Consider the following 57671-nt stretch of genomic DNA (forward strand, 5'->3'; position numbering starts at 1 on the left):
ATTTCAACGTTTTGCGAAGCAAAATCATTTACTTACTATCTAGTTTTGAATGTATAATCATTCTCTTGTCTGGTGACTATGGCAAGGAGGTCACACCTGTTCCCATGCCGAACACAGAAGTTAAGCTCCTTAGCGCCGATGGTAGTTGGATTTACGTTCCGCTAGAGTAGGACGTTGCCAGGCATAATATAATGGAGAATTAGCTCAGCTGGGAGAGCATCTGCCTTACAAGCAGAGGGTCGGCGGTTCGAACCCGTCATTCTCCACCATTTTATCAAAATAATATATTGCCGGCCTAGCTCAATTGGTAGAGCAACTGACTTGTAATCAGTAGGTTGGGGGTTCAAGTCCTCTGGCCGGCACCATCTATTTTGAGCCATTAGCTCAGTTGGTAGAGCATCTGACTTTTAATCAGAGGGTCAGAGGTTCGAATCCTCTATGGCTCACATGTATACGCGGGTGTGGCGGAATTGGCAGACGCACTAGACTTAGGATCTAGCGCCTTACGGCGTGGGGGTTCGACTCCCTTCACCCGCATACGCGGAAGTAGTTCAGTGGTAGAACACCACCTTGCCAAGGTGGGGGTCGCGGGTTCGAATCCCGTCTTCCGCTCCATTATTTCTAATATAGTGCCGGGGTGGCGGAACTGGCAGACGCACAGGACTTAAAATCCTGCGGTGAGAGATCACCGTACCGGTTCGATTCCGGTCCTCGGCACCATATATAATTTTGCGCCCGTAGCTCAATTGGATAGAGCGTTTGACTACGGATCAAGAGGTTATGGGTTCGACTCCTATCGGGCGCGTTCTCTTACGGGAAGTAGCTCAGCTTGGTAGAGCACTTGGTTTGGGACCAAGGGGTCGCAGGTTCGAATCCTGTCTTCCCGATAGGAACTTTAATTATATAAATAATATGGGGGCTTAGCTCAGCTGGGAGAGCGCCTGCTTTGCACGCAGGAGGTCAGCGGTTCGATCCCGCTAGTCTCCACCATATTAAATTTACAAACTAGATAACGGCGGTGTAGCTCAGCTGGCTAGAGCGTACGGTTCATACCCGTGAGGTCGGGGGTTCGATCCCCTCCACCGCCACTACTTATTAGTTGTAGAATTATAATTTGGACCTTTAGCTCAGTTGGTTAGAGCTAACGGCTCATAACCGTTCGGTCGCAGGTTCGAGTCCTGCAAGGTCCATATAATTTTGGAGGAATACCCAAGTCCGGCTGAAGGGATCGGTCTTGAAAACCGACAGGGGCTTAACGGCTCGCGGGGGTTCGAATCCCTCTTCCTCCGTATTTTATTGGTCTCGTAGTGTAGCGGTTAACACGCCTGCCTGTCACGCAGGAGATCGCGGGTTCGATTCCCGTCGAGACCGCCATTTAATAATTTTATAGTAATTTACATTTAATTAGTGGAGGAATACCCAAGTCCGGCTGAAGGGATCGGTCTTGAAAACCGACAGGGCCTTAACGGGCCGCGGGGGTTCGAATCCCTCTTCCTCCGCCATTAATTATTATCGCGGGATGGAGCAGTTCGGTAGCTCGTCGGGCTCATAACCCGAAGGTCGGTGGTTCAAATCCGCCTCCCGCAATTTATCTTTTAGGTCTCGTAGTGTAGCGGTTAACACGCCTGCCTGTCACGCAGGAGATCGCGGGTTCGATTCCCGTCGAGACCGCCATTACAAATTATGGTTCAGTAGCTCAGTTGGTAGAGCAATGGATTGAAGCTCCATGTGTCGGCAGTTCGACTCTGTCCTGAACCATTTTGTTATGCCGGCCTAGCTCAATTGGTAGAGCAACTGACTTGTAATCAGTAGGTTGGGGGTTCAAGTCCTCTGGCCGGCACCATCTCATGGAGGGGTAGCGAAGTGGCTAAACGCGGCGGACTGTAAATCCGCTCCTTCGGGTTCGGCAGTTCGAATCTGCCCCCCTCCACCATCTTAAATTAGGGACATAGTTCAACGGTAGAATAGAGGTCTCCAAAACCTTTGATGTGGGTTCGATTCCTACTGTCCCTGCCATGGCGGTTGTGGCGAAGTGGTTAACGCATCGGATTGTGGTTCCGACACTCGAGGGTTCGATTCCCTTCAACCGCCCTTAATTTTATTAATGGGCTATAGCCAAGCGGTAAGGCAACGGACTTTGACTCCGTCACGCGCTGGTTCGAATCCAGCTAGCCCAGTTATTGGCGGCATAGCCAAGTGGTAAGGCAGAGGTCTGCAAAACCTTTATCACCGGTTCAAATCCGGTTGCCGCCTCCATGCACGATGCGGGAGTAGTTCAATTTTAGAACACATTCCTTCCCGGAATGAGGTATAGGTGCAAGTCCTATCTTCCGCTCCATAATTTTTAATAATGCGGGAGTATTTCAACTCTTAGAATATGTTCCTTCCCGGAACAAGGTATAGGTGCAAATCCTATCTTCCGCTCCAATAATTTTTAATAATGCGGGAGTATTTCAACTTTTAGAATACGTTCCTTCCCGGAACGAGATATAGGTGCAAATCCTATCTTCCGCTCCAATAATTTTTAATAATGCGGGAGTATTTCAACTTTTAGAATACGTTCCTTCCCGGAACGAGATATAGGTGCAAATCCTATCTTCCGCTCCATGTTTTTGCTTCCAAATGGAAGTTTTTTATTTATCAAAAATTGAGCCGGCGTGGCGGAATTGGCAGACGCGCGGGACTCAAAATCCCGTTCCTGTATTGGAGTGTCGGTTCGACCCCGACCGCCGGTATAATTCTCAATGTGGAAATGTTGTTTTAACAACGTTTCCACTTTTTTTGTTTTGTAATTGATTTGAATTTTTCAATTTTCTAGTCAGTGATTAAGTATCAGTTATTAAACTATTATATTTATAATTTTTTTTAACTTCTTATGTTAAGTTTTATCAATGGCATTTTTTTAAATATTAGCATTAATTTTTGATTAAAAAGAAATGTTCATATTGTTAAACACATTAGTTTGTACTAAGATAAAGCTAATGTTTAAAAACGGAGGCTACTATGAGTAAACAACGTGTAAGTTTAAAGTATTTTTTTAGTAATATTCTAAATGCGGTAGGTGCTGGAGTAGTATTAGCTTTATTGCCAAATGCGTTATTAGGAGAATTTTTGAAGTTATTTATGGATGCACATCCAATGCTCGAAACTGTGTTTCAATTAGTAATGATAATTCAATCATTCATGGCATTTATTATCGGTGTTTTAGCTGCACATCAATTTAAGTTTAATGGGGCAGGTTCTTGCATGGTAGGCGTAGCCGCTATGCTTGGATCTGGAGCGGTTCAATTTACAGCTAAGGGCATTGTTTTAAAAGGTATTGGAGATATAATCAATATCATATTAGTTGTAATTATAGCTTGTGCAATGTATATGTTTTTACAAGGGAAATTAGGCTCACTTGAAATGATTATATTACCAGTTTTAATACCTGTATTAAGTGGATTAATTGGTTTATTAACTTTACCTTATGTACAAACAATTACTAAAGGACTTGGCCATATGGTGAATTCATTCACTGATCTTAATCCTTTAATTATGTCTATACTAATTAGTGTGACTTTCTCATTGTTAATGGTTACACCTATTTCATTAGTCGCCATAGCAACAGCTATAAGTTTAACTGGTTTGGGAAGTGGTGCTGCTAACATGGGCATTGTCGCAGCTTGTGTGACTTTTATATTCGGTTCAATAAGAGTTAACTCTATGGGGGTTAATATTGTTTTACTTATAGGTGCAGCGAAGATGATGATTCCAGTCTATTTAAAACATTTAATTATTGCAGTTCCTTTAACTTTAAATGGTATCGTTTCTGGTGTATTGGCATATGCTATAGGTATTAAAGGTACACCTTTATCTGCCGGATTTGGTTATACAGGCTTGGTAGGACCGATTAATGCATTTAATAGAATGTCTGGAGACGCTACTATAAATATTATTTTGCTCGTTTTCGGCTATTTTGTTATTCCATTTGTGAGTGCATTCATTATACATGAAATATGCAAAAAATTAATACCAAGCTATCATGATGGTATATACAAATTCGAAATTCCTAAACAATAATAGCAATTAAGATGTATGTACAAAAGTTTAATTTATATAATGAAATAAATTTAATTCAAACCTTTTAACTGAATTGAGAAAGTGTTTATATTGACCTTTTCTCAACTCTAGTTAACCTGTCGGGGTGAGACAAAGATTCAAATCGAATTTTGTTTCACTCTTTTTTTAAAAATTTATATTGTATATTAATGCGTTTATATGTATAATAATGAATTAATTAAAGGAGGTTGCTTATGAAAAAATTAACAAAAGTACTTGCGATAGCAATCTTAATTAGTTTGACATTGATATACATACAACCAATGGCATTAGCTGATGAAGATGCAACTTGGAATAAAATTAAAGATAGGGGTGAATTAAGAGTAGGATTATCAGCTGATTACGCACCATTAGAATTTGAAAAAACTAAAAATGGTAAAACAGAGTATGCTGGTGTAGATATTGAATTAGCAAAAAAAAATTGCCAAAGATAATCATTTAAAGTTAAAAATAGTGAATATGCAATTTGATAGCCTACTAGGAGCTTTGAAAACTGGAAAAATTGACATAATTATATCAGGAATGACAACAACACCTGAAAGAAAAAAAGAAGTTGATTTTTCCGATCCATATATGGAAACAGGAAATGTTATGTTAATTAGAAAAAACAATAATGATACCTTCCATAAGTTGAGTGATTTTAATAATAAAAAAATAGGAGCTCAAAAGGGCAGTGAACAAGAAAAAATTGCACAGCAAGAAATAGAAAATGCACAAATAAGTTCATTAAATCGTTTACCAGATGCAATTTTGGCACTTAAAAGTAAAAAAATTGATGGCTTAGTAATCGAAAAACCAGTAGCAGATGCTTATGCTAAGCAAAATAAGGATTTAAATATTGCCCATGTTTCTTTCAATGAAGAAAAGAAACCCACAGTTATAGCACTACCGAAAGACTCACCAATTTTACTAGAACACTTAAATCAGTCTATTAAAGATGTTAAAGATAAACATTTAATTAATAAATATATGGATATTGCTTCAGAACAAATGGTTGATGATGGAAGCTTTATTCAAAAGTATGGAACTTTTTTCTTAAAAGGATTACAAAACACTATAATAATCTCTTTAATTGGTGTTGTATGTGGAGCAATAATCGGGTCATTTATTGCACTTGCAAAATTAAGTAAGTTTAAAATTATTTCTTTACCCGCAACAATATATATAGAATTTTTAAGAGGAACACCGATGTTAGTGCAAGTGTTTATCGTATTTTTTGGCACTACCGCGCTTTTAGGATTAGACATTTCAGCTTTAATTTGTGGGACGATTGCCTTAGTTATTAATTCTTCAGCCTATATTGCTGAGATAATTAGAGCTGGAATTAATGCAGTTGATAAAGGTCAAACTGAAGCTGCACAATGCTTGGGGTTAAACTACTCAAAAACAATGATTCATATCATATTGCCTCAAGCTTTTAAAAATATATTGCCAGCGCTAGGAAACGAATTTGTAACTTTAATAAAAGAATCATCAATCATATCTACAATTGGGGTTGGTGAAATTATGTTTAATGCACAGGTTGTTCAAGGTATTTCATTTGATCCATTTACGCCATTAATCATAGCAGCATGTATGTACTTTGTATTAACTTTTTCATTATCAAGATTAATGAGTTTAATCGAAGGGAGACTGAAAGCAAGTGATTAAAATTGAAAATTTAAATAAAAAATTTGGAAAAAATGAAGTGCTTAAGGATATTAATTTAGAGATTAAAAAAGGTGAAGTATTAGCGATTATAGGACCATCAGGAAGTGGAAAAAGCACTTTATTAAAATGTATGAATTTGTTAGAAACACCGACAAATGGAAGGGTTATATTCGAAGGTAATGAACTCTCCAATCACAAAAATAACTTAAATAAATTACGTCAAAAAATGGGCATGGTCTTTCAAAATTTTAATCTATTTCCACATAAGACTGTATTAAATAACATCATATTGGCACCTAAGTTATTAAATAAAAACGATTTAAATCAATTGAAACAAGAGGCATTAACTTTATTAGAAAAAGTTGGACTTGAAGATAAGGCAAATGTATATCCTTCTCAATTATCTGGAGGACAAAAACAAAGAGTTGCGATTGCAAGGGCACTGGCTATGCATCCAGATATTATATTGTTTGATGAACCTACGTCTGCATTGGATCCAGAGGTAGTGTATGATGTGCTAAAGGTAATGAAAGATTTAGCTAAAGAAGGAATGACAATGGTTGTTGTTACACACGAAATGGGATTTGCAAAAGATGTGAGTGATAAAGTTATATTTATGGCAGATGGGTATGTTATTGAAGAAGGTTCACCTCAGCAAATATTTCAATCACCAACACATCAAAGAACGCAAAACTTTTTATCAAGAGTTTTATAATAAGTAAACAAATAACAGCGAGTCTGAGACATTATTTCATGTTTCAAACTCGATATTTTTAAATTGAACTGGAATATTTACTAGGAAAGTGTTCAATTATTATATAAATAAATAACGATTTCATAATGTGGATTATGTTAAAATGTCATATGTATCATTTTTAAGGAGGCAAATGAATTGGATTATAATTGGCTTAAACAAGAAATCATCGATTATGCATATTCAATAGGTATTGATAGTATAGGTTTTACTACTGCCGATCCATTTGATGAACTTAAAAAGAAATTAGAAGATTATCATGCAAATGGCTATGCTTCGGGTTTTGAAGAGTCAGATATTTCATTAAGAACTGAGCCAAAATTAAATTTGCCTACCGCACGCTCAATTATAGCAATTGCTGTTGGATATCCGAATAAGCTTAAAGGTGCGCCTAAAAGTGTCAGAGGTGATCGCCGAGGTATGTTTGCTCGTGCCTCTTGGGGGCAAGACTATCACTCTATTATGCGTAAACGTTTAGATAAACTTGCTGATTTTATTCAATCTAAAGTTCCTGATGTAGAATTAAAAAGTATGGTTGATACTGGTGTATTATCAGATAGGGCCGTTGCTGAACGAGCAGGTTTAGGATTTGCTGGACGTAATGGTTTTATTATTAATCCACATTTAGGAACATGGAGTTATTTAGGTGAATTGTTAGTGAGTATCCCATTTGAACCTGATGATCCATTACTTGATAGCTGTGGAGATTGTACAATTTGTGTAGATAGATGTCCTACAGGGGCGCTTGTTGGAAATGGTCAATTGAATTCTCAAAAATGTATTAGTTTTTTAACTCAAACTAAAGGATATTTGCAAGATGAATATAGATATAAGATAGGCAATCGCTTATATGGATGTGACACGTGCCAACAAGTTTGTCCTAGAAATAGGGGAATCAATACAACACATGATGACATTATACTAGAACCTGAGATTCTAAAACCAAGATTGGTACCGTTATTACAAATGAGCAATAAAGAATTCAAACAAACATATGGGCATTTAGCTGGTGCTTGGCGAGGTAAAAAACCAATTCAACGTAATGCAATCATAGCTTTAGCACATTTTAATGAAGAGACAGCAATACCAGAACTTAAGGAAGTTGCATTAAATGATCCAAGACCTATGATAAGAGGGACGGCATACTGGGCGATTGGCCAAATTCAAGGTGAAGATGCACGTGAATTTATAGTTGCAAACTATGAAAATGAAATTGAAGAAGTTCAAAATGAAATGATAAAAGGACTAGAAATGAGGAAAATTTAAATGACAAACCATATTGTTTTATTTCAACCAGAAATTCCTGCAAATACTGGTAATATTGCACGTACCTGTGCAGGAACGAACACACATTTACATTTAATTAAGCCTTTGGGCTTCAGTACTGATGATAAAATGTTAAAACGTGCTGGCCTTGATTATTGGGAGCATGTAAATATTACTTATCATGAAAGTATTGAAGACTTTTTCGATGCTACTCAAGGTGAGTACTACTTACTAACTAAATTTGGAAAACAAACGTATAGTGATTTTGATTTTTCTAAAGAAGATACAGATTATTATTTTATATTTGGAAGAGAAACGACTGGATTACCGGATTGGGTAAAAGAGAAATACGCTGACACGGCATTAAGAATTCCTATGAGTGAAAATATCAGATCGTTAAATTTATCTAACACAGCCGCTTTATTAATTTATGAAGCATTGCGACAACAAAATTTCCCAGGCTTATCCTAATAAGTAGTTTGTTAGTTAAAATTCAATGCATCTATTTATTAAAAAATGTTATATTTAATAGTGATTTATAATAACATTTTTAAAATAGTTTGATTTAGTGTCTAATAGGGTAATTTAACGAATAATACGTTATTTATATGACATTGATGAACTAAGAGGAGTGTAATGACAATGGCAATGAACTTTAAAGTATTTAATGATGTAGAACATGTAGCTGAGTACACAGCAGATATCATTAGAAAGCAATTTAATAATAATCCTACAACTATTGCGGGAATTCATTTAACAAAGGATGCTGCACCTGTTTTAGATGAGTTAAAGAAAGATGTAGATCATAATGCGGTTGATTTTAGTCAAGTAAATATCTTAGATTATGACGATAATCGCTCTTACTATGAAGCATTAGGTGTACCTGCTAGTCAAATTTATCCAATTAATTTTGACGATGATGCAGAATCTTTAATTGATGATAAAATTAAAACTAAAGAAAATAAAGGTAAATTAATTTTACAAGTTACTTCTATTGATGAATCAGGTAGTTTAAATGTAAATGTAAGACAAGGATTATTAAAAGCGCGTGAAGTAGTATTAGTTGTGACTGGTGCTAATAAACGTGAAGTTGTTAAAAAACTTTATGAAGAAAATGGTAAATCTAGCTTTGAACCATCTGATTTAAAAGCTCATAGAATGGTAACAGTTGTTTTAGATAGAGCAGCTGCAGAAGGTTTACCTGAGGATGTTAAAGAATATTTCACTGCTAGATTTGCTTAAATTTAAAAGTGAGGTCTGAGTTATGACTAAAAATAAAGATTCAGAATTGAATTATCATGAGGAAGAAAATGCGATGGTTCAAGATTTAAATGACTTGAAAACATTGGGCAAAGAAATGGAACAAATTTCTGAAGAAAATGACGAGGACAAGTTGAATCAATCGCATGAGTAAATTAAAACTTGATGATAATTAACAAAAAAATATTAGTTATGAACTAAGTAACCTAAGATGTTAAAGATGTCTTAGGTTATTTTTTTAATGAAGCAATATACATTGTCAATTGAGTGCGTAATTTCATCAATCAATCATTTAATTCAATTTAATGCTATAAAAATTATGGTAAAATAAAATTCAATGAAAATGTATAAGGAGAGCTTAAAATGTTACATAGATATTGGCTTCCACTTACGATTGCCACAATTATTATTAGTTTACTTTCTATAAAAGGATTTCCAATAGCATTCGGTGCACTTTACTTACCTATTTTATTTAAAATCATAAAATTACAATTAAATTTATCTAAAGGCTTAATTGATAATATTAGTGCTCAGCCTTTTATTAAGAGTAATCAAACAGGTGTGTTCATAAGTGTGTTGTGTTGTATTTTAATAACTGGTATTTTAATTTATTCTTTAAATGATATTTATGCGCAATTCACTGGTTTTATAGGATTTCTAGTTCAAATTAGTCCTATTACAATAACTTTAAGTATAATATTTTATATTTTGAGTGCTTTAGCTGTTATTAAAGCAGTAAAAGTTAAATATCAAGTCTAACTTAAGCAAGTAACGGTCAATTACAATAAGACAAAATTTTTCAAAAATAATAGCGATTGGGACATTAAATCATTGTTTCAATCGTTATTTTTTTATATTTATGAAATGAATTTGTATTATTGAAACCGCTTTAGTAATGCATTGCCCCTTTAATTTAAATAATGCTATACTATGAATAAATAATTGTATAAGGGGAGATTATCGCATGTCAGTAAGAATTGAACACGATACATTCGGAGAGATTGAAGTACCTGGTGATAAATATTGGGGTGCACAAACGGAGAGAAGTAAACGAAACTTTCCTGTAGGTAAAGAACGTATGCCAATTGAAGTAGTATATGGATTTGCTCAATTAAAACGAGGTGCAGCATTAGCAAATCATGAACTAGGAAAACTAAGTGATGCTAAAAAAGATGCAATCGTTTACGCTTGTGATTTAATTTTAAAAGGGGAACTAGATGAACATTTCCCATTAGTTGTTTGGCAAACAGGAAGCGGTACGCAAAGTAACATGAACGTTAACGAAGTAGTCAGCTTTGTAGCAAATAAATATTTAAAAGAACAAGGTATCGATGAATCGATTCATCCTAATGATGATGTGAATAAATCTCAAAGTTCAAATGATACATTTCCAACAGCAATGCATGTTGCATTATATCATGAAGTTGAAACGAAACTTGAACCTGCTTTAAAACATTTACGTGATACTTTTAAAGAAAAAGAAGATAAATACCAATCAATTATTAAAATTGGACGTACTCACTTACAAGATGCGACACCCATTAAATTAGGTCAAGAAATTAGTGGCTGGCGTTATATGTTAGATAAATGTGAAGAATTATTAGCTGAATCAAAAAAACATATCTTAAGTTTGGCTATCGGTGGAACTGCCGTAGGTACAGGTATTAATGCGCATCCAGAATTTGGTAATAAAGTTGCTAAATTTATCTCAGAGAATACTGGATATAATTTTGTATCATCTGAAAATAAATTCCATGCGTTGACTTCACATGATGAAGTCGTGCAATTACATGGTACGTTAAAAGCATTAGCAGCAGATTTAATGAAAATCGCTAATGATATTAGATGGTTAGCTTCTGGTCCTAGAGCAGGACTTGCAGAGATTTCAATTCCTGAAAATGAACCAGGATCATCAATCATGCCTGGTAAAGTAAATCCAACACAATGTGAAATGTTAACTATGGTTGCAGTACAAGTTATGGGTAATGACACTACAGTTGGAATTGCAAGTTCTCAAGGTAATTTTGAATTAAATGTATTTAAACCAGTAATTCTTCATAATACATTACAATCAATTTACTTACTTGCAGATGGTATGCAAACGTTTAATGATAATTGTGCAGTCGGCATTGAACCAATTGAAGAAAACATTAATAATTATTTAAATCAATCATTAATGTTAGTTACTGCGCTAAATCCACACATTGGTTATGAAAAAGCTGCTCAAATTGCTAAGAAAGCACATAAAGAAGGGTTAACATTAAAAGAATCTGCTATTCAATCTGGTCATGTTACAGAAGAGCAATTTGAAGAATGGATTAAGCCTGAGGATATGGTGGACCCCCACTAAAAAACAACCACATAAAACTAATAAAGGGAGTAACTGTCTATGAATCGATAGTTACTCCTTATTATTTATTCATCATCCAAACTAACTGATATTAATTCTTGAGTGAGTGGATGTTTAAATTCAATTTTATGACTATTAAGTTCTAGTTGGCGTAATGTAGAATCACCATACAAAGGATCGCCTATAACAGGATGACCAATTTCAGCTAAATGAACTCTAATTTGATGGGTACGACCCGTATCTAATTTAATATCCAATTGGCATACGCCTTCTTTAATCATTTTAGAGGAAAGAATATGCGTAATCGCTCGTTGACCTGTATTAGAAATTCGTCGTTTATTAGGATGGAATTTATCCTTACCTATAGGACTATCAATAGTTTGAGGTTTAATTGGTAATAATGACTTAACGTTAGCCTTATATATTCTAGTAATTTCATTTTCTTCCAACATACGATCTAGAATTTTTTTCATTAGAGGATTTTTAGCTACAATGAGTAAACCAACTGTTTCTTGGTCTAAGCGGTGAATAGGTTCGACATAATCACTATCTAACGTATAAATAACATGATTCATTAGAGTGTTACTCTCTTTTAAATCATTTGGATGAGTCTTAACGCCTTTAGGTTTCATAACTATAGCTAAATCATCATCTTCATAACTAATTTGTGCGTAACGATAACTAGGTAAGTAATTACTTTTTTCTACTGGTGTTGGAATGTAAATATCATCCCCGATAACCACTTTATCTGTTAATTTCGCAGGGTGATTGTTTATAGTTATATCTTTTGACATATTTAACTGATGTAAGTCTTTCTTAGGCAATTTCAATGATTGAAAAATTTCTCTCAAAGTTTTTTGATTATAATTCTTATGTATTTTAAACTTCATAATTTCCTCCTAATAGCATTCGCATTAATCATACCATATCTTAGATTGCTAATAACGTATATTAATCACAATCTTACGAATTTCATAATAAATAATAGTATATAACTTATACATTTTTACATTTTTAAAAATGTAAATCTCACTGTATAATAAGACTAATGCAAATATGAGTAACTGAGGCGATTTCATGGAAAAACCAACACGCTTAGCATTATTAAAAGAAATAGCAGAATATCTCAATGAGGAAACAGAATTATATAACATGATGCACGGTGCTTTGAATTATTTAATAAATGGTAGTAACTTTACAACTGGTTGGATCTTCTTTATAGATAATAACGGCCATCATGAGATGGTAGCTGATGTTGATCTCCCAGGTGCTTTAAAGAAGGATAATTGTTGTTATATGAAAGAGGGATCTTGTTGGTGTGTCACTGCGTATCATAATGAGCGTTTAACGAAGGCTTCTAACATAATCAATTGTTCTAGAATAAATTTAGCAAATCAAGCATATAAAGCAGAAACAGAAGGTGTAACACACCATGCTACAGTGCCACTACGCTCTGGCACAGAACAATATGGTTTACTCAATGTTGCATCACCGTATACTACGCGTTATAGCGAACAGGATTTAGCCCTATTAGAATCTGTCGCTTTACAGATTGGCTCTGCAATTAAACGCATTTATTTAACTGATCAAGAAAAAGAGGCAGCTAGATTAAATGAACGTAATCGGTTAGCAAGAGACTTACATGATTCAGTAAACCAATTATTATTTTCATTAAAATTGACCGCTCATGCAGCACATGACATAACGACAGATGAAATTGCGAAAAAAGCTTTTAAGACTATTGAAGAAACAAGTCAAAATGCGGTTAATGAAATGCGTACATTAATTTGGCAACTTAAACCAGTAGGTCTTGAGCATGGTTTGGTGCAGGCATTAAATCAATATGCGCAAATTCTAAATATAAAACTAACAATAAATGTTGATGGAATTATTAGTTTATCGAATATCGTAGAAGAGAACGTTTATAGGATATTACAGGAATGTATGAATAATACTAAAAAACATGCTCAAACTGATTCAGTACATATTATTCTAAAACAAGATAAAGAAAAGTTGATCATTATTGCAAAAGATGAAGGAATTGGTTTCGATATGAACAAAGAAACTAATACTTCATCACAAGGGTTAAAAAACATAAGTCAACGAATTTATGCATTAAATGGACAAGTTAAAATAGATACAATGCCTAACAAAGGAACAACGCTATCTTTAAAGATTCCTTTGTAAATTGGTGAAAGGAGAAAAATTGTGGCTAAAGTCATATTGATTGATGACCATCATATTGTAAGACAAGGATTGGAATTCCTTTTATCGACGGTGGCTGATTTGGAAGTTTTGGCAAGCTTATCGGATGGTCAATCTTTAATTAATTATTTAAATGAACATGCTATACCAGATATCATCCTTCTTGATTTGGTAATGCCTGAAATGAATGGTATTGAAGTGACAGAATACGTGAAACGTCATTTCCCTGATATTAAAGTATTGGTATTAACAAGTTATGTAGATGATGAACACGTTATTTCAGCTATTAATAAAGGGGCAGATGGATATGAAATGAAGGATGTTGAGCCTCAAAAATTAATTCAAACGATACATGACGTTTTAAATAATAAACGGATTATTCATCCAGAGGCACAAAGTGTAATAGACACCGTGTCTTCAAAACCACATAATACTAATAAGCTATCTAAACGAGAAATAGAAGTATTAGCTGAAATGGTAAAAGGTAAAACGAACAAAGAAATTGCAAATACGTTATTTGTTTCTGAAAAAACAATAAAAACACATGTTAGTCATATATTTAATAAGTTAAGTGTAACAGACCGTACACAAGCAGCAATTTATGCTATTGAAAATAAACTTGTATAGAGTGTAATATAATAAATCGTTAAAGAGATAGGAATGAAAATACAATTAAAATGTCAAGGATTATTAGAAGTGAGTTAGCAAATAAATTAATTTAATTATTTTGATAATTTCGCCATTAATAAAATTGTATATAAAACAAAAATTCCTCTTTTCATTTTATTGAAAATATATTAAGATGTAATTTGTGTTTCAAGAAATGTGTATTATTGCAATTTCTTGTATCCGGATAAATTAACCCCTATTAGAAAGGTAGAGAATAAAATATGGATAGACAGAGTTTCACAGATTTAATTCAAACAAAATTTAAAATGGTAAGAATTGAAGCGGGCTATACGCAAGATACTATGGCTCAAACAATTGGCCTTTCAAAAAAAACATTAGTTCAAATTGAGAAAGAACGTGTGTTACCAAACTGGACAACATGTGTTTCAATTTGTGCATTATTCAGAGATTCAGATGTTTTAAATAATACGTTCGGTTGCGATCCTTTAGAAATTGTTCAAACTATTTCACGTAATCATTGTGCATATCCAAATCATTCAACAACTAGTGATATTTATTGGAATACTATCGAAACACGTAATGGTTTTATGTTACAAAGTAATAAAGTAAGCAACATATATAGAGTTTTAAATTCTGAAAAGCAACCTATCTTTGGCACTTCAAAATTAAGAGAAGCTGAAACATACTTTAACAGAAATGCTAAAGAAGAATTAATGCACGTTTAATAGTAGCTAAAATATTATGATTTAATATGAAAGTGATAGAAGAATCACACCAGATTTAATCACTTTTAATTTATATACATTCAAGGTGTGTGGTTATTACTTGTGGCGAACATATTGTTTTGAGACTACATAGCTTAATTGTAAAACTGACTGTACTGAGATTATTCTTATATCAAGAAATTCTCAGCTTAAGTTTAACTTGATATTAATTAAAAGACGAGCCTAAGATATTTGATATCGCGGCTCGATTTTTTTATTTTCAAAACAATTCAGCATTTTCAATTTTAATGCAAAGTAAAATTAAGGAACCATATATTCCAAAGTGATATAATCATCATATTGTGAAAATAATTTTTAAGGAGAAATCGAGATGCAAGCTTTTTTAGTTATCTTATTTATGGTAGTAGTAGGGGCTGTAATTGGAGGCGTAACAAATGTAATTGCAATAAGAATGTTATTCCATCCATTTAAACCATATTATATATTCAAGATGCGTATACCATTTACACCTGGTCTAATTCCTAAAAGAAGGGAAGAAATTGCTACAAAGATAGGTCAAGTGATTGAAGAACATTTGATAACAGAGTCAGTTATACATCAAAAGTTAAATGAACCAAATACGCGTGAAGCAATCAATGATTTAGTAATAAAGCAATTGTCTAAATTAAAAAGTGACGATGCTACAATACGAAAGTTTGCAAATCAATTTGATTTTGATCTTGATGACCTCATTAACAATAAGCTAGATAAAACCATAATAAATAAATTGAATAATTATTACTATGATAAACAGGCAAAATCAATTAATGAAATTCTTCCTGCAGAAGTAGTTACAATGGTCGATGAAAAATTAGACCAAGCAGGTGATTTAATTCGAGAACGTGCACGTAATTATCTTTCTTCAGATAAAGGTGCTAGAGATATTTACGATATGCTAGATACATTTTTTGCTGAAAAAGGTAAAATCGTTGGATTATTACAAATGTTTATGACTAAAGAAAGTATTGCTGAACGTGTTCAACATGAATTAATACGTTTAACAAGACATCCTAAAGCAAAAGTTATTATTGACAAAGTGATTCGAGATGAATATGAAACTTTAAAATCTCAACCTTTAAGTCACGTTGTAAAAGAAGAACAATTTACAAATATAAGTGAATCCCTGGTGCATTTGATCATGACAAATTTACAATTAAATGAAAAAATGGATACTCCAATCAGTAAGTTAACACCAAAATTAGTTGATCAAATTCAAGTAGGAGTTGCTAATACAATTACTGATTTAATAATTAAACAAGCATCTAATCATTTATCAACGATAATGACAAAAATAAATTTACGTCAGATGGTAGAAAATCAAATTAATACCTTTGACTTAGATTATATTGAAAGATTAATTATTGAAATCGCTAATAAAGAGTTAAAACTTATCATGTCATTAGGTTTCATTTTGGGTGGTATTATAGGATTCTTCCAAGGTATAGTCGCAATCTTTGTCTAACTATAAATAATATGTTATGGTAATAAAGAGTTGTCAAAATTACTTTTCACTAAGGAGTGCAAACAAACATGGCAGTAAATTTATATGATTATGCAAATCAACTAGAACAAGCATTAAGAGATAGTGATGAATATAAAGCTATTAAAGATGCTTTTTCTAAAGTTAAAGATAATGAAGAATCAAAAAAATTATTCGATGAGTTCCGTGAAACTCAATTAAGTTTCCAACAAAAACAAATGCAAGGTGAAGAAATTCCTGAAGAAGATTTAGCAAAAGCTCAAGAACAAGCTCAAGCAATTGAAAAAGATGAAAATATTTCTGAATTAATGCAAGCTGAGCAAAAAATGAGCCAAGTATTCCAAGAAATTAATCAAATCATTGTTAAACCATTAGATGAAATTTACGCTGACTAATTGTTAACACAATAAGCTACAAAGCTTTCAATTGAAAGCTTTGTAGTTTTTTTATTATATAAGTTCATCGACCCCAATAAATAAGTTATGGTAAAATAAAGGAATACATAAAGATAAACGAAGATGCAATTAAGGAGCTAATTTCAATGATAAAATTTATTCACTGTGCAGATTTACATCTCGACAGCCCCTTTAAATCTAAGAGTCATTTGGCGCCATCAATTTTTGAAGATGTTCAAAACAGTGCTTATGAAAGCTTTAAGAAGATTGTCGATACAGCATTAAAAGAAGAAGTTGATTTTGTTCTCATCGTTGGAGATTTATTTGATAGTGAGAATCGTACGTTGCGTGCTGAAGTATTCTTGAAAGAACAATTTAAGCGATTAGAAAAAGAACAAATTTTCGTATACATAAGTCATGGTAATGATGATCCACTTACTGAAAAAATTACTAATGATTGGCCAGATAATGTTTCAGTCTTCTCAAATAGAGTAGAAACATATCAAGCTATCACAAAAGATGGAGAGACAATTTTTGTTCATGGTTTTAGTTATCAACATGATACAAGTTATGAAAATAAAATTGATGAGTATCCATCTAGCCAAGGTAAAAAAGGTATTCATATTGGAATGTTACACGGTACTTATAGTAAATCTTCAACTAAAAATCGCTATACTGAATTTATTTTAGAAGATTTGAATCAAAAACTATATCATTATTGGGCACTTGGCCATATTCATGAAAGACAGGAATTAAGTGATATGCCTCCAATTCACTATCCTGGAAACATTCAAGGACGTCACTTTGGTGAGCAAGGACCTAAGGGATGTTTATTGGTAGAAGGTGACCATTTACGATTAAACGCTACTTTTATTCCAACGCAACAAATTAGATTTGAAGAAGCTACTATCAATACTGATAAACTTACTAAACAAGGTATCTATGAAGCAATTCAATCCTTCAAAGAAAGCGTACGTTCTAATGGAAAGGCTTTTTATAGATTAACTGTAAATGTTGACAGTGATAGACCCATATCTTCACAAGACATTAGTCAAATCAAAGAAATGATTGATGACTACGAAGAAAATGAACATCATTTCGTAATCATAGAAACGCTCACATTTAATTATATGCAAATGGATGAAGTACCTCTTGTAAGAGAATTTTCAGCTGATTTAATCAAAGATAATAAAGTGTTTGAAGAGGCGATGACTGAATTATATTTAAACCCTAGAGCATCCAAATATTTAGAAGATTATACTGAGTTTGATACTGTTGAACTTGTTAATCGCGCTGAGAACATTTTAAAGGCAGACATGAGAGGTGAAAGTGATGATCATTAAATCTTTAGAGATCTATGGCTATGGTCAATTTGTGCATCGCAAAATAGAGTTCAACCGTGAATTTACTGAAATTTTTGGTGAGAATGAAGCTGGTAAATCAACGATTCAAGCTTTCATACATTCTATACTTTTTGGCTTTCCAACGAAAAAAGAAAAAGAACCTCGACTTGAACCACGTATGGGTAATCAGTATGGGGGAAAACTTACGCTTATACTAGATGACCAATCAGAGATCGTAGTAGAGAGAGTTAAAGGTAGCATTTCAGGTGATGTAAAAGTTTACCTAGAAAATGGTTTGATTCGAGACGAAGCTTGGCTCAAGAAAAAATTAAATTACATTTCTAAGAAAACTTATCAAGGTATATTCTCGTTTAATGTGCTTGGATTACAAGATATTCACCGTAACTTAGATGAGGACCAATTACAAAGTTATTTACTTGAAGCAGGTGCATTAGGTTCTTCTGAGTTCACAATGATGAATAAAATGGTCAGTCAAAAGAAATCCACGCTTTATAAAAAGGCTGGAAAAAACCCAATACTCAATCAACAGCTTGATGAATTGAAAAGCCTTGAAGCCCAAATAAGAGAAGGAGAGGCTAAGTTAGATGAATATCATCGTTTAGTTGATGATAGAGATAAATCACAACGTCATTTAGAACATTTAAAAGCCAATCTAAACCAATTATCAAAAATGCATGAAAGTAAACAAAAGCAACTTGCTATTCATGAACAAGCTCAAGAATGGAAAGATTTAGAGCAAAAACTTAATATTGAGCCATTAAGTTTTCCGGAAAAAGGGATCGAGCGTTATGAAACAGCTTCAAATTACAAACAATCTCTAGCTAGAGATATAAGTTTGCGTGAAGAGAAATTAAAACAATTAGAGAATGAATATAATGCAATTCCTGCTTTGAATGAAGATACAGCTAATCATATTTATCATTTAACTCGTGATGAAAATGAAATTCAACAAGCTGAAATGAAATCTTCTTCACTTAAGCAAGAAATTGATGATTACGAGCGTCAAGAAGCTGATTTGAAAACAAGTATTGGTTGGCAAGAAGTTTATCACAATACAGATACCTCTGAATCTATGAAGAATTATGTTAGTGAAACTATCAAGACGCGAAATGAGCAAAAAGTGTTAAAACAACAAATTGAAAGAGCTATTGATGAAAATCAAATTGAACAAAATACGTTATCTCAGGAAATAGAAAACTTGGAAAAAGATTTAGTTTCTGAAGATTCACTGGATAAAAAGAAACAATATAATCAACAAAAGTTAGAACTACATGAGAAAGAGAATCTGTATAACAAACTTAAAGATACTTTTAATTCTGATAAAGAAAGAAAGCAAAAGCGAAATTGGTGGCTTAGATTAAGTTTTATAGTGTTATCTATAGTTGGTCTGGGTTTAACATTATTCTCATTTGTGACACAAAATTTAATTTTCGGAGTTATATTTGCAATCTTAACTGTCATATTTATCGTTGGTACTTTCTTGGTTAAGACAAAAGAAATTGATTACAGTGAATCAATTAGTGAAGAAATTAATGATTTAGAACAACAAATTAATGATTTGGAATCTAATTACGATTTAAACTTCGACTTAGATCAACAATTTCAACTACGTGAACGTTGGAGTAATGCAAGTAACAATAAAAGTGTATTAGCTAATAAATTAAATCATCAAGAGAATTTACTGCAAAAAACAGAACAACAAATCAATGACTTAACTCAAAAATTAAATGCAGTTAAAGAAAATGTGAAAGTACCTAATGAAATGACAGATGATTTATTACTAGATAGCTTTAAAACTATGAATCAACTTAAATCAAATGACAGTTACCGCAGTAAATTATTAGATCAACATCAACAAGTAAATCAGAAATTGACACATTTTTATGATAAAGCGCTTAAAAATACTGAAAATGAAATCACACCATTTAATAAAGCTTCACTATTTAATGATATGAAGAGCTGGATTTCTAAATACGAGAGTAATAAAGAGAAGAAAGAACAACTTAAAAGTCAAATCGAGTTATTAAGTAATGAATTGAAACAATTAAAAGAACAATTAGAAGAAAATGAAAAAACTATAAATACATTATTTACTTATATCAATGTTTCAAGTGAAGAAGCGTATTATCAATCTTACGAGCAATATCAATTTTATCACCAACAACTTGCAAGATTTAATGATTTAACTGCATATCTCGAAAATCAAAATTTCTCTTATGAAGATAGTTCGAATTTGAGCGAAAAAACAACTGCTCAATTGGAAGAAGAAGATGCGCTTCTTGCTAAACAAGTTGATGCATATAACGATCAGTATTTAGATAAACAAACTGAAGTTAGTGACTTAACCGCTCAAATTAATTACATGGAGACAGATAAAACATTATCTAAGTTAAGACATGAGTATTATAACTTGAAGAATACAATGAATGATTTAGCTAAAGATTGGGCTAGTTTAAGTTACTTAGAAGCATTAATAAATGAACATATTAAGCAAATTAAAGATAAACGATTACCTCAAGTAATAAATGAAGCTGTAAATATATTTACGGCTCTGACACAAGGGAATTATAATATGATAACTTATGAAAATGATACAATAATGGTTAAACATAATAATGGCCAAATGTATCATCCACTTGAACTAAGTCAATCAACGAAAGAATTATTATATATTGCACTTAGAATTAGTTTGATTAAGATTTTAAGACCTTATTATCCTTTCCCAATAATTATTGATGATGCTTTTGTTCATTTTGATAAACAAAGAAAATCAATGATGTTAAACTATTTAAGAGAATTAGCGAAAGATTATCAAGTGTTATACTTCACTTGCATGAAAGATGCTGCAATTCCTTCTAAAGAGATGCTAATATTAAATAAACTAGAGGAAGGCGGAAAACGATGAGAAATGTAGAAAAGCTAAATCCAGGAGATTCGGTTGAAAATTTCTTCTTAATTCATAGAGCTACACAAGGTGTTACTGCTCAAGGAAAAGACTATATGACTTTATTCTTACAAGACAAAAGTGGTGATATTGAAGCCAAACTATGGACTGTTAGTAAAGAAGATATGCAGATTCTTAAACCTGAGACAATTGTTTGGGTTAAAGGCGACGTGATTAATTATCGAGGTCGTAAACAGATGAAAGTCAATCAGTTTAGATTAGCTAATCCAGAAGACGGATTTAAGACTCAAGATTTCGTTGATGGTGCACCTTTATCTCCGGATGAAATCCAAGAAAACATTTCACACTATATTTTAGATATTGAAAATGCTAATTTACAACGTATAACACGTCATCTATTGAAAAAATATCAAGATAAATTCTTTACGTATCCTGCAGCAAGTTCACACCATCATAATTTTGCAAGTGGACTAAGTTATCACGTACTTACAATGCTAGAAATAGCTAAGTCATTATGCAACATTTATCCATTGTTAAACCGTAGTTTGTTGTATAGTTCAATTATTTTGCATGATTTAGGTAAAGTAAGGGAATTAAGTGGTCCAGTAGCTACAACATATACAGTTGAAGGTAATTTGCTAGGACATATATCAATTGCAAGTGATGAAGTTGCCGAAGCGGCGAAAGAATTAGGAATTGATGGTGAAGAAGTGATGTTACTTCGTCATATGATTTTAGCACATCACGGCAAAATGGAATTTGGATCACCTAAGTTACCACATTTAAAAGAAGCAGAAATATTATTCTTTATTGACAATATCGATGCGAAAATGAATATGTTTGAAAAAGCATTTAAGAAAACTGATAAAGGTCAATTTACTGAACGAATTTTTGGTATGGAAAATAGACAGTTTTACAATCCAGAAAAATTAGACTAATTAAAAAGCGTTTTTACCTTACAATGTCAATTAATGAATAGACATTGTAGTGGGTAAAAACGCTTGTTTTATATAATTTTGAACACGTGAAAGGGAGCAAGCCTAATTCTTAACGAATTGATTGACTTGCTCCCTTACTATTTAATGTTAATACTATGAAAATTATGAAGATAAATCTGATGCAGCTGAAGAACTATCTGAAGATGACTGTTGTTGTTTAAGTTTCTCAGGATTTAAAATAGTGTTTTCTACAGCTTTCTTGATATCACTGTCTTTATAATCTACATCATATTCTTTCAATAAATCTTTATACGCATTTGTTAAAATCTTAGGATCTTTTTGTACTTTTTGTTCGATTAGTTTGGCTTTAAGTTTAGATTTTTGTTTATCAAAATCATTCTCTTTATCGGCTTTAATGACATGGTAACCATAGTCTGTTTTAACCACATCTGAAACTTGACCTTCTTTTAGTTTAAATAGTGCTTTTTCAAATTTACTTACCATTTGTCCTTTAACTACATAACCTAGAGAACCATCTTTTTTGGCACTTGAAGAATCCATAGATTCTTTCTTAGCAATTTCTCCAAATTTATCTGGGTTCTTTTCAACTTCTTTTTGAATTTTTTCAGCTTTCTCTTTAGCTTTTTTGTCTGATAAACCTTCTTTATCGCTACTGCTTGATTTAACTTTTATTAAAATATGAGAAGCTTTTTTAGTGTTTTCTTTAAGTTCTTTGTCTGACACTTTAACTTTATCAGCTAATAATTGTTTTTGATATGCGGCAAGTTTTTTTTGTTCTTTATAATCATCTAAAGACATACCTTGTTGTTTAAGCATACTTTCAAATTGATCTTTGCCACCATATTGTTTTTGTTCTTTTTTAATTTCATCATCGATATCTTTTGTATCGACTTTATCTTTATATTTATCAGCTAGAATTTTATTCAACGCAATGCTAAATGACGTACTAGCAATTTGTTCGTCACCAATTTTATTCATTACATCTTTTACTTTTACATCTCCAGCTTTAGAAGAGATTAATGTATTACTTTCTGAATCTGTTGCATTTGAACCGCATGCACCTAAAAGTAAAGCACTCGCAGTTACTGGAACAATTAATTTATTCATAATTTTCATAGTTGATAGCTCCTTTTACATTAATAACAACGTTACTATAACATATTATGAAAACATCACCAATTAGAAACAGGCTAGATACTGCCAAAGTATGAGATTAAATAGGGCTTAAGTATTAAAAAAGTATCAAACTTGAGGCATAATATATGTTTCAAGCTCGATACTATGATACTTAATGAAAAGATTGATATGGCACTCTGTTTAATATATTTATACCTGTTTGATGCTCCTCGATAAAATGACCTTCATTTGAAAAAATAATAATCTTAAGATATAAAAAATCCATTACAGATATGCCAAAATTTAACGCAAGTAAAAACATAAAATAGTGTCCGTATTGCGGAAAATGCATCGTTAGAAAAATCAAAAATATAGTTATTAAAATAAAAGGTAAAATTAAATTAATACAAAAGTATATCTTATGTACAGGCGTACTTACATACGTATTAAAATAGGGTAACCAACGCTTTTTGTTTAATTTATGAATTCTAAATGAATTAACATATGGTAAGAAAAAGAGAAGGTGTAATGCTTTATGGATAGGGTACATAAGTGCAACAAACATTAATAGGATAATAAAATGTCGATCTGATAAAGGCGTATCTACAAAATAGTACATTATTTCATAACTAATTAAAAATGCGATGACTGTAATAGTAAAACTTAAAAATGCAATTCTTGGTACACCAAATCGTGCATGAATATCAATTTGACGTTTACATAGAAACATACTGACACCTCTTAATAGGTCTTATTTATATATGCTACGTATTATCTAACTATCAGTAACAACAGTCAAGTCAATTTTGGCATTAAAAAAGAGAGTAGCGAAATATTCATAATGATTTCAACGCCACTCCCATATCACAGTTTAATCTAATGATTAAACTTTATTTATTATCTTTTGAAAAAGTATTACTTATTTCTTCGCCACGATTTTGGAGATTTTCAATGTGTGATTGTAATTTTTCGATATTAGGATTAATATCCGATTTAAAATCACCAATTAGTGTTTTAAATTCATCACCAATTTCGCTACCATATGAGACACCATCATTTTTTACTTGCTTACCATAATCAATAATATTAAAGAAATTACGTTTAAGTGACTCAATTTCACGTTCTAATTCAGAGCGAGACCCAGTAGGTTCTTTAGAATCAATCGTGTTATTCTTTACGCTTTGATCATCACGGTTTAACCAAGAAACAGCAATTCCAGATGCTACTCCCGCAGTAATACCAAATAATACGCGTGATATTTTCATGTTCTATTCTCCTCACTTATTATGTCGTTAACGGATAATAATAGAATAAGAAATGAAATAAATTTCAGATTCTACAACAATCATATTTCGACAAGTTAATTATAATTGTATATTACCCTAAAATGACATTCAATATGCAGAATTAATCAAATTGTGCTTTGATTTGATCAGCGATAGCTTGTTTTTGTTCATCTTTAATTTCGTTCTCATGTGTTTCCCAATGGTATCCGAAACCGTCGATATCATTTTCGTATCGTGGTAAGAAATGGAAATGAATATGGAATACTGATTGATCTGCGAACTCACCATTATTTTGTATGATATTTAGTCCATCAGGATTAAAAGCTTTCTTAATTGCATTAGCGACTTTAGGTAAAGCTGCACCAATATGAGCCATTGTCTCTTCATCAGTTTCAAAAATATTTGGTGACGCTTTTTTAGGGATTAATAACGTATGACCTTTAGTCACTTGTGAAATATCTAAAAATGCATAAACAAAGTCATCTTCATAAACTTTAAAGCTTGGAATCTCTCCAGATAAAATTTTACTAAATACAGTTTCAGCCATTTGAATGCACTCCTTTAACGTATTTATAGCTTATTATAGCATTAGTAAAATAAAATTTCGTTAGTGAAGTAAATGTAATTTTAGTAGTTAAAAGCTAATTTTGGTACAATGTTATTCATGGAGGTGCCTTATGACAGTAAAAGTTGAACATTTAACAGGTGGTTATGGGAAACGTCCTGTTATTGAAGATATAAATTTTGAATTAAAAGCAGGGGAAATTGTTGGTTTAATTGGATTAAATGGTGCAGGCAAAAGCACAACTATTAAACATATGCTAGGTTTATTAACGCCAACTGAGGGTAATCTCTCTATTTCAAATACAGAAATTACAGATGACATCGAAGTTTATCGAAAAAAGTTATCTTATATACCTGAATCACCAATTATTTATGAAGAATTAACATTAGAAGAGCATATTGCGATGACTGCAATGGCATATCAATTGAGTAAAGAAGAAGCAATGAAACGTGCAAGACCTTTACTTAAAACATTTAGATTAGAGAATGAATTAAAGGTCTTTCCTAGTCATTTCTCTAAAGGTATGAAACAAAAGGTGATGATAATATGTGCATTCATTGTTAATCCAGAATTATATATTATTGACGAACCATTTTTAGGACTTGATCCACTAGGGATTCAATCTATGTTGGATTTAATGGTAGAAAAGAAAAATGAAGGACGTACTATTTTAATGAGTACGCATATTTTGGCAACTGCAGAACGTTATTGTGATCGTTTTATTATTTTAGATAAAGGTAGAGTGGTTGCTTTCGGTGATTTAGAGGAGCTACGTAAACAAACTGGTTTAAGTGGTCACACACTTGATGACATCTATATACATGTCACACAAGGTGGTCAAGAAAATGGATAATTCAGCTACTTCATTATTTAAATCTAGATTGAACACCATTCAAAAAGAAAAGCGTTATTATAATAAATTTATTTTTAATGGCCATTTTTCAGTATTTTTATTAATTTTATTGGGAGCATTTATATTAGGTTATGGTCAATGGTTGCAACATATACCTAAACATATAGATTATGCGTTATGTGCAAGTATAATATTAGCTGTAACATCTATCTTTCCAATACGAACATTTTTAAAAGATGCAGATAGAATATTTTTATTGCCTTTTGAAAAACATATGAAAGATTATATGAACCTAAGCATTCGCTACAGTTATTTCAATAGAATAGCGATACAATTAGTAATACTCATTATATTGTTTCCATTATTTTCTAAATTAGATGGTGATTTCATAACACCATTTATCATCTTGAGCATTTTAACATTGATACATCCATGGATTGGATTGAAAGTGAGATGGCAATGGTATCAACTAAAGCAATCAAGTTGGAGTATAAGTTTAATTTTAATTTTGATTAATTTAGTGACATATGACTTAATATTGGGTTACCAAATATACTGGGGAGTTATCTTTACTCTTATATTAATTGGTGGAATGTTAGCGTTACCTAAATTAAATCGAGTTAATTTATATCCATGGGAACGAATGATAAATATTGAAGAAAGACACCATACAAATTATTATAAATTCGTAAATATGTTTACGGATGTTAAACATTTAAAAGAGTCTGCAGTTAGACGTAGATATTTAGATTTCTTATTACCTACACCTAAAGGCCGGAAATTTAATTCTAAAAATATGTATTTATATCTGTTCACGCGTAGCTTTGTAAGAGGTAGAGATGCTTTTAGTATAATATTTAGACTGATTGTCATTGCATTAGTGCTAATGATTTGGCTATCGTTTCCGATTGTTTCAGCAATTATTGGATGTCTGTTTATGTACATTACATTATTGCAAATGTCTCAATTTTATAAGCAACAAGCCTATGGATTATGGCCTCAAGTTTGGCCAGTATCAGATGTCGAAGTGATTAAAGGCTATGAAAAATTTCTTTATCGCTTGATGTTAATTATAGGATTAATTTTTTTAATTGTATTTATCAGTATTTACCCACAATATTTCTTTTTCGCTCTAATCTTCTTTATAGTAGGGTGGTTAACGATTAGAAGCACAATTAAGAAATTACATTATCAAGAATCACTACTTAAAGATTAAAAAGGTTGCCTATAACTAGAACAAGCTAAACTACATCTAGTTAACAGGCAACCTTTTTATTATTCCTTGATTGGATATAAATATCTCTCAAAGTAGCTAGAATGTTGGCTACTAGAACCAAAATAATGTCTTAATGCATCTTTTGAAAAATAATCCTTAAATGTATCTGTTTCTTTAAAATCTTCGTAAGTTTGGCGATTAGCAAAACCAAAATAAACTTTGTAAGTTGTTCCTTGCACTGGTTTTAAAAATCGATAACTTTTAAAACCGGCAAATTTATCGAAATTTAATTCCAAATTTGCAATACGTTTTTCTAATTGATGAACATGATCATCAGAAGAAGGGATAAATATTGCTGAGTAAAAATGTGTTTGATCTAAGTCATTAATAGCATTAACAGTTGTATAAACAGTTGGATGTTTTAAAATTGATTTTTCATTTGATTCTTCAATAATTACAGAAGAATCATTTGTTGAAAATAAAAATAGATTTCTGTCAGTATTATTTGTTCGGATTTGATTTAAGTAACCATAAGTCCCATAAGTTGTATATATGTTCATGACTCATACCTCCTTTGTTGTTTATATTATACGATTAATTAATGATACTAGCTATAATAATTGTATGTATTGTTTAAATATTTTAAAAATTCATTTAGTCTTATTGAGGGATATTTTTAAGCATATAAATATACTATAATTATGGTTAATAAATTATTATAATTTAATGAATTGAAATCTACATTTATGCTTTGTCTTTTTTATGACATTTAAGTGTAGATAAACGATAATTATATCAGCATATGATATTATAGATAAGAATGATTTTAATTTAGGAGGACTATAAGGTGCATAATAAAAATAATACAATTTTACAAACGATTAAAGGTGAAAAAACATCTCATACACCTGTATGGTTTATGCGCCAAGCTGGCCGTTCACAACCAGAATATCGAAAATTAAAAGAGAAATATTCACTTTTCGACATCACACACCAACCTGAATTATGTGCTTATGTAACTCAATTACCAGTTGATAATTATAATACTGATGCAGCAGTTTTATATAAAGATATAATGACACCTTTGAAACCAATTGGTGTTGATGTTGATATTAAATCAGGTATTGGACCAGTCATTAGCAATCCAATTAAATCTGTATCTGATGTAGACAAATTAACTCAAATTAATCCAAAACGTGATGTACCGTACGTACTTGAAACAATTCAATTGCTAACACAAGAGAAATTGAATGTACCATTAATTGGGTTTACAGGTGCGCCATTTACATTAGCTTCTTATATGATTGAGGGCGGTCCTTCAAAAAATTATAATTATACTAAAGCAATGATGTATGGAGATGAGGCAACATGGTTTGCCTTAATGAATCATCTCGTACAAGTATCAATTGACTATGTGGTTGCTCAGGTTGAAGCGGGCGCAGAGCTGATTCAAATTTTCGACTCATGGGTTGGTGCTTTAAATGTTCAAGATTATCGATATTATATTAAACCCTCAATGGATAAGTTAATTAATGGAATTAAAGCTAAATATGATGTTCCTGTCATAATGTTTGGAGTGGGTGCAAGCCATTTAATTAATGAATGGAATGACTTAGCAATAGATGTCCTTGGATTAGATTGGCGTACGTCTATCTCATCAGCTACAAAAATGGGTGTTAATAAAACTTTACAGGGTAATTTAGATCCTTCATTGTTACTCGCGCCTTGGGACGTAATAGAGCAAAGAGTACGTGAAATTTTGGACGAGGGTATGGAAAGAGGTAAACACATTTTTAATTTAGGACACGGTGTTTTTCCTGAAGTACAACCTGATACATTAAAGCGAGTTACTCAATTTGTTCATGATTATACAAGTAAATAGTATTAAGAATACAAAGATTAAGGAAGGTTTTATTTAATGACTAAGACGGTAGGTTTATTAGTTATGGCATATGGAACACCATATAAAGAGAGTGATATTGAACCATATTATACAGATATTAGACATGGTAAGAGACCAACTGATGAGGAATTACAAGATTTAAAAGACCGATATGAATTTATTGGTGGTCTTTCTCCTTTAGCTGGCACTACTGATCGTCAAGCTGAAACATTAAAAGATGCTTTAAATCAAGTTTATGAAGATGTTGAATTTAAATTGTATTTGGGTCTAAAGCATATTTCTCCTTATATTGAAGAAGCTGTAGAAAAAATGTATAAAGATGGCATTAAAGAAGCGGTTACTGTTGTTTTAGCGCCACATTATTCTAGTTTCTCAGTTGGATCATACAATAAACGTGCTAAAGAAGAAGCCGATAAATACGATATTGCTTTACATCATGTTGAACATTATTATCACCAACCTAAATTTATTGAGTATTGGACTAATAAAATCAATGAAACTTTAGAGCAAATTCCCCAAAATGAACATGATGAGACAATCTTAGTTGTATCAGCTCATAGTTTGCCTAAAGGTTTAATTGAAAAAAATAATGATCCATACCCTGATGAATTAAAAGATACAATGAATCGTTTACAAACATCTTCAAATATTAAACACGTTGCTCAAGGCTGGCAGTCTGAGGGTCACACAGGTACACCTTGGTTAGGACCTGATGTACAAGATTTAACAAGAACATTGTACAACGAACATCAATATAAACACTTTATCTACACGCCAGTAGGTTTTGTATGTGAGCATTTGGAAGTACTGTATGATAATGATTATGAATGTAAAGTTGTTTGTGATGAGATAGGAGCAAATTACTATCGTCCAACAATGCCTAACACGGATCCATTATTTATTAATGCTATCGTGGATGAAATAAAAACAGTTTTTTAATAAAGGAAGGGACTCAATGTGAGTAAAAAAGTTGCAATTATTGGTGCAGGTATAACTGGCCTCTCAAGCGCATATTATTTAAAACATTATAAACCAGATATAGATGTAACCATTTTTGAAGCGACAAATCGTCCAGGTGGAAAGATACAGACGTATCGTAAAGATGGATATACTATAGAACTAGGCCCTGAATCTTATCTTGGACGAAAAACAATCATGACTGATATAGCAAAAGATATTGGACTTGAAGATGATTTAATTACTAATGAAACAGGTCAGTCATACATTTTCGCAAAAAATAAATTGTATCCTATACCAGGTGGTTCGATTATGGGCATCCCAACTGATATTAAACCGTTTTTAAAAACAAGACTTATTTCACCAATTGGTAAGATAAGAGCGGGACTAGATTTGGTAATACCTCCAATAAAAATTGAGGATGATATATCAGTTGGAGCGTTTTTTAGAAGACGATTAGGAAATGAAGTGCTTGAAAATTTAATAGAACCCCTCATGGGTGGTATTTATGGTACCGATATAGATCGATTGAGTTTAATGAGTACATTTCCTAATTTTAAAGAACAAGAGGAAAAGTACGGTAGTTTAATCAAAGGTATGCAACACGAAAAGGCTGAACGTATTAAACAACGTCAATTATATCCTGGTGCCCCTAAAGGTCAATTTAGACAATTTCGTCACGGATTAAGTTCATTTATTGAAGCATTAGCTAAAAATGTACAAGATAAAGGCGTAAAGATGAAATATCAAACATATGTAGAAGATATCATTATTAACAATGACAATTATGAAATAGTAACTGATCAATACAGTGAACAATTTGATGGTATTTTAATTACTACGCCTCATCAAGCATTTATGAAATGGTTCAATCACGATCAAGCTTTTAAATACTTTAACGAGATGGATTCTACTTCAGTTGCAACAGTTGTATTTGCATTTGATGAGAAGAATATTGAAAACACATATAACGGTACTGGTTTTGTCATCGCGAGAACAAGTAATACAAATATTACAGCTTGTACTTGGACTAGTAAAAAATGGCCTTTTACTACACCGCAAGGAAAAGTTTTAATTAGAGCATATGTAGGTAAACCAGGTGATACAGTTGTTGAAGATCATACTGATGAAGAAATTGCGACTATCGCACGTCGTGATTTAAATAAAATGATGACTTTTCATGGAGATCCGGAGTTTACAATTGTTAATCGTTTGACTAAAAGCATGCCTCAATATCACATTGGTCATATTGGTCAAATAAGAAAAATTCAACAGCACGTTAAAAATACTTATTCTGCGCTCAGAATTACAGGAGCACCATTTGAAGCGGTTGGGCTTCCAGATTGTATTCAACAAGGTAAAAATGCTGTGGAAGAATTGCTTGATGAAATATAATAATTTAAACACTTTTTTTGAGGCGAATTTGCCTCTTTAAAAGTGTTTTGTTATATAAATTGAGAATTATTATTTAAGTTTAAGGAGGTAAAAATATTAATGACTAATGTAATTATAGTTCATTCACAATTAGGAAATTCTCATAACCACTGGTATAAGTGGTTGCAACATAATTTAGAACTAGAAGGTTACGATGTTCAACTATTCCATTTAGATGAAAGTAAGAATGATGATATAGACAATTGGGTCTTCGAATTAAATCAACAAATTGAACTTTTATCTAAAGATACTTATTTTGTCACTCATGGGTATGGTTCATTGGCTACTTTGAAATACATTGAAGGTCTATCAATTGATGGACCATTTGAGGGGTTCTTCAGTATAGCAGGATTTAAAGAAGATGCGAAGAAAATAGACGATTCAATAAAAGTAGGGGAGTTTAATATTGATTATGACTTGATTAAAACTAAAGTTAACCACTTTTATGGACTAGCTTCAAAAGATGATTCTTATGTTTCTTACTTAGAAACTCAAAACTTAATTGACGAATTAGGTGGTAAGACTAAAATTGTTAATGAAGGTGGACATTTCTTAGAAGAAGAGGGCTTTGTATCCTTTACTGAATTACAAGAGAAAATGCAACATTACATGACTAAATAATAAAACATGTGATTTAATTATTAATAGTCATATATTTAAACTAATTTAAGTAGGGAGTTAAAGCTACCTACTTTTTATTATCATTAAGGTTGATAATTAAATATAGAGATACTTTCAAGTGCAATTAGATATCCAATTGGTATCTTTAATTAAAATATTTTAAATGTAGCGTTTTTTTACACAAAATAGTTTGCGATACTTATTGACTAAGTTAATGATACTATATATACTAATAAAGTATTCGAAAGGCGATAGCTATTAGTCAATTGTCGCATTTCAATATGAAGATTCGATTAAATGAATGTAAAATTTATTTAAAATAATTATTGACATTAGATAATATAAAATGATATACTTGTTAAGTACTGATTTTTGAGACGTAAATAATATTAGCGCGGGATGGAGCAGTTCGGTAGCTCGTCGGGCTCATAACCCGAAGGTCGGTGGTTCAAATCCGCCTCCCGCAATACATAGTTTTAATAGGTCTCGTAGTGTAGCGGTTAACACGCCTGCCTGTCACGCAGGAGATCGCGGGTTCGATTCCCGTCGAGACCGCCATTACTTATTACGGTTCAGTAGCTCAGTTGGTAGAGCAATGGATTGAAGCTCCATGTGTCGGCAGTTCGACTCTGTCCTGAACCATTCAATCATTTTGGCGGTTGTGGCGAAGTGGTTAACGCATCGGATTGTGGTTCCGACATTCGAGGGTTCGATTCCCTTCAACCGCCCCATAATCGTTTACTACGCGGGTGTAGTTTAATGGCAAAACCTCAGCCTTCCAAGCTGATGTTGTGGGTTCGATTCCCATCACCCGCTCCATCATATTATTCCGCAGTAGCTCAGTGGTAGAGCTATCGGCTGTTAACCGATCGGTCGTAGGTTCGAATCCTACCTGCGGAGCCATGGCTCCTTGGTCAAGCGGTTAAGACACCGCCCTTTCACGGCGGTAACACGGGTTCGAGTCCCGTAGGAGTCATACAAACAGAAGTGAAATATCGCTTCTGTTTTTTTATGTATATATATAACTAATATTGAGGAGAGCTGTCCGAGTCTGGCCGAAGGAGCACGCCTGGAAAGTGTGTAAGCGCCATAAGCGTTTCAAGGGTTCGAATCCCTTGCTCTCCATATGATAAGCCTTATACAATAGGGTTTCGAGTTAGCAAGTGTCAAAACGTGTCAAGAAAACAATTTACTGACACGTTGACCTTGCTTTTTTATTTTTAGTAAGTTGTAATGTATAGGGGAGTGGGACAGAATTTTTTTTAAATTCGTCATCCGCTCCCAGCTTGCTTTGCTTGTGGAATTTCTTATTGAAATTCTCTCTTCTGGGGTCCCGTCCCCAACTTGCTTAGCTTGTAAAATACTTTCGTGATTTTTTGTGTTGGGGCTCCGCTCACCTCCGCAAGGGTGACTAGAATTGAAAAAAGCTTGATTTAAGCGCATTTTCAATTCAGTCAGCTACTGCGAATTTGCAAAATAGCTTCATTATATTATTTTTGTCCCACTCCCAATGAGATAAGATGGAATATTTAGTATTTAATTTATATTGTTTTTATTATATAAAAACAATATAATATATTTAGGTCAACGACAATGCGTGGAGCTTATAAAACGAAATACATTGATTTTCGAGGATTTGAAATGAAAATTTCAACATAAGCAGAAAATGGAGTTAGAGTAATGGGTACTCTAGCTCTCTTTTATATCAAATTAAAAATACTGATAGATTTAAAAAATAGAATATCTTTAAGTTACAATCATGATCGCATTATTCAATTATCGATTGAAGGTGAAATGGAAGAATTAGTGGATAAAATTTATGTTGGTTTTATTATATAAAAATATTATAATATATTTACGTCAACGACAATGCGTGGAGCTTATAAAACGAAATACATTGCAACCAGTAGCCAGCCTACTATGAGGCTAGGCAATAATTGAATATCATAGCTTATCAGAGTTTGAAGTGGTAATCATCACTTTAAACTCTTTTTATTTTTTTAAAATAAAAGTAGCTTATTATTTATAGTTAAAATACACTTTAAATCTTTATAGTTATTAGTTAATGGCATTAAAATATGCTGCTTCTTAAACACAACCAATGCTAACTAACTCAAATATCGTTATAATTATAATGTATGTATATGGAGGAATGAAAAGTGGATTTTTGGTTAAAAGAGCAAAGTATTAAAAATAGAGATAAGATAGCAGTTACAGATGGAAATCATTCTATAACATTTAAAGAATTATATGATAAAGCACTTTCAATTTCAGAACATATAGTTTCTTTGAATTTGAATAGAGTAGGATTGTACATTAAGAATGATATTGAGTCTATTACGCTTATAAACGCGTGTTGGTTAGCTAATGTTGAAATAGCAATGTTAAACACACGATTAACAGAAACTGAAATGATAAATCAAATGAATTCCATTAATATTACAACTATATTTACGACGCAACCTTTTCATTTGTCGCATTTCAATGTGATACATTTATCTGAATTAGAACAATATCCAAGTCATACCAATGACGAAACATTTAATGATGAACGTATTGCATCAATCATGTTTACATCAGGTACGACAGGGCCTCAAAAAGCAGTACCACAAACATTTAAAAATCATTATGCAAGTGCGATTGGTTGTAAAAAAAGTTTAGGATATGATGAAACTACGAAATGGTTATCTGTTTTACCGATATATCATATTTCAGGGCTCAGTGTGTTGTTACGTTCTATAATCGAGGGTTTTACGGTACGTATACTGGAAAAATATAATACGCAAACGATGTTAGCGATTATTAAAGAAGAAAGACCTACACATGTATCTTTAGTGCCACAAACACTTAAATGGCTTATGGATGCAGGATTAAATCAGCCTTTCTCACTTGAAAAAATACTACTTGGAGGCGCCAAATTGTCATCTACATTAATTGATGAAGCGCTAAATGATCAGTTGCCGATATACAATTCATTTGGAATGACAGAAACGTGTTCTCAATTTCTAACTGCTACACCCGAGATGCTTGCACAACGGTATGATACTGTTGGCAAACCAAGCGAAAACGTTAATGTACGTATTAAACATCCAAATAGTGAAGGTCATGGCGAACTTCTCATAAAAGGGAACAATGTAATGAACGGTTATTTATATCCAACAGGGTTGAGCGATACTTTTGAGGATGGATACTTTAAGACTGGTGATATAGCAGAAATTGATGAGGAAGGATTTGTGATGGTTTATGATCGTCGCAAAGATTTGATCATAAGTGGTGGGGAAAATATTTATCCTTATGAGATTGAAACAATTGCTAAAACACACTCAGATATTAATGACGCTGTATGTGTAGCGCAAGAGGATGCGACGTGGGGTCAAATACCAGTACTATATTATGTTTCAGATGATACAATTCCAGAAATAGAATTAACTAAATATTTGAAAACGTATTTGGCAAAATATAAAGTACCCAAAGCCTTTCATCAGGTTGAAAGTTTACCATACACTTCTACAGGTAAATTACAACGCAACAAAATGATTAATAAAGGACAATAATATGAGGATTAAAGCAGTAAATTTTTATCTTTACAATCACGAATTTAAAAATCCAATTGTAACTCCTAAAGTTAAAATGACATACCGAAAAGCACTTATTGTTGAAATCTTAAGTGAAGATGATCAATCTTTTTTTGGAGAGTGCAATGCATTTGAAACAAATTGGTACAACGAAGAAACGATTGAAACTGTACAAGAAACACTTTCTCAATGGGCGGAAAGCGTCATACATAAGTCATTTCATGTATATGAAGATTGGAAACCATATTTAGATATACTTGACAATTATCCCACAGCGAGAAGTACTGTAGTTATGGCGATTTATCAGATGTATCATGATTTACCGAAGTTTAAAGTAGCATATGGTGCAACGATAAGTGGCTTAAGTACACAACAACTTGAGTATTTAAAACAAACTCAACCCAAACGTATAAAGTTGAAATGGACAGGTCAACTGAATGATGACATCACACTTTTAGATGACATATTGCGTTATGATTTTGAATTAGCATTAGATGCTAATGAGTCACTAGATGTTTCTGATTTTCAAAAACTAGAATCTATAAATGACCAAAATATACTTTATATAGAAGAACCATTTAAATCGTTGTCTTCAACTTTAAACATTGATCATACGCAATACCCTGCAATTGCAATCGATGAAAAAGCTACTGATATCAATAGTATTATCTCAATTGTTAACCAATTCCCGGTTAAAGTAGTGATTGTTAAACCATTTAGAGTGGGTGGACTTGATAGAGTACAATCATTGATTCGTGAATTGAAATCAATTGATATTAAAGTGGTTATCGGTGGAATGTACGAATATGGACTAAGTCGTTACTTTACTGCATTATTAGCTCGAGAAGGTGATTATCCTGGGGATGTAACCCCAGATGGTTATTATTTTACTGACGATTTCACGCAAGGTGTCGGTAAATTAAAAGAGGGGATGATTTCATTTCATCCCCCTCAAATCGATAAATCAAAATTATATAAATTAAATTAGTGTCTATGTTTATGTTTATCCTTTTTTAAAGGAACTGGATCAAACCCACCTTTATGTAGTGGATGACATTTAAGAATGCGACGTATTCCCATGTAGCCGCCTTTGAGTGGGCCGTAAACTTCAATCGCTTCTCGTGTATATTCTGAACACGTAGGATAAAATCGGCATGTGGGTGGTGTCATAGGTGAAATATAGCGTTGATATATATGGATTATTCCAAGAAATAATTTTTTTAACATTATAGGCCTCCAACAAGTAATACGATTATAAATAAGTTTAACATATTGAAGGGAGTAGTATGGAATATGGAGTTTCTAGATAAAGATAATAGACGTGTCACAATGTGTTACAAAACGAACAACGACCATCCAGATGGTAATCATGTTTTAGCTATTCCGTTATATCAGAGTCAGTTACTATTTACCCAACATAAATTACGTGGCATAGAGTTCCCGGGTGGCAAGGTTGAAAAAGGAGAAGAAAGCATACAAGCTATCAAGAGAGAGCTTTTTGAAGAAACAGGAGGTATACCTGAAACGATAGATTATATTGCTCAATATCAGGTTCATACATTCGATAACTCAATTTTCAAAAAAGATGTATATATCGTGAAGATTAAATCATTTAAAGAGAAAAGTGATTATTTAGAAACGAGAGGGCCATTATTATTTGATAATATTAATTCCATTCCATTAGATAAACAAAGTTATTTAATACAAGATAATGCAATTCTTAAATGTGTCGAGAGGATGATAGAACTTGGATATTATCGCGACTAAAAAAATGCCTATAGCATCAAGAACGCATCAATTTGATGAAATTACTTATAAAGTTGATGGCTTAAAAGTAAAAGCATTACAGATGTGTCCTTTAACGAAGACAGTAAAAAGAATCGTAGTATATTTGCGAGGAGGTAAGGGACAAGTCGGACGTGTACGTGCAGCAAGACTAATGCAGTTTGCAAATGATAATACCTTAGTTGTAGGTCCTTATTATAGAGGAAGTAATGGAAGTGAAGGTAGAGATGAGTTTGCTAACGCTGATTTAAAAGATGTTACCTATCTCATAAAGATACTTAAACAACGATTTCCTAATGCATATATACACATGATTGGTTTTTCAAGAGGTGGAATACAAGGACTACTTACATATCAAGATTACCCAGTCGATAGTTACATCATCTGGGGTGGTGTATCAAGCATGCACTTGATGTATGAAGAACGTGCTGATTTAAGAGGGATGTTGCGTCGAATGGTAGGACATCCTTCCAAAAATAAAGAATCTTATGACCAAAGAGATGCGATAAAACTTATTGATTCTAATAGTCCACCAATTTTAATCGTTCATGGTGGCAAGGATAAACAAGTAGGTATTCATCATGCCTATTACTTAGAAGAACAATTGAAATTAAAAGGTGTTGTTCATGATACATTTTATCAACTTAATGAAGGGCATGTACCTAGACCACAAGCAATGAAATTAGCGCTCGATTATGTGCATCAATGGATGACGAAATGTGAAGAAATTTAATAAGACAACGTATAAGGGTTCAGTACAGTATGCCTTATACGTTGTCTTTTTAATAAATATTTAATTATTTGTTAAAGCCACCAGTGTTAGCAATTTCTTCAACTTCTGGACCGAATTTCTTGAAGTTTTCTTCAAAACGTTGGATTAAGTCATCCGCTTGAGCGCGATATTTATCAGAATCACTCCAAGCATTAATTGGATTAAGTATTGTTTTTGGAACATCTTCCATTTCAGTAGGAATACTTAAACCGAATTTCTCATCTTTTGTAAACTCTGCATTTTTCAATTTACCTTTAATTGCTTGATCTACCATATAACGAGTGTAATGTAGACTAATACGTCTACCTACGCCGTATTTACCACCAGTCCAGCCAGTGTTAACTAAGTATACATCAACATCATGTTTATCTATTAGCTCACCTAATAAATCTGCATATTTAATAGGGTTAAGTGGTAAGAAAGGTGCACCAAAACAAGTTGAGAATGATGGTTCTGGTTCAGTAACGCCTCGCTCAGTTCCAGCTAATTTAGAAGTGAAACCACTTAAGAAATGGTACATCGCTTGAGATTTAGTTAATTTAGCAATAGGTGGAAGTACACCAAATGCGTCAGCAGTTAAGAAAATTATTGTATTAGGATGTGCTGCTTTAGATGGTAATACAATATTATCAATATGATGAATTGGATAAGCAGCACGTGTATTTTCAGTATATGAATTATCATCGAAATCAACAACACCACGCTCGTTAACCACAGTATTCTCTAATATAGTACCGTATTGAATCGCGTTATAAATTTGAGGTTCTTTTTCTTTAGAAAGGTTGATTGCTTTTGCGTAACAACCGCCTTCAATATTGAAAATACCATTTTTATTCCAACCGTGTTCATCATCACCAATCAATTTTCTATCCGGTGCTGCTGATAAAGTTGTTTTACCTGTACCTGATAATCCGAAGAATAAGGCTACGTCTCCTTTATCTCCAACATTCGCAGAACAATGCATACTCATAATATCTTGCATTGGAAGCAAATAGTTCATTACTGAGAAGATACCTTTTTTCATTTCACCAGCATACTCTGTACCACCAATTAAAATGGTTTTATGTTTGAATGAAATAATAACAAAAGTTTCAGATTTAGTTCCATCAACTTCAGGATCAGCTTTAAAGTGAGGTGCTGAAACAATTGTGAAGTTAGGTTTTATATTACTAGCTTCTTCTTTAGAATCTGGGCGGATAAACATGTTTTGAGCAAAAAGGTTGTGCCATGCAAGTTCGTTGATAACTGTAAGTTTTAATTGTGTGTCTTTGTCACTACCTGCATAACCATTAAAAACGTAAAGTTCGTCTTTTTTATCAAGATAGTCTAAAACTTTAGAGTAGAGATTTAAGAAAGTTTCTTCATCGATAGGTTGATTGATATCTCCCCAATGAATATTATCTTTATAAGAAGGTTCTGTAACAATGAATTTATCTTTAGGTGAACGTCCAGTGTATTTACCAGTGCTCGCATTGATAGCACCAAGTTCAGTTAATTCTCCTTCATTATTATCCATAATTTTGTAATAAAGTTGAGTTGTTGAAAGCTGAAAAAGAGAGCTTTCTTTTTCCAATAATTTTTTTATTTTAGGTGTTTCGCCGTATGTATCTACTGACATACCCAATCCCTCCAGCGTGTGTTATAAAAATTCAATATTGTAAGCCTTTACATGAAAATAGTATAACATAATGCCGTAATTATTCCACCTGGAAAAGACAAAAAAACATGTAAAAACAAAATTGACATTAATAAATGAATTAGGTAGTATAGTTCTTAACGGATTCTCTTATCCTGAGTGGTGGAGGGACATGGACCCAATGAAACCCAGCAACCTCTTTTTTAAAAGAAAGGTGCCAAACCGTTTGCAGACATATACTCGTCTGAACGATAAGAGCGAATGGACGTTTAAGAGCCTTCTCTCTGTCTTGAATAGTGAAGAAGGCTCTTTTATTTTTGAGCTCACATTTAAAAGAGAATTTTCGTAAATATAGTTATAAAAGGAGCAAATCATGACTTACAATAAACGTTTATTTACTTCAGAATCAGTGACAGAAGGACATCCAGATAAGATTGCTGACCAAGTATCTGATGCCATTTTAGATGAAATCTTAAAAGATGACCCTAATGCACGTGTTGCTTGTGAAACTACTGTAACAACTGGAATGGCTCTAATTTCAGGTGAAATATCTACATCAACATATGTAGATATCCCTAAAGTTGTAAGAGAAACAATTAAAGGTATTGGCTATACTCGTGCTAAATATGGTTATGATTACCAAACTATGGCAGTTTTAACTGCAATCGATGAGCAGTCACCAGATATTGCACAAGGTGTTGACAAAGCACTTGAATACAGAAATGATATTTCAGAAGAAGAGATTGAAGCTACTGGTGCCGGTGACCAAGGTTTAATGTTCGGATATGCTACAAATGAAACAGAAACATATATGCCTTTACCTATCTTTTTATCTCATCAATTAGCTAAACGTTTATCTGATGTACGTAAAGATGGAATTTTAGACTACTTAAGACCGGACGGTAAAGTTCAAGTAACAGTTGAATACGATGAATCAGATAAACCTAAGCGTATTGACACGATTGTAGTATCATCTCAACATGCTGATGACATTGAGTTAGAACAAATTCAAAGTGACATTAAAGAACATGTTATATACCCAACAGTTCCTGAAGGATTAATTGATAATGAAACGAAATTCTTTATCAACCCAACTGGAAGATTTGTTATCGGTGGACCTCAAGGTGATGCTGGATTAACAGGACGTAAAATCATTGTTGATACTTATGGTGGTTATGCACGTCATGGAGGAGGTTGCTTTAGTGGTAAAGACCCAACTAAAGTAGACCGATCAGCAGCTTATGCGGCAAGATATGTAGCTAAAAATATTGTTGCTGCAGGACTAGCAGACCAATGTGAAGTACAACTTGCTTATGCTATTGGCGTGGCTGAACCAGTTTCAATTTCAATTGATACATTTAAAACGGGCAAAGTTTCAGAAGCTCAACTTGTTGAAGCTGTTAGAGCTAACTTTGATTTACGTCCAGCAGGTATCATTAAAATGTTAGATTTAAAGCATCCTATATACAAACAAACTGCTGCTTATGGTCACTTTGGTAGAACAGATGTATTGTTACCATGGGAGAAATTAGATAAAGTCAATGTATTAAAAGATGCTGTTCAAGCTTAATAAACGCTTTAAATAATATAAAGAAATTGTCGAAATTATAGATAGTTTCTATTATAATTAGATTTACTGATAGATTAAAGGAGCGTTGATTTAATGAATTCATTTGGACCAATCGAAATTGGTTTAATCGTAGCAATTGTAGTTGCAATTATCTGTTTAATATTATTCTTAGTTACACTTAAAAGTAAAAATAATATTAAACAGAAAACAAAAGAAGAATACGACTTAAAAGAAAAGCAAATGAAAGCGTCACATGACGAAGCCCTAGAGAAAGAACGCATACAAAATAAAAAGCAAGTTACTAAACAAAAAGAAGATTTTGATGCAACTGTAAGCGGTAAAGATCGTGAAATTGATGCATTGAAACTATTCTCAAAAAACAAAAGTGAATATGTTACAGATATGCGTTTAATTGGAATTAGAGATCGTTTAGTGAAAGAAAAACGTATTAGACCTGAAGATATGCATATAATGGCAAACATCTTCTTACCAAGTAATGAATTCAATGATATTGAACGCATTAGTCACCTTGTACTTACGCGTACAGGTCTATATATTATAGATTCTCAACTATTAAAAGGGCATGTTTATCAAGGTATAAGTGGTAAGCAATTTAACGAATTGCCTATGATGGAACAAGTATTTAGTACTTTAGATTTAGATGCTAAGTCACCTCAAACACTAGTACTCGATCAAAATGAAGATAAATCTTCATTGTCATTCGTTAATTACTCAGAGCAACTTACTTCAATTGAAAAGTTAGCGTCAGACTTGCAAACACAATTAGGTGCTAAATATACGCCAACTGCGATTTTATACTTTAATCCTAAATACGATGGAGACGTAACGATTTCAAATTATGCACAAAGTTCAAGTGTTAAAGTTCTAGTGGGACCTGACCAATTAGATGAGTTCTTTAATAAGTTTGTATTCCATGGACGTATTCAATATAACGTAGATGAATTACAAAATGTTATGGATAAAATTGAATCATTTAATTAGTATTAATCCGAGATATGGTTATATCTCGGGTTTTTTATTTTGAGGAGAAGCTTATTAAAATAATAAACTAAACTAATATTAAAGTTTTCAATATGGACAATTATGGGAATAGAGTAGTAATTATTAAAATATAAAGAAAAGAGGTTTCTTTTATGGAAACAATTGAATTTTATAATGGTCACACAATGCCTAAAGTTGGAATTGGTACCTTTAGAGTAGAAAATAACGATGAATGTAAGGAAGCAGTTAAACATGCAATTGTCTCAGGTTATCGTAGTATTGATACAGCTAAAGTATATGGTAATGAAGAACAAGTTGGTTTAGGCATTAAAGAGGGTCTGGAAGCTACTGGGTTAGAACGTAAAGATTTATTCATTACATCAAAACTATATTTTGAAGATTTTGGGCGTGAAAATGTTGCAAATGCTTATGAAACAAGTATCAATAAATTAGGACTAGATTATTTAGATTTATATCTTGTTCATTGGCCTGGTACTAATGAAGCAATAATGATTGATACATGGAAAGGTATGGAAGATTTATATAAAGATGATAAGGTTAAAAATATTGGTGTAAGTAACTTCAATGCAGAACACTTTGAAGCATTATTAGCTCAAGTTTCTATTAAGCCAGTCATCAACCAAGTAGAATTTCATCCATATTTTACTCAAAATAAACTACGTAAATATTTAGAAGTACAAAATATCCATATGGAGTCATGGTCACCATTTATGAATGCCCAAATCTTAGATGATGAAACACTTAATCAAATTGGTAAAGAAGTTAATAAATCGGCAGCACAAGTCGTCATTCGTTGGAACATGCAACATGGTGTCATCGTAATTCCTAAATCAGTTACACCTCAAAGAATAGAGGAAAATATTAATGTTTTTGATTTCGAACTAACAGATGAACAAATGGAACGAATTGATTCTCTAAACAAAGATCAACGCATTGGTCCTGATCCAGCAACATTTGAGGGACATTAATAAAAATGTAAAAATATAAAAATACACTTCATAGTTGCAAGATTTAATCTTAAAACTATGAAGTGTATTTATTTATATCGAATAACCAATAAAGCATGAGATAAACCCTATTACAAATTGTAAAATAGAATAACTAAAAAATTGAACAGGTTTAAAACTTGGCGAAATAAATTGGACGAGTTCATAAGACATAGTTGAAAAGGTTGTTAACCCTCCAAGGACGCCAGTTATAAAAAACAGTGAAAATAATTGATAATCTTGAGCTATCCCAAATACGAAGCCAATTAAGAAACTACCAACGAGATTGACTATTAAAGTTGCAATCGGTATAGGTGACGTTGTTTTACTTTTAAAGACATCTGTTAACCAAGCTCTGATAACAGCACCAATGCCACCACCTACCATAATAAGTAATATATGTATCATGTAGGTTGCCCTCCTAATTTAACACCTAACCAGCAGAAAAGAATGCCTCCTATATAACTGGTTAAGCCATAGATAAAGAGCAAAGTGATACTATTATTTTGTGACATTGTAACTAATTCAAATTGGAAGGTTGAAAAGGTAGTTAAAGCACCTAGTAGTCCCGTTGTGACACCTTTTTTAATTAGTGGGTTGTTTTTAAAAAATTGAATGGATAACGAAGATAAATATCCCATTAAAATTGCACCCACAATATTCGCAATTAATGTACCGAGTGGTAATCCAGAATCGGCATTAAGAGTTGATAAGACATATCTTAGTAATGCTCCAAATAAGCCCCCAATAAACACAAATAAATATTGCATTTTGTCACACCTATTCATTATTTTTATTACGTTAAACACTAATGGTTAATTATTTTTTTAATTAGAAAGTTAGTTCTGGCATTTAAAAAAGTTTACGACAATATACCAAATGTCTTAATTGAGGCATAGATATGGAATAAAATCACCAATAAAATGATTATTGGCAAAATTTTACTCGCAATTCTTATCCATCCTTGTTTATCACCTAAATGTTTAATCGCTTTATCTGAAAATATAATAGAAGCAATTAATATAATCACATTAATGATACTACACGCAATAAGTAAATATTTAACAGAAGTAATTTGCTGATTTAATAGCGGGTTGAATGTATTAAAATAAAAACTTATGATGAGTAAAATTGTTGAGATATAGAAGTATTTTTTTGGCTTAGACATAATGTTCCTCCTACCTAATATCATCTAATCATATTACCATATTTTAATTAACATTTAATAGTGACTAGTGAATTTGATAATTAATTTTGTTAAAAAGCAAAACATTCGCCAAGTGTTTCTAAGAATGATATAAATAATTTATAAATATTTTATTGATGCGGAATAGTCTGATCATCATATGAAAAGAAGCATATACATATAAGAAATCTATTGTGATGTAATTTAACTATCATCGTAATCGAACTTAAAGGAGGAAGAATGAAATGGCAAAATTAAATGTCGAAGTATTTGCAGATGGCGCAGATATTGAACAAATGAAAGCAGCATATAAAAATAAAGAGGTAGACGGTTTCACTACTAATCCTAGCTTAATGGCTAAAGCAGGTGTAACAGATTATAAATCATTCGCTGAAGAAGCGGTTAAAGAAATTCCAGACGCATCTATTTCATTTGAAGTATTCGCTGATGATTTAGAAACTATGGAAAAAGAAGCTGAAATATTAAAACAATATGGTGATAATGTTTTTGTTAAAATTCCAGTTGTGAATACTAAAGGCGAATCAACAATTCCGTTAATTAAAAAATTATCAGCGGACAATGTGCGTTTAAATGTTACTGCAGTGTACACTATTGAGCAAGTAAAAGAAATTACTGAAGCGGTAACTGAAGGAGTACCTACATATATTTCAGTATTTGCGGGTAGAATAGCTGATACTGGTGTTGACCCATTACCTTTGATGAAAGAATCAGTAGATGTGGCGCATAGTAAAGAAGGCGTTAAATTATTATGGGCAAGTTGTCGTGAACTATTTAATGTTATTCAAGCAGATGAAATTGGTGCCGACATTATTACATGTCCAGCAGATGTAGTTAAGAAAGTAAATACTAATTTAGGTCGAGATATTAATGAATTATCAGTTGATACTGTAAAAGGTTTCGCTAAGGATATTCAAAGCTCAGGTTTATCTATTCTTTAAAATTTAAAAAATAAAAATAACTCCGTTCTATAAGATATTGATTAGAACTTCTACATACAATTAACATTTTCATGTCTGTGTGTAGTGTGTAGATTCTTTAAATCAACCTCTTTCATATAGAAACGGAGTATTTTTATATAATAAAGCTTTTGATCTTTAACTTGTAAGTAAATGAGAACTTCGCTAAAATTTAAAAGAAATAATATTAGAAGGAGATAACCACATAGTATGAAACATACAGAATTTGAAGAGAAAGTTAAAAAGCAATTGTGGTTTTTAAATAAAAAGGAAAAAAAACTATTACAAAATAATTTAACGCATTACCATAATGAGGTTGAGGATAATGAAGGGGATATTCAGTCAAAGAAATATCGCAAACCAATTCAGTACGCAAATCAATTTTTAAAAAATAACATATTTAAACAAAAAGAAGTAGCAAGTTCCACATTGTTATTTTTACTAATAGGAATGGTACTCATTTATGCTTTCTTGCTAGGGTTATTTTTAGCAGGGTTTATTACAAGTCTTACTGCAGTGAATTATTTTATAAATCCACAAGTTACAATGCCAGTTATAAATGTGATCTTAATTTTAATAGGTGCAGTACTTCTTGCAATCGTAAGTTTATTACTCATTAAATCAGTTACTGCATTTTTTACAAAAAAATTATTAGAATATAAATTTAATAAATCTGCATAGTTTTTTGTACTAAATGATGCAATAATGTACTTTCTTGCCATTTTTTATAAATTAACGAATAGGGTTCATCAACGCGTAATTGGATATTATTTTCAAAAGTAATGATGACGCCATTTGTAGTAGAAGTTAATCCGATAATTGTTAATGCGTTGATGTAAGTTTGTAAAGGTGCACGTTGATGTTTTATAGGGAAGAGGACAACTTTGTCAGATATATATAAAGGTACTAATTTATTAATTGCTAATAATCGTTTTGCCAACTTTAGCCTTTGCAAATACGATTGATTATGCTGTTCGAAATAATAAATTAGTACCTTTTTAATTGGAAAAGGTAGCACCATGTCATAAGTCGAAAAGCAGCATTTAGTTTTATGTTCACTATGTTGCAATGTTTGAATATAAAGCAAATGGTAAGAATTGTGTGGAATCAAATTATTCACCTTTAAAATAGTAATCGGTGAGCTTTTTTATAGAAGAGGATTTATACTTTTTAATACTCGATAAAGAGACATGCATTAAGTCGGCAATTTCGAATTGTTTATAGCCTTGAATAAAATAGTTATACCATGCGAGTTCTTGTGCATTTAAAATTTTGGAAATGTCATTATAGTCGAAGTAAGTTGTTTCTCTATTAATAGAAGGAATTTGAGGAGTTTGTAAATCATCGACTTCAACTATTTCTGGTTTCAAATTTTCTTTTCTAAATAAGTCAATTAAGTAAAAATTGAGCCGTTGATAGAGATAAGAGGATAAACAAATATTTGAATTCTTATTGTAATTCTTAGATAATTGCCACAGTTTAATAAGCAATAACTGATAAAATTCATCATAATTATACTTGACGTAATAACGTTTTAACAAATAATGAATAATTCTATGATATTTATGATATATGTCATCAAAATTCATTGTATTTGGAATTCGCTCCTAGTTTAAGCACTTAAACAAAATTTCCGGATATCTAAAATTTAAACTAACTTATTTAAATTATCATTTGCGTAATTTGAAAAAAGGGTGTTAAATAGTAAACATAGAATAATGAAAGTATGCAAGATAATGGTTTAAGACATAAGTAACTCAGTAATGCGACAATTAATTATGAACATACCTAACATTCATAAATATATTTAAGTTCTAGTCAATTTTTAACGTGGGAGGTATAAATTTGGATTACGCACATTTAAATCTAGAGCATTTTTTTGCAAGAAATGATGATCTAGACATAATTAGGAATCGTTCTGAATTTGTAATGATTAATAATTTCACAAATGAAATGATGTATCGAGATGGTGAAATAGAAGGAACAGTTGATTTGAATCAATATTATTACAAGAATAGATCTCAAGCAGCTAGTTTTATCATGATGGATTATCGCAAAGATAACTAACAATAAATAGTTATTCTTTATAGAATCAAGTAATGAAATTCTATATGTTTCATTACTTTTTATTTTGCAAAGTTTCATTTTGATTACTTTTATTTTATGAATATGTAACATTGCAAGTATAAAATTGTTTATAAGAATTAATAATGTTAAACTTTATTATCATAAAGATTTTAAAGAAAAAACAACATTGACCTAAGAGGTGTGAATATGACGAAGCACAAAAAAGGCTCAATTATTAGCCTAGTGGGGTTATTGATTGTTTTAGTCGCAGCAGGTTTTATTTTCTTTACTATGATTTCAGATCAAATATTCTTTAAAAAAGTAAATGAAGAAGAAAAAGTAGAGCATTTAAACGTTACACTAAATAAAGCTGCCGATAAACAAATTGATAATTACACAAGTCAACAAGTCTCTAACAAGAATAATACTGCTTGGAGAGATGCTTCAGATAATGAAATAAAAGCTGCAATGGACAGTAGTAAGTTCATTGATGATGACAAACAAAGGTATCAATTTTTAGATTTATCTAAATATCAAGGTATTGATGAAAACCGTATTAAGCGTATGTTATTCGATCGACCTATGTTATTAAAGCATACTGATGCATTTATAAGTGCTGCTAAGGAGAAACATGTGAATGAAGTTTATTTAATTTCTCATGCTTTATTAGAAACTGGTTCAGTTAAAAGTGAATTAGCCAATGGTGTAGAAATTGATGGTAAAAAATATTATAACTTCTATGGTGTAGGTGCTCTCGATAGTGATCCTATTAAAACTGGTTCAGAATACGCAAAAAAACACGGTTGGGATACTCCAGAGAAAGCCATCAAAGGTGGGGCTGATTTTATTCACCAACACTTCCTATCACATGATGATCAAAATACGCTATACAGTATGAGATGGAATCCTAAAAATCCAGGTGAACATCAATATGCTACTGATATTAAATGGGCAGAAAGTAATGCTCAAATCATCGCAGATTTCTATAAAGAGATGAAAACAGAAGGTAAATATTTTAAATTATACGTATACAAAGATGATAATAAACATCAAAAATAAATAATTGTAAGTAAACTAAAGCCAACGATCACACTGTTTCAAGCAAGTGATGACGTTGGCTTTTTCTTTAATATAATTTGTGTTCACAAACATTTATTCGGCTTTATTTTTTCGAGTTATCCAATTAAATGCTATAACAAATACGACGAAAACTTTTAAGAGAAATTTCATTTTAGTTCACCTCATTAACTCAATATTAACATATCAATATAGGATAAAGAATAATGGAGAATGCTAATTGCATATAAGTATAAATTATTTTAAGCAAATTATGATATTGATATAATTAAATTATTAAAAATCTTGATAGAGAAAATTAAAAGGATGATGAATATATGCGTGTAGCAATTATAGGGATGGGCACAGCAGGTGTTAGTGTTCTAAGGCAATTAGTCAAAAATGAAGCGTTTAAAAATCTAGAAGTTGATGTATATGATCATGATAAGAATATGGGGCAGGGTGTACCTTTTCAAAATGACAGTAGCCAATTATTAATTAATTTGCCAACTAAGCAAATGAGTTTAAATTTGGATGATGATGAAGAGTTCTGGAAATGGTATCAAGAACAATCAGAATTTAAATTCGATAATCCTAAATATCTTCCTAGGTTTGTATTTGGTCATTATATGAAGTCATACCTATCTAACTACGACTTGTTATTTGATAATTTAACCATTATTAAGCATCCAGTTCGCGAAATTTTTACAAATTCAGAAATTGATGAGACTACATTAAAATATTATGTATGTACTTCAGAAGATATGAGTCAATGGAAAGAGTATGATTATATATTTTTAACGACTGGTACATTTGCATATCATGATCCATATAATCTAAAAGGGAATAAAGGTTATATTCAAACACCTTATCCTACATATAATACATTAGATGAAGTGTCTCAATCAGACGATATTGCAATTATAGGCACTGGATTAGCCAGTTTAGATGTAGTTAGATACGTGGCTACACATCATCCTAAATTACCAATAACTATGACTAGTCGTTCAGCACATTTACCTAGTGTTAGAGGAAATATGATAGATGTTGAGTTTAAACATTTAACTAAGCAAAAGTTTAATGAATTGAAGTCGCAATATTATGGAAATGTACCTTTAGAATTAGCTTTTGAATTATTCCAATTAGAATGTAAAGATCATAATATTGATTTAGAGAAACTAGTATATCGTCGCACAGGAAATACAATTCAAGATTTACAGTATGATCTTGATAGACCCGATGAAATTGGTGTGTTTCAAAGTTTAATTGAAAATATTAAAGAAAATCTAAACTGGATATGGAATAGCTTTAGTCAAGAAGATCAGCAAGACTTTGATAAACGTTTCTCAAAAATTATTCAATTAAATTCTAACCCTATGCCACCTTGTACTGCAGAATTAATTATAGACTTAATAAATAATCAATCATTAATTGTTAAAAGAGGATTAGAAGATATTACTTATAAAGACAACCATTATTTATTGAAATTCAACAATGATGATGATGATTATCTATATGATGTCATTATTAATACGACTGGATCAAAAACACATTTATCAGATTTAGATGAGGAAGATCAGCTTATTCTTAATCTCCAAAACAGACAAATTGTTCAACCACATCCAATGGGAGGTATACAAATTATTCCAGAAACCAATCAAGTCATAAGTCCAAGATATGGAACTCTCAACAATATGATAGCTATTGGGCAAGTAACTAATGGCGTTAATAAATTGCGTAATGGAGTGAAGATGATCGTTGATCAAGCGGTCAATTCTGTAAATTATTTATACGAAAACCAAAGTAAATTTGACCATTTCAACTCATAATGTAGACATTTACACTTAAATAACTAAATTCCATTATTAGTTACTCTGTTAAATAATATGTAGCGTTGACGGTTTGTATTTTTTTAATAAAAAGCGTATGATTAATGTTGTAGTTATTAAACTACGTTAACTCAAACAATCACAATTTCATATGAATTCTTTCGGGGCGGGGTGCAATTCCCAACCGGCAGTAATATAAGCCTGCGACCTGTCAAAGTGAAAGGTAATAACTTTGATGGCTGATCTAGTGAGACTCTAGAGCCGACAGTGAAAGTCTGGATGGGAGAAAGAATGAGACGTCATTATTTGATAATTATGACGGTTATTTAGCATACACATTTACTAATGTTGTAAGCTTATTTGAATATACATTTGATCTCCCTATGCCTTTAAGCACTTTATTGGTATAGGGAGTTTTGATTATGAGGTGATTTATTGAGTAATTTTATGAAATACGCTATACAACTCGCACAAATGGTTAAAGGACAAACGGGTATCAATCCTCCAGTTGGTGCGGTCGTTGTTAATAACGGCCGAATAGTTGGACTCGGTGCTCATCTAAAACAAGGTGAGAAGCACGCGGAAGTACAAGCACTTGATATGGCTGGAAAGGAAGCAAAAGGTGGAACAATCTATATTTCGCTAGAACCATGTACCCACTTTGGCTCAACACCACCATGTGTGAACAAAATTATTGAATTTGGACTAAGCAAAGTTATTTACGCTGTTAAAGATACGACATTACCTTCTGAAGGGGACGCTATTTTAAAACAAGCTGGGATTGATGTAGAACATCAATACTCTGAAAAAGCAGCTGCCTTATATAAAGACTTTTTTAAAGCTAAGTCAGAGCAGATCCCTGAAATTACGATGAAAGTGTCTGTATCATTAGACGGTAAACAAGCAACAGATTTAGGTCAGAGTAAATGGATTACTAATTCAGAAGTCAAACAAGATGTCTACCATTTAAGACATACGCATGATGCTGTGTTGACAGGTAATGGCACAATTAATGCTGATAACCCACTTTACACGACTCGTATTCCAAGTGGTAAAAATCCAATCCGAATAGTGCTGGCTAAAAGTGGCAATGTTGATTTTACGAAACAACTTTTTCAAGATTCGTCCAGTGAAGTCTGGATTTACACTGAAAATCAAACGCTTGAAAGTCCAAATCGAAACATAAAGGTTATCTGTATAGATAAATGCGATTTAAAAGATATTCTTAAAGATATTTATAAGCGAGGTATTGGTTCATTATTAATTGAAGCTGGTCCTCGTATAACTTCCAAATTTCTCCAAACTGATTTTATTAATCAACTTATTATTTATTACGCCCCGAAAATAATAGGTGGTTCTGGAAAAAATCAATTCTATCAAACTACAGATATTATTGATTTAAATGAAACCACTCAATTTGAAATTTCTTCTACTGAGTTAATTAATCAAAATTTAAAAATGATTTTGCGAAAGAAGTGACAACTTATGTTTACAGGTATTGTTGAAGAAATAGGTACTGTCAAAAATATTCGTACTCATCAATCGGTTAGAACATTGGATATAGCTTGTCAAACTATCACAGAAGACATGAACATCGGTGACTCTATTAGTGTGAATGGAGCTTGTTTAACAGTGATTGACTTCACAAGTCATTTTTTTTCTGTTCAAGTTATAAAAGGTACTGAAGATAAAACATATCTATCTCAAATCAATAAAAATGATGAAGTCAACTTAGAAAGAGCAATGTCAGGAAATGGACGTTTTGGAGGCCATTTTGTTTTAGGTCATGTTGATGACAAAGGTGTTATAACACAAGTTAAGGAAACACCTAATTCAAGGATAGTTTCGATTAAAGCATCTACAAATATCATTAATCAAATGGTCAAACAGGGTTCAATTACTGTGGATGGTGTGAGTTTAACAATTTTCGATTTACGACATGATAGTTTTGATATTCATTTAATACCTGAAACAAGACGTTCAACGATTTTATCTTCTAAATACAATGGCGACCAAGTTCATTTAGAAACGGATGTTCTTTTTAAATATGTTGAACGAATGGTAAGTAGAAATGAGTCAGAGCTTACATTAGATAAGTTAAAAGCATTTGGCTTTTAGGAGGCGTAATTATAGATGGAATTTGACGAAATTAAGGATGCATTAAGTGCTTTAAAACGTGGTGAAAGTATTATTGTTGTGGATGACGAGGATCGTGAAAATGAAGGAGATCTTGTAGCTATAACACAATGGATGAATGATAATACTATTAATTTTATGGCTAAAGAAGGTAGAGGGCTAATTTGTGCACCTATTAGTAAAGACTTGGCACTCAAATTTAATTTAATACCTATGGTAGAACATAACACGGATGGTTTTGGAACTAATTTCACAGTAAGTATCGATCACGCTACAACATCAACCGGTATAAGTGCATTTGATAGAATGGCAACGGCACGCGCTTTAATTAATCCAGAATCTGAGCCCGAAGATTTCCATAAACCTGGACATCTTTTTCCACTAATAGCTAAAGAAAACGGTGTGTTGGAACGTACTGGTCATACAGAAGCAGCTGTAGATTTAGCGAAACTAACGAAAGCAGCTCCAGCAGGTGTTATATGTGAGATCATGAATGAAGATGGGACAATGGCTAAAGGTGAGCAACTAGAAGCGTTTAAACATCAACATGGTCTTAAAATGATTACTATTGAAAGTTTAGTTAATTATCGAAAAGACAAAGGCACTGGTGTTGAGTTAAAAGCAAAAGTTAATATGCCGACAGATCATGGAGCTTTTGAAATGTATGGATTCGAATCATCATTAACTAAAGAAGAAATTGTTGTACTTGCTAAAGGAGAACCCCGTGCCACAGAGAATGTGCGTATTCATTCTGCATGTTTAACAGGTGATATTTTCCATAGTCAAAGATGTGATTGTGGTGCACAACTAGAATCAGCGATGAAATATATAAATGAGCATGGTGGCATGATCATTTATTTGCCTCAAGAAGGAAGAGGCATAGGGTTAATCAATAAATTAAGAGCATACGAATTGATTGAACAAGGTCATGATACAGTAACTGCCAACCTAGCTTTAGGATTTGACGAAGATTTAAGGGATTATCATATAGCTGCTCAAATTTTAAATTATTTCAATGTACAACAAGTGAATTTGTTAAGTAATAATCCTAAAAAATTTGAGGGATTATCTGAGTATGGTATTAAAGTTGCGGACCGCACACCAATTATTGTAGCTGAAACAGAACATAATCATGATTATATGAATACTAAAAAAATAAAAATGGGACATTTAATTTAGGAGGAATAAAGATGAATTTTGAAGGTAAATTAGTAGGAACAGATCTAAAAGTAGCTATTGTTGTAAGTCGATTTAATGATTTTATAACGAACCGTTTATTAGATGGTGCGAAAGATACACTTGTTCGTCATGGTGTGGAAGATAGTAATATAGATGTTGCTTATGTACCTGGTGCCTTTGAAATTCCTTTAGTTTCTAAAAAACTAGCTCAAAAAGGTGAATATGACGCAGTCATCACTTTAGGTTGTGTAATTAGAGGTGCAACATCTCATTATGATTATGTATGTAATGAAGTTGCTAAAGGAGTATCAAAGGCAAATGATGTAAGTGATATTCCAGTTATATTTGGCGTATTAACCACTGAAAGTATTGAACAAGCGGTTGAAAGAGCTGGAACTAAAGCGGGTAATAAAGGTGCTGAAGCAGCAGTAAGTGCTATTGAAATGGCAAATTTATTAAAACAATTTTAATTAAAAATATAAATCCTCGACAAAGCTTTAGCAGTGTCGAGGATTATTTTTTATCTTTTTAATAATCTTGTAAAACCAGAAATAATAAATGCTACTCCAAGGCCTAGGCTAGTGAAAAGACCAATTTTCTTCAATGTTTTAGTTGAAACAAATTCTTGATATGCAAGAGCAAGGTTTTGAGGGCGTTCAGCTAATCTACGCATGAAGTAACCGAACCAATCATTGCCATAAGGAACATAAATTGTGAAATGGTATCCTTGACGAGAAATATCCTCAGCTAACTCACTACGGAATCCGTATAACATTTGGAATTCAAATTGATCTCTATCAATATTATGTGATTTAACAAATTGTTTAACGTGATTAATTATTTGATCGTCGTGTGTAGCGATTGAAGTATAGTTTTTCGCATTTAAAAGACGTTTCTCAATGATTTTTATGTAATTTGCATCAATCTCTTCTTTAGTTTGATATGCAATTTGTTCATCTTCTTTATATGCACCTTTAACTAATCTTAAGCGCAAATTAGGATATTTTTCAATTAAGTCAATTGCATCATAAAGGTAAGCTTGTATTACTGTTCCAACGTTTCTGAATTCCCCTTTAAGTCTATCTAACACTTCAACGATTTGCTGTAAACTGTCATATTTTTCAGTGTCGATATTAATATGCATATTATCAAATTCGTTGGCTTTAAGTAGAATCTCTCTTAAATTATTATAAGCTAGCTCAGTATCAAATTCACCACCAAGAGAACTTAATTTTACAGACATATGAGCATCAACATTATAATCTTTAATAGCTTGCATAACTTCTAAAATTTCATTCTTAGCTTGAGTAGCCTCTTCAACTGTTCCTACAAACTCTCCAAGATTATCAACTGTAACAGCTATATTTTTATCGTTGAGTCTCTCAATTGTGTCAATTAATTGTTCGATAGTATTACCAGCCACAACTTTATTTGCACCCATTTTAGGACCTACTTTTTTTGCTGTTTCATTTAAATAAGTGCTATTTGATAATGCAATAAAAAAATTCTTAAAAAGTGACATATCCCATTCCTCCATATTACATAAAACTTATAATTTATTAATAGTTTAGCATGAATAGGTGATTGTAGAAAGCGTTTTCAATTATCTGAATACTATAAAAAAAGGTATAATTACAATATCGAACTAAAATTTGTAATCACTTTGTCTTTAAGATTTACACCAGTCCAAACCAATAATCTGATATAATACATTTATTGAAATATAAGTTAGAGAGGAATTATACATATGTGGAAATGGGAAACTGAACACGATGCTAAAGGTGTCGTGGTTATAGTACATAACATTTTAGAACACACTGGCAGATATGCGTACGTCATTACAATGTTAAGACGCAATGGCTATCACGTTATAATGGGTGATTTACCTGGTCAAGGTCAAACTTCTAGAGCAAACAAGGGACAACTTGAGCATTTTGATATCTATCATGAAACACTAATAGAATGGGTTAGAATTGCTAATGAATACAAGATTCCTACTTTTGTCATGGGTGTTGGACTAGGTGGATTAATTTTATTAAATGTACTTGAAAAAACAGAATTACCTATCGAGGGTATGTTACTCCTTTCTCCATTGTTAGAATTTAAAAGAAATAATAAGACACGTAAAAATATGTTAATTTCAAATGTAGGTAAAGGTTCTAAGGACGCACGATTCAAATTAGGTATTGAAACTAAAGATTTAACGCGAAATGATGAAGTTATTGAAGAAACTAAACAAGATGGATTAATGTTAAGAAAAGTAACCTACAAGTGGTATAACATTGTGTTGGAAACAATGAAAGATACAGTTCAACATTTTAAAGATATACAATCTATGCCAACGTTACTAATGTATGGGACTGAAGATAAATTATTGGAATTACGCTCATTCAATGAACTTAAAAATAATTTAAACTCTAATGAATTTTATTTTAAAGTATGGGAAGGCTTCTATCATGAAATTCATAATGAACCTGAACGTGATCAAGTGATGCGTTACGTGTTGACGTTTTTAAATAATAGTGTGAATACAATGGGTTTTATAGTAAATGAAGAAGAAATAGAAGAAGTTTAAAAATCAGAGTGTATGATGAAGTAATATTTCATTACTATAACGCAAATTCGTCGTAATTGATCAAATTAAGAAATAATTTATAATATTTCTTAATTTCTAGTCATCCTTGAGGGGCTGGGACTAAGAATTCGATAAGAATTCTGTTCTGGCTCTTTTTTTTATAAATAATTATATGTAATGCAATTGATTAATGCACAAAGGTAATTCAATATTTATGAGTTGACATATTTTAAATTAAAGTAAAAATATAATATAATGTAAATAGTATATGTTTTTAATTTTAATTACATTTAGTTGAATTACCAATACAAATTTAAAGTAATTTAACATATGCTTTAATGTAAGTTAATTTTTGGGAGTTATTATAAATTGTTTAATTACAACGAGAATAATTGGGTAAATATATAATGATAGTTAATTCTATAATTATTTAATCGGGATGTGTACAATTATTTAGGGAGGGAGCAGCATGAATAATCAAGCAGGCGAGAATGTTTCTATGATTTTGCAGCTTGAAGAAGTGTGTAAAGAAATCAATTCGATTTTTAAAGTAATTTATGAAACTTATGATTTGACTAAAGAAGAGGTTCTTATTTTACTAACTTTATGGGACAAAGGGTCCATGACGTTAAAAGAAATGGATAGTTACGTTAATATTAAATCGTATAAACGTACACGTACATATAACAAACTTGTTCAATCTGAATGGATATTTAAAGAGAGACCATTAGATGATGAACGAACTGTAATTATTCATTTTAATAAAGAGAAGCAAGAACTTAAAAATGAACTACTAAATTTCATTACTTCTACTATTAAGAAACGGTATGAAATACTTGAAAATAGTCTAAACTCATTAATGCGTGTTTAATCAATTTGATATTTTAGTTTATATCGTTTTAAATATAATTTAAAGAGATTTTTCGACAAAACAATCCACTCCATAATTAAAATATGGAGTGGATTTTATATGATATTTAAAATTTTGTCAGAGATGATGTATGATGTTAGGTTTAGCGTTTCTCAATCGCACATATAAATGGCGCGTGATTCACTTGATTCATAAATTGATATTTAAGAATATGAGCTTTTTCTTGATCAAAATGTTCTAAGAAACCTAATAAAGCATCTCGTTCAATTTGTCCTTCAGCATGCCCATGGTATATAACTAACACGATAATACCTTCAACACTTAAATAATCAAAAATGCTATTAATTGCTTTTATTGTAGTTTCAGGTCTCGTAACAATTGATTTATCACCCTTAGGTAAGTAGCCGAGGTTAA

At 32.0% G+C, this 57671-nt stretch carries 56 protein-coding genes, 36 tRNA genes, 1 rRNA gene, 1 pseudogene and 2 riboswitches (1 of these 96 running past the window's edge); of the genes and pseudogenes, 79 read left to right on the plus strand and 15 right to left on the minus strand.

The window, feature by feature from the left end; genetic code table 11:
• Positions 1–68 precede the first annotated feature (68 nt).
• The 38 genes and pseudogenes from rrf (at position 69) to fumC (ending at position 11381) form a co-directional block, all read left to right on the plus strand.
• Positions 69–183: ribosomal RNA gene (gene rrf / locus SBL16_RS02990) — 5S ribosomal RNA — on the plus strand.
• Between the two features lie 10 nt (positions 184–193).
• A tRNA-Val gene (locus SBL16_RS02995) sits at positions 194–269 on the plus strand.
• A gap of 20 nt (positions 270–289) precedes the next feature.
• A tRNA-Thr gene (locus SBL16_RS03000) sits at positions 290–365 on the plus strand.
• Between the two features lie 8 nt (positions 366–373).
• A tRNA-Lys gene (locus tag SBL16_RS03005) sits at positions 374–446 on the plus strand.
• A gap of 9 nt (positions 447–455) precedes the next feature.
• Positions 456–537: transfer RNA gene (locus tag SBL16_RS03010), tRNA-Leu, on the plus strand.
• A 3-nt stretch (positions 538–540) separates the two neighbouring features.
• Positions 541–615 (plus strand) — tRNA-Gly (locus tag SBL16_RS03015).
• A gap of 16 nt (positions 616–631) precedes the next feature.
• Positions 632–720 (plus strand) — tRNA-Leu (locus SBL16_RS03020).
• Positions 721–731: 11 nt separating this feature from the next.
• A tRNA-Arg gene (locus SBL16_RS03025) sits at positions 732–805 on the plus strand.
• Between the two features lie 8 nt (positions 806–813).
• A tRNA-Pro gene (locus tag SBL16_RS03030) sits at positions 814–887 on the plus strand.
• Positions 888–914: 27 nt separating this feature from the next.
• Positions 915–990: transfer RNA gene (locus SBL16_RS03035), tRNA-Ala, on the plus strand.
• 24 nt (positions 991–1014) lie between these two features.
• A tRNA-Met gene (locus SBL16_RS03040) sits at positions 1015–1088 on the plus strand.
• A 28-nt stretch (positions 1089–1116) separates the two neighbouring features.
• Positions 1117–1190: transfer RNA gene (locus SBL16_RS03045), tRNA-Ile, on the plus strand.
• A 9-nt stretch (positions 1191–1199) separates the two neighbouring features.
• Positions 1200–1289: transfer RNA gene (locus SBL16_RS03050), tRNA-Ser, on the plus strand.
• A gap of 9 nt (positions 1290–1298) precedes the next feature.
• Positions 1299–1374 (plus strand) — tRNA-Asp (locus SBL16_RS03055).
• Between the two features lie 35 nt (positions 1375–1409).
• A tRNA-Ser gene (locus SBL16_RS03060) sits at positions 1410–1502 on the plus strand.
• A gap of 11 nt (positions 1503–1513) precedes the next feature.
• A tRNA-Met gene (locus tag SBL16_RS03065) sits at positions 1514–1587 on the plus strand.
• 11 nt (positions 1588–1598) lie between these two features.
• Positions 1599–1674: transfer RNA gene (locus SBL16_RS03070), tRNA-Asp, on the plus strand.
• An 11-nt stretch (positions 1675–1685) separates the two neighbouring features.
• Positions 1686–1758 (plus strand) — tRNA-Phe (locus tag SBL16_RS03075).
• A 9-nt stretch (positions 1759–1767) separates the two neighbouring features.
• Positions 1768–1843, plus strand: a tRNA-Thr gene (locus SBL16_RS03080).
• Between the two features lie 6 nt (positions 1844–1849).
• Positions 1850–1933 (plus strand) — tRNA-Tyr (locus SBL16_RS03085).
• Positions 1934–1942: 9 nt separating this feature from the next.
• Positions 1943–2016: transfer RNA gene (locus tag SBL16_RS03090), tRNA-Trp, on the plus strand.
• A gap of 2 nt (positions 2017–2018) precedes the next feature.
• A tRNA-His gene (locus SBL16_RS03095) sits at positions 2019–2091 on the plus strand.
• Between the two features lie 14 nt (positions 2092–2105).
• Positions 2106–2177 (plus strand) — tRNA-Gln (locus tag SBL16_RS03100).
• Between the two features lie 5 nt (positions 2178–2182).
• A tRNA-Cys gene (locus SBL16_RS03105) sits at positions 2183–2256 on the plus strand.
• A gap of 8 nt (positions 2257–2264) precedes the next feature.
• A tRNA-Gly gene (locus tag SBL16_RS03110) sits at positions 2265–2338 on the plus strand.
• A gap of 14 nt (positions 2339–2352) precedes the next feature.
• Positions 2353–2427 (plus strand) — tRNA-Gly (locus SBL16_RS03115).
• Positions 2428–2442: 15 nt separating this feature from the next.
• Positions 2443–2517: transfer RNA gene (locus SBL16_RS03120), tRNA-Gly, on the plus strand.
• 15 nt (positions 2518–2532) lie between these two features.
• Positions 2533–2607 (plus strand) — tRNA-Gly (locus tag SBL16_RS03125).
• Between the two features lie 44 nt (positions 2608–2651).
• Positions 2652–2735, plus strand: a tRNA-Leu gene (locus SBL16_RS03130).
• Positions 2736–3003: 268 nt separating this feature from the next.
• The gene (locus SBL16_RS03135) at positions 3004–4062 is read left to right on the plus strand and encodes a PTS transporter subunit IIC (protein ID WP_053016830.1); all 1059 of its coding nucleotides are present in this window, start codon (positions 3004–3006) and stop codon (positions 4060–4062) included.
• Positions 4063–4295: 233 nt separating this feature from the next.
• A pseudogene (locus SBL16_RS03140) lies at positions 4296–5751 on the plus strand (ABC transporter substrate-binding protein/permease).
• A complete protein-coding gene (locus SBL16_RS03145) occupies positions 5744–6466 on the plus strand; it encodes an amino acid ABC transporter ATP-binding protein (protein WP_107612293.1) in 723 nt (240 codons plus the stop codon). Before SBL16_RS03140 ends, SBL16_RS03145 begins: the two are co-directional and overlap by 8 nt.
• A 177-nt stretch (positions 6467–6643) precedes the next feature.
• On the plus strand, positions 6644–7771 hold the full coding sequence (queG, locus tag SBL16_RS03150) for a tRNA epoxyqueuosine(34) reductase QueG (protein ID WP_107612294.1): 1128 nt from the start codon (positions 6644–6646) through the stop codon (positions 7769–7771).
• Complete coding sequence (gene trmL / locus SBL16_RS03155) at positions 7772–8242, plus strand: tRNA (uridine(34)/cytosine(34)/5-carboxymethylaminomethyluridine(34)-2'-O)-methyltransferase TrmL (protein ID WP_037538647.1); 471 nt, start codon at positions 7772–7774, stop codon at positions 8240–8242. It begins immediately after the preceding gene.
• A 171-nt stretch (positions 8243–8413) separates the two neighbouring features.
• Positions 8414–9013 carry a 6-phosphogluconolactonase gene (locus SBL16_RS03160; RefSeq protein WP_107612295.1) on the plus strand — a complete coding sequence of 200 codons (600 nt, stop codon included), beginning with the start codon at positions 8414–8416 and terminating at the stop codon, positions 9011–9013.
• Between the two features lie 22 nt (positions 9014–9035).
• Entirely contained in the window at positions 9036–9185 is a 150-nt protein-coding gene (locus tag SBL16_RS03165) for an SAS053 family DNA gyrase inhibitor (protein WP_180542852.1), read from the plus strand.
• Positions 9186–9394: 209 nt separating this feature from the next.
• Positions 9395–9790: a hypothetical protein gene (locus tag SBL16_RS03170; RefSeq protein WP_037538644.1), complete on the plus strand. Its 396-nt coding sequence runs from the start codon at positions 9395–9397 to the stop codon at positions 9788–9790.
• A 205-nt stretch (positions 9791–9995) separates the two neighbouring features.
• A complete protein-coding gene (gene fumC / locus SBL16_RS03175) occupies positions 9996–11381 on the plus strand; it encodes a class II fumarate hydratase (protein ID WP_011275412.1) in 1386 nt (461 codons plus the stop codon).
• 65 nt (positions 11382–11446) lie between these two features.
• On the opposite strand, the gene SBL16_RS03180 is transcribed toward fumC, so the two are convergent.
• Positions 11447–12271, minus strand: a complete 825-nt coding sequence (locus SBL16_RS03180) for an RluA family pseudouridine synthase (protein ID WP_107612296.1) — start codon at positions 12269–12271, stop codon at positions 11447–11449.
• 187 nt (positions 12272–12458) lie between these two features.
• Here SBL16_RS03180 and SBL16_RS03185 point away from each other — a divergent pair, with 187 nt between their 5' ends.
• From SBL16_RS03185 to yhaM, 8 genes are all read left to right on the plus strand, one after another.
• Positions 12459–13568, plus strand: a complete 1110-nt coding sequence (locus SBL16_RS03185; protein ID WP_037538639.1) for a GAF domain-containing sensor histidine kinase — start codon at positions 12459–12461, stop codon at positions 13566–13568.
• A gap of 21 nt (positions 13569–13589) precedes the next feature.
• Positions 13590–14213 (plus strand): response regulator, encoded by a 624-nt coding sequence (locus SBL16_RS03190; RefSeq protein ID WP_037538638.1) that lies wholly within the window; start codon positions 13590–13592, stop codon positions 14211–14213.
• A 263-nt stretch (positions 14214–14476) separates the two neighbouring features.
• Positions 14477–14941 (plus strand): helix-turn-helix transcriptional regulator, encoded by a 465-nt coding sequence (locus SBL16_RS03195; RefSeq protein ID WP_011275416.1) that lies wholly within the window; start codon positions 14477–14479, stop codon positions 14939–14941.
• Between the two features lie 370 nt (positions 14942–15311).
• On the plus strand, positions 15312–16442 hold the full coding sequence (locus SBL16_RS03200; RefSeq protein WP_107612297.1) for a DUF445 domain-containing protein: 1131 nt from the start codon (positions 15312–15314) through the stop codon (positions 16440–16442).
• A gap of 68 nt (positions 16443–16510) precedes the next feature.
• Positions 16511–16855, plus strand: coding sequence for a YlbF/YmcA family competence regulator (locus tag SBL16_RS03205; protein ID WP_011275418.1), 345 nt, complete (start codon positions 16511–16513; stop codon positions 16853–16855).
• A gap of 146 nt (positions 16856–17001) precedes the next feature.
• Positions 17002–18198, plus strand: a complete 1197-nt coding sequence (locus tag SBL16_RS03210; RefSeq protein ID WP_107612298.1) for an exonuclease SbcCD subunit D — start codon at positions 17002–17004, stop codon at positions 18196–18198.
• The gene (locus SBL16_RS03215; RefSeq protein WP_317952687.1) at positions 18188–21124 is read left to right on the plus strand and encodes an ATP-binding protein; all 2937 of its coding nucleotides are present in this window, start codon (positions 18188–18190) and stop codon (positions 21122–21124) included. Before SBL16_RS03210 ends, SBL16_RS03215 begins: the two co-directional genes overlap by 11 nt.
• Positions 21121–22062 carry a 3'-5' exoribonuclease YhaM gene (gene yhaM / locus SBL16_RS03220; RefSeq protein ID WP_037538631.1) on the plus strand — a complete coding sequence of 314 codons (942 nt, stop codon included), beginning with the start codon at positions 21121–21123 and terminating at the stop codon, positions 22060–22062. Before SBL16_RS03215 ends, yhaM begins: the two co-directional genes overlap by 4 nt.
• A gap of 162 nt (positions 22063–22224) precedes the next feature.
• Here the strand turns inward: yhaM and SBL16_RS03225 are convergent, their stop codons facing one another.
• From SBL16_RS03225 to SBL16_RS03240, 4 genes are all read right to left on the minus strand, one after another.
• Positions 22225–23199 carry a peptidylprolyl isomerase gene (locus SBL16_RS03225; protein WP_107613592.1) on the minus strand — a complete coding sequence of 325 codons (975 nt, stop codon included), beginning with the start codon at positions 23197–23199 and terminating at the stop codon, positions 22225–22227.
• A 172-nt stretch (positions 23200–23371) separates the two neighbouring features.
• The gene (locus tag SBL16_RS03230; protein WP_107612301.1) at positions 23372–23929 is read right to left on the minus strand and encodes a DUF3267 domain-containing protein; all 558 of its coding nucleotides are present in this window, start codon (positions 23927–23929) and stop codon (positions 23372–23374) included.
• A gap of 160 nt (positions 23930–24089) precedes the next feature.
• Complete coding sequence (locus tag SBL16_RS03235; protein WP_037538626.1) at positions 24090–24464, minus strand: YtxH domain-containing protein; 375 nt, start codon at positions 24462–24464, stop codon at positions 24090–24092.
• Positions 24465–24606: 142 nt separating this feature from the next.
• Positions 24607–25032: an HIT family protein gene (locus SBL16_RS03240; protein WP_107612302.1), complete on the minus strand. Its 426-nt coding sequence runs from the start codon at positions 25030–25032 to the stop codon at positions 24607–24609.
• Positions 25033–25162: 130 nt separating this feature from the next.
• Here SBL16_RS03240 and ecsA point away from each other — a divergent pair, with 130 nt between their 5' ends.
• Together ecsA and ecsB are read left to right on the plus strand one after the other, a co-directional pair.
• Complete coding sequence (gene ecsA, locus SBL16_RS03245; RefSeq protein ID WP_107612303.1) at positions 25163–25903, plus strand: ABC transporter ATP-binding protein EcsA; 741 nt, start codon at positions 25163–25165, stop codon at positions 25901–25903.
• Complete coding sequence (gene ecsB / locus SBL16_RS03250; protein WP_317952691.1) at positions 25896–27119, plus strand: ABC transporter permease EcsB; 1224 nt, start codon at positions 25896–25898, stop codon at positions 27117–27119. Before ecsA ends, ecsB begins: the two co-directional genes overlap by 8 nt.
• A gap of 59 nt (positions 27120–27178) precedes the next feature.
• On the opposite strand, the gene SBL16_RS03255 is transcribed toward ecsB, so the two are convergent.
• Complete coding sequence (locus tag SBL16_RS03255) at positions 27179–27679, minus strand: signal transduction protein TRAP (protein ID WP_107612305.1); 501 nt, start codon at positions 27677–27679, stop codon at positions 27179–27181.
• Positions 27680–27966: 287 nt separating this feature from the next.
• Here SBL16_RS03255 and hemE point away from each other — a divergent pair, with 287 nt between their 5' ends.
• The 15 genes from hemE (at position 27967) to menC (ending at position 36597) form a co-directional block, all read left to right on the plus strand.
• Entirely contained in the window at positions 27967–29001 is a 1035-nt protein-coding gene (hemE, locus tag SBL16_RS03260) for a uroporphyrinogen decarboxylase (protein WP_107612695.1), read from the plus strand.
• Positions 29002–29037: 36 nt separating this feature from the next.
• Entirely contained in the window at positions 29038–29961 is a 924-nt protein-coding gene (gene hemH / locus SBL16_RS03265; RefSeq protein ID WP_107612693.1) for a ferrochelatase, read from the plus strand.
• 18 nt (positions 29962–29979) lie between these two features.
• Entirely contained in the window at positions 29980–31374 is a 1395-nt protein-coding gene (gene hemY, locus SBL16_RS03270; RefSeq protein ID WP_119472316.1) for a protoporphyrinogen oxidase, read from the plus strand.
• Positions 31375–31473: 99 nt separating this feature from the next.
• Positions 31474–32034 (plus strand): RBBP9/YdeN family alpha/beta hydrolase, encoded by a 561-nt coding sequence (locus tag SBL16_RS03275; protein ID WP_107612689.1) that lies wholly within the window; start codon positions 31474–31476, stop codon positions 32032–32034.
• A gap of 393 nt (positions 32035–32427) precedes the next feature.
• Positions 32428–32501, plus strand: a tRNA-Met gene (locus SBL16_RS03280).
• Between the two features lie 15 nt (positions 32502–32516).
• Positions 32517–32592: transfer RNA gene (locus SBL16_RS03285), tRNA-Asp, on the plus strand.
• Between the two features lie 11 nt (positions 32593–32603).
• Positions 32604–32676, plus strand: a tRNA-Phe gene (locus SBL16_RS03290).
• A gap of 13 nt (positions 32677–32689) precedes the next feature.
• Positions 32690–32765 (plus strand) — tRNA-His (locus SBL16_RS03295).
• A gap of 14 nt (positions 32766–32779) precedes the next feature.
• Positions 32780–32853, plus strand: a tRNA-Gly gene (locus SBL16_RS03300).
• Between the two features lie 9 nt (positions 32854–32862).
• Positions 32863–32937: transfer RNA gene (locus SBL16_RS03305), tRNA-Asn, on the plus strand.
• A 1-nt stretch (position 32938) separates the two neighbouring features.
• Positions 32939–33010: transfer RNA gene (locus SBL16_RS03310), tRNA-Glu, on the plus strand.
• Between the two features lie 59 nt (positions 33011–33069).
• Positions 33070–33159, plus strand: a tRNA-Ser gene (locus SBL16_RS03315).
• A 555-nt stretch (positions 33160–33714) separates the two neighbouring features.
• Positions 33715–33873, plus strand: coding sequence for a hypothetical protein (locus SBL16_RS03320; protein WP_158260785.1), 159 nt, complete (start codon positions 33715–33717; stop codon positions 33871–33873).
• 320 nt (positions 33874–34193) lie between these two features.
• Positions 34194–35588, plus strand: coding sequence for an o-succinylbenzoate--CoA ligase (menE, locus tag SBL16_RS03325; protein WP_107612549.1), 1395 nt, complete (start codon positions 34194–34196; stop codon positions 35586–35588).
• A 1-nt stretch (position 35589) separates the two neighbouring features.
• Positions 35590–36597, plus strand: a complete 1008-nt coding sequence (gene menC, locus SBL16_RS03330; protein ID WP_107612548.1) for an o-succinylbenzoate synthase — start codon at positions 35590–35592, stop codon at positions 36595–36597.
• On the opposite strand, the gene yidD is transcribed toward menC, so the two are convergent.
• A complete protein-coding gene (yidD, locus tag SBL16_RS03335) occupies positions 36594–36836 on the minus strand; it encodes a membrane protein insertion efficiency factor YidD (RefSeq protein ID WP_037538598.1) in 243 nt (80 codons plus the stop codon). The genes menC and yidD overlap by 4 nt on opposite strands.
• A 66-nt stretch (positions 36837–36902) precedes the next feature.
• Between yidD and ytkD the strand changes: the two genes are divergently transcribed.
• Both ytkD and SBL16_RS03345 read left to right on the plus strand, forming a co-directional pair.
• On the plus strand, positions 36903–37376 hold the full coding sequence (gene ytkD / locus SBL16_RS03340) for an RNA deprotection pyrophosphohydrolase (protein ID WP_107612546.1): 474 nt from the start codon (positions 36903–36905) through the stop codon (positions 37374–37376).
• Positions 37357–38127, plus strand: a complete 771-nt coding sequence (locus SBL16_RS03345; RefSeq protein WP_053016803.1) for an alpha/beta hydrolase family protein — start codon at positions 37357–37359, stop codon at positions 38125–38127. The genes ytkD and SBL16_RS03345 overlap by 20 nt, the downstream gene beginning before the upstream one ends.
• Positions 38128–38191: 64 nt before the next feature.
• Here the strand turns inward: SBL16_RS03345 and pckA are convergent, their stop codons facing one another.
• The gene (pckA, locus tag SBL16_RS03350) at positions 38192–39784 is read right to left on the minus strand and encodes a phosphoenolpyruvate carboxykinase (ATP) (RefSeq protein ID WP_037538590.1); all 1593 of its coding nucleotides are present in this window, start codon (positions 39782–39784) and stop codon (positions 38192–38194) included.
• Positions 39785–39949: 165 nt separating this feature from the next.
• A riboswitch (SAM riboswitch) is annotated at positions 39950–40060 on the plus strand.
• Positions 40061–40175: 115 nt separating this feature from the next.
• On the opposite strand from pckA, the gene metK reads away from it, so the two are divergent.
• From metK to SBL16_RS03365, 3 genes are all read left to right on the plus strand, one after another.
• Positions 40176–41372, plus strand: a complete 1197-nt coding sequence (metK, locus tag SBL16_RS03355) for a methionine adenosyltransferase (RefSeq protein WP_037538587.1) — start codon at positions 40176–40178, stop codon at positions 41370–41372.
• Positions 41373–41465: 93 nt separating this feature from the next.
• Positions 41466–42374: a hypothetical protein gene (locus SBL16_RS03360; protein WP_317952702.1), complete on the plus strand. Its 909-nt coding sequence runs from the start codon at positions 41466–41468 to the stop codon at positions 42372–42374.
• A 152-nt stretch (positions 42375–42526) separates the two neighbouring features.
• Entirely contained in the window at positions 42527–43363 is an 837-nt protein-coding gene (locus SBL16_RS03365; RefSeq protein ID WP_037536952.1) for an aldo/keto reductase, read from the plus strand.
• Between the two features lie 72 nt (positions 43364–43435).
• Here SBL16_RS03365 and SBL16_RS03370 read toward each other — a convergent pair whose 3' ends face one another.
• The 3 genes from SBL16_RS03370 to SBL16_RS03380 all read right to left on the minus strand — a co-directional run bounded on the left by SBL16_RS03370 (position 43436) and on the right by SBL16_RS03380 (position 44549).
• Positions 43436–43789, minus strand: coding sequence for a fluoride efflux transporter FluC (locus SBL16_RS03370; RefSeq protein ID WP_053018779.1), 354 nt, complete (start codon positions 43787–43789; stop codon positions 43436–43438).
• Positions 43786–44151 carry a fluoride efflux transporter CrcB gene (gene crcB / locus SBL16_RS03375; protein ID WP_107612534.1) on the minus strand — a complete coding sequence of 122 codons (366 nt, stop codon included), beginning with the start codon at positions 44149–44151 and terminating at the stop codon, positions 43786–43788. Before crcB ends, SBL16_RS03370 begins: the two co-directional genes overlap by 4 nt.
• Before the next feature lie 92 nt (positions 44152–44243).
• Entirely contained in the window at positions 44244–44549 is a 306-nt protein-coding gene (locus tag SBL16_RS03380; protein WP_317952706.1) for a hypothetical protein, read from the minus strand.
• Between the two features lie 263 nt (positions 44550–44812).
• Between SBL16_RS03380 and SBL16_RS03385 the strand changes: the two genes are divergently transcribed.
• On the plus strand, positions 44813–45526 hold the full coding sequence (locus SBL16_RS03385) for a transaldolase (RefSeq protein ID WP_011275446.1): 714 nt from the start codon (positions 44813–44815) through the stop codon (positions 45524–45526).
• Positions 45527–45754: 228 nt separating this feature from the next.
• Positions 45755–46225 carry a hypothetical protein gene (locus tag SBL16_RS03390; RefSeq protein ID WP_107612530.1) on the plus strand — a complete coding sequence of 157 codons (471 nt, stop codon included), beginning with the start codon at positions 45755–45757 and terminating at the stop codon, positions 46223–46225.
• Here SBL16_RS03390 and SBL16_RS03395 read toward each other — a convergent pair.
• A complete protein-coding gene (locus SBL16_RS03395) occupies positions 46209–46655 on the minus strand; it encodes a competence protein ComK (protein WP_107612528.1) in 447 nt (148 codons plus the stop codon). The genes SBL16_RS03390 and SBL16_RS03395 overlap by 17 nt on opposite strands.
• A gap of 1 nt (position 46656) precedes the next feature.
• Positions 46657–47133, minus strand: coding sequence for a sigma-70 family RNA polymerase sigma factor (locus SBL16_RS03400; RefSeq protein WP_053018781.1), 477 nt, complete (start codon positions 47131–47133; stop codon positions 46657–46659).
• Positions 47134–47389: 256 nt separating this feature from the next.
• On the opposite strand from SBL16_RS03400, the gene SBL16_RS03405 reads away from it, so the two are divergent.
• From SBL16_RS03405 to ribE, 7 genes are all read left to right on the plus strand, one after another.
• Positions 47390–47611 (plus strand): hypothetical protein, encoded by a 222-nt coding sequence (locus SBL16_RS03405; RefSeq protein WP_107612526.1) that lies wholly within the window; start codon positions 47390–47392, stop codon positions 47609–47611.
• 207 nt (positions 47612–47818) lie between these two features.
• A complete protein-coding gene (locus SBL16_RS03410) occupies positions 47819–48670 on the plus strand; it encodes an N-acetylglucosaminidase (RefSeq protein ID WP_053016785.1) in 852 nt (283 codons plus the stop codon).
• 335 nt (positions 48671–49005) lie between these two features.
• Entirely contained in the window at positions 49006–50496 is a 1491-nt protein-coding gene (locus SBL16_RS03415) for an FAD/NAD(P)-binding protein (RefSeq protein ID WP_107612399.1), read from the plus strand.
• Positions 50497–50649: 153 nt separating this feature from the next.
• Positions 50650–50791, plus strand: a riboswitch (FMN riboswitch).
• Between the two features lie 140 nt (positions 50792–50931).
• Positions 50932–51975 carry a bifunctional diaminohydroxyphosphoribosylaminopyrimidine deaminase/5-amino-6-(5-phosphoribosylamino)uracil reductase RibD gene (gene ribD, locus SBL16_RS03420; RefSeq protein ID WP_107613809.1) on the plus strand — a complete coding sequence of 348 codons (1044 nt, stop codon included), beginning with the start codon at positions 50932–50934 and terminating at the stop codon, positions 51973–51975.
• A gap of 6 nt (positions 51976–51981) precedes the next feature.
• A complete protein-coding gene (locus SBL16_RS03425; RefSeq protein ID WP_107612403.1) occupies positions 51982–52614 on the plus strand; it encodes a riboflavin synthase in 633 nt (210 codons plus the stop codon).
• A 15-nt stretch (positions 52615–52629) separates the two neighbouring features.
• The gene (gene ribB / locus SBL16_RS03430) at positions 52630–53811 is read left to right on the plus strand and encodes a 3,4-dihydroxy-2-butanone-4-phosphate synthase (RefSeq protein WP_107612405.1); all 1182 of its coding nucleotides are present in this window, start codon (positions 52630–52632) and stop codon (positions 53809–53811) included.
• A gap of 11 nt (positions 53812–53822) precedes the next feature.
• A complete protein-coding gene (gene ribE / locus SBL16_RS03435) occupies positions 53823–54281 on the plus strand; it encodes a 6,7-dimethyl-8-ribityllumazine synthase (protein ID WP_011275457.1) in 459 nt (152 codons plus the stop codon).
• A gap of 50 nt (positions 54282–54331) precedes the next feature.
• On the opposite strand, the gene SBL16_RS03440 is transcribed toward ribE, so the two are convergent.
• On the minus strand, positions 54332–55333 hold the full coding sequence (locus SBL16_RS03440) for a proline dehydrogenase family protein (RefSeq protein ID WP_070581345.1): 1002 nt from the start codon (positions 55331–55333) through the stop codon (positions 54332–54334).
• A gap of 225 nt (positions 55334–55558) precedes the next feature.
• On the opposite strand from SBL16_RS03440, the gene SBL16_RS03445 reads away from it, so the two are divergent.
• Both SBL16_RS03445 and SBL16_RS03450 read left to right on the plus strand, forming a co-directional pair.
• Positions 55559–56386, plus strand: coding sequence for an alpha/beta fold hydrolase (locus SBL16_RS03445; protein ID WP_037536925.1), 828 nt, complete (start codon positions 55559–55561; stop codon positions 56384–56386).
• Between the two features lie 469 nt (positions 56387–56855).
• A complete protein-coding gene (locus SBL16_RS03450) occupies positions 56856–57257 on the plus strand; it encodes a transcriptional regulator, SarA/Rot family (RefSeq protein WP_037536923.1) in 402 nt (133 codons plus the stop codon).
• Positions 57258–57399: 142 nt separating this feature from the next.
• Here the strand turns inward: SBL16_RS03450 and SBL16_RS03455 are convergent, their stop codons facing one another.
• On the minus strand, positions 57400–57671 hold the 3' portion of the coding sequence (locus tag SBL16_RS03455) for a class I SAM-dependent methyltransferase (RefSeq protein WP_053018786.1). The gene runs 289 nt beyond the window's last position; the window shows 272 of its 561 coding nt (coding positions 290–561); its start codon lies beyond the right edge, outside the window — the gene reads right to left on this strand; its stop codon occupies positions 57400–57402.

The sequence above is a fragment of the Staphylococcus sp. NWU MK-U1 genome, assembly GCF_033283505.1.
Lineage (GTDB): Bacteria > Bacillota > Bacilli > Staphylococcales > Staphylococcaceae > Staphylococcus > Staphylococcus haemolyticus.

Excerpts from the sequence above, each read along its gene's own strand:
- SBL16_RS03135 (WP_053016830.1), top strand. The coding sequence starts at position 3,004 with ATGAGTAAACAACGTGTAAGTTTAAAGTATTTTTTTAGTAATATTCTA.
- trmL (WP_037538647.1), top strand. The coding sequence starts at position 7,772 with ATGACAAACCATATTGTTTTATTTCAACCAGAAATTCCTGCAAATACT.
- SBL16_RS03160 (WP_107612295.1), top strand. The coding sequence starts at position 8,414 with ATGGCAATGAACTTTAAAGTATTTAATGATGTAGAACATGTAGCTGAG.
- SBL16_RS03165 (WP_180542852.1), top strand. The coding sequence starts at position 9,036 with ATGACTAAAAATAAAGATTCAGAATTGAATTATCATGAGGAAGAAAAT.
- SBL16_RS03170 (WP_037538644.1), top strand. The coding sequence starts at position 9,395 with ATGTTACATAGATATTGGCTTCCACTTACGATTGCCACAATTATTATT.
- fumC (WP_011275412.1), top strand. The coding sequence starts at position 9,996 with ATGTCAGTAAGAATTGAACACGATACATTCGGAGAGATTGAAGTACCT.
- SBL16_RS03180 (WP_107612296.1), bottom strand. The coding sequence starts at position 12,271 with ATGAAGTTTAAAATACATAAGAATTATAATCAAAAAACTTTGAGAGAA.
- SBL16_RS03185 (WP_037538639.1), top strand. The coding sequence starts at position 12,459 with ATGGAAAAACCAACACGCTTAGCATTATTAAAAGAAATAGCAGAATAT.
- SBL16_RS03195 (WP_011275416.1), top strand. The coding sequence starts at position 14,477 with ATGGATAGACAGAGTTTCACAGATTTAATTCAAACAAAATTTAAAATG.
- SBL16_RS03200 (WP_107612297.1), top strand. The coding sequence starts at position 15,312 with ATGCAAGCTTTTTTAGTTATCTTATTTATGGTAGTAGTAGGGGCTGTA.
- SBL16_RS03205 (WP_011275418.1), top strand. The coding sequence starts at position 16,511 with ATGGCAGTAAATTTATATGATTATGCAAATCAACTAGAACAAGCATTA.
- SBL16_RS03210 (WP_107612298.1), top strand. The coding sequence starts at position 17,002 with ATGATAAAATTTATTCACTGTGCAGATTTACATCTCGACAGCCCCTTT.
- SBL16_RS03215 (WP_317952687.1), top strand. The coding sequence starts at position 18,188 with ATGATCATTAAATCTTTAGAGATCTATGGCTATGGTCAATTTGTGCAT.
- yhaM (WP_037538631.1), top strand. The coding sequence starts at position 21,121 with ATGAGAAATGTAGAAAAGCTAAATCCAGGAGATTCGGTTGAAAATTTC.
- SBL16_RS03225 (WP_107613592.1), bottom strand. The coding sequence starts at position 23,199 with ATGAAAATTATGAATAAATTAATTGTTCCAGTAACTGCGAGTGCTTTA.
- SBL16_RS03230 (WP_107612301.1), bottom strand. The coding sequence starts at position 23,929 with ATGTTTCTATGTAAACGTCAAATTGATATTCATGCACGATTTGGTGTA.
- SBL16_RS03235 (WP_037538626.1), bottom strand. The coding sequence starts at position 24,464 with ATGAAAATATCACGCGTATTATTTGGTATTACTGCGGGAGTAGCATCT.
- SBL16_RS03240 (WP_107612302.1), bottom strand. The coding sequence starts at position 25,032 with ATGGCTGAAACTGTATTTAGTAAAATTTTATCTGGAGAGATTCCAAGC.
- ecsA (WP_107612303.1), top strand. The coding sequence starts at position 25,163 with ATGACAGTAAAAGTTGAACATTTAACAGGTGGTTATGGGAAACGTCCT.
- ecsB (WP_317952691.1), top strand. The coding sequence starts at position 25,896 with ATGGATAATTCAGCTACTTCATTATTTAAATCTAGATTGAACACCATT.
- SBL16_RS03255 (WP_107612305.1), bottom strand. The coding sequence starts at position 27,679 with ATGAACATATATACAACTTATGGGACTTATGGTTACTTAAATCAAATC.
- hemH (WP_107612693.1), top strand. The coding sequence starts at position 29,038 with ATGACTAAGACGGTAGGTTTATTAGTTATGGCATATGGAACACCATAT.
- SBL16_RS03275 (WP_107612689.1), top strand. The coding sequence starts at position 31,474 with ATGACTAATGTAATTATAGTTCATTCACAATTAGGAAATTCTCATAAC.
- SBL16_RS03320 (WP_158260785.1), top strand. The coding sequence starts at position 33,715 with ATGGGTACTCTAGCTCTCTTTTATATCAAATTAAAAATACTGATAGAT.
- menC (WP_107612548.1), top strand. The coding sequence starts at position 35,590 with ATGAGGATTAAAGCAGTAAATTTTTATCTTTACAATCACGAATTTAAA.
- yidD (WP_037538598.1), bottom strand. The coding sequence starts at position 36,836 with ATGTTAAAAAAATTATTTCTTGGAATAATCCATATATATCAACGCTAT.
- ytkD (WP_107612546.1), top strand. The coding sequence starts at position 36,903 with ATGGAGTTTCTAGATAAAGATAATAGACGTGTCACAATGTGTTACAAA.
- pckA (WP_037538590.1), bottom strand. The coding sequence starts at position 39,784 with ATGTCAGTAGATACATACGGCGAAACACCTAAAATAAAAAAATTATTG.
- metK (WP_037538587.1), top strand. The coding sequence starts at position 40,176 with ATGACTTACAATAAACGTTTATTTACTTCAGAATCAGTGACAGAAGGA.
- SBL16_RS03360 (WP_317952702.1), top strand. The coding sequence starts at position 41,466 with ATGAATTCATTTGGACCAATCGAAATTGGTTTAATCGTAGCAATTGTA.
- SBL16_RS03365 (WP_037536952.1), top strand. The coding sequence starts at position 42,527 with ATGGAAACAATTGAATTTTATAATGGTCACACAATGCCTAAAGTTGGA.
- SBL16_RS03370 (WP_053018779.1), bottom strand. The coding sequence starts at position 43,789 with ATGATACATATATTACTTATTATGGTAGGTGGTGGCATTGGTGCTGTT.
- crcB (WP_107612534.1), bottom strand. The coding sequence starts at position 44,151 with ATGCAATATTTATTTGTGTTTATTGGGGGCTTATTTGGAGCATTACTA.
- SBL16_RS03380 (WP_317952706.1), bottom strand. The coding sequence starts at position 44,549 with ATGTCTAAGCCAAAAAAATACTTCTATATCTCAACAATTTTACTCATC.
- SBL16_RS03385 (WP_011275446.1), top strand. The coding sequence starts at position 44,813 with ATGGCAAAATTAAATGTCGAAGTATTTGCAGATGGCGCAGATATTGAA.
- SBL16_RS03390 (WP_107612530.1), top strand. The coding sequence starts at position 45,755 with ATGAAACATACAGAATTTGAAGAGAAAGTTAAAAAGCAATTGTGGTTT.
- SBL16_RS03400 (WP_053018781.1), bottom strand. The coding sequence starts at position 47,133 with ATGAATTTTGATGACATATATCATAAATATCATAGAATTATTCATTAT.
- SBL16_RS03410 (WP_053016785.1), top strand. The coding sequence starts at position 47,819 with ATGACGAAGCACAAAAAAGGCTCAATTATTAGCCTAGTGGGGTTATTG.
- SBL16_RS03415 (WP_107612399.1), top strand. The coding sequence starts at position 49,006 with ATGCGTGTAGCAATTATAGGGATGGGCACAGCAGGTGTTAGTGTTCTA.
- SBL16_RS03425 (WP_107612403.1), top strand. The coding sequence starts at position 51,982 with ATGTTTACAGGTATTGTTGAAGAAATAGGTACTGTCAAAAATATTCGT.
- ribB (WP_107612405.1), top strand. The coding sequence starts at position 52,630 with ATGGAATTTGACGAAATTAAGGATGCATTAAGTGCTTTAAAACGTGGT.
- ribE (WP_011275457.1), top strand. The coding sequence starts at position 53,823 with ATGAATTTTGAAGGTAAATTAGTAGGAACAGATCTAAAAGTAGCTATT.
- SBL16_RS03440 (WP_070581345.1), bottom strand. The coding sequence starts at position 55,333 with ATGTCACTTTTTAAGAATTTTTTTATTGCATTATCAAATAGCACTTAT.
- SBL16_RS03445 (WP_037536925.1), top strand. The coding sequence starts at position 55,559 with ATGTGGAAATGGGAAACTGAACACGATGCTAAAGGTGTCGTGGTTATA.
- SBL16_RS03450 (WP_037536923.1), top strand. The coding sequence starts at position 56,856 with ATGAATAATCAAGCAGGCGAGAATGTTTCTATGATTTTGCAGCTTGAA.